Annotated in this window: 56 protein-coding genes, 1 rRNA gene and 1 riboswitch (1 of these 58 only partly in view); of the genes, 32 read left to right on the top strand and 25 right to left on the bottom strand. The window is 72.8% G+C overall.

Features of this window, described 5'->3' with window-relative positions; all coding sequences use genetic code 11:
- The 10 genes from H297_RS0107670 to H297_RS0107625 form a co-directional block, all read right to left on the bottom strand.
- Window positions 1–959, bottom strand: the 5' portion of a protein-coding gene (locus H297_RS0107670; protein ID WP_027736554.1) for an alpha/beta fold hydrolase. 355 nt of this gene lie to the left of the window's left edge; the window shows 959 of its 1314 coding nt (coding positions 1–959); its start codon is at window positions 957–959; the stop codon falls past the left edge of the window.
- Between the two features lie 121 nt (window positions 960–1080).
- The gene (cobC, locus tag H297_RS0107665; protein WP_027736553.1) at window positions 1081–2202 is read right to left on the bottom strand and encodes an Rv2231c family histidinol phosphate aminotransferase CobC; all 1122 of its coding nucleotides are present in this window, start codon (window positions 2200–2202) and stop codon (window positions 1081–1083) included.
- A gap of 106 nt (window positions 2203–2308) precedes the next feature.
- Window positions 2309–2797 carry a cobalamin biosynthesis protein gene (locus H297_RS0107660; protein ID WP_027736552.1) on the bottom strand — a complete coding sequence of 163 codons (489 nt, stop codon included), beginning with the start codon at window positions 2795–2797 and terminating at the stop codon, window positions 2309–2311.
- Window positions 2794–4164, bottom strand: a complete 1371-nt coding sequence (locus tag H297_RS0107655) for a cobyrinic acid a,c-diamide synthase CobB (RefSeq protein WP_027736551.1) — start codon at window positions 4162–4164, stop codon at window positions 2794–2796. Before H297_RS0107655 ends, H297_RS0107660 begins: the two co-directional genes overlap by 4 nt.
- Before the next feature lie 61 nt (window positions 4165–4225).
- The gene (cobO, locus tag H297_RS0107650; RefSeq protein ID WP_027736550.1) at window positions 4226–4834 is read right to left on the bottom strand and encodes a cob(I)yrinic acid a,c-diamide adenosyltransferase; all 609 of its coding nucleotides are present in this window, start codon (window positions 4832–4834) and stop codon (window positions 4226–4228) included.
- Window positions 4834–6990 (bottom strand): putative cobaltochelatase, encoded by a 2157-nt coding sequence (locus H297_RS0107645; protein ID WP_027736549.1) that lies wholly within the window; start codon window positions 6988–6990, stop codon window positions 4834–4836. The genes cobO and H297_RS0107645 overlap by 1 nt, the downstream gene beginning before the upstream one ends.
- A gap of 57 nt (window positions 6991–7047) precedes the next feature.
- Window positions 7048–8634, bottom strand: coding sequence for a cobyric acid synthase (locus H297_RS0107640; RefSeq protein ID WP_027736548.1), 1587 nt, complete (start codon window positions 8632–8634; stop codon window positions 7048–7050).
- The gene (locus H297_RS35150) at window positions 8631–9707 is read right to left on the bottom strand and encodes a cobalamin biosynthesis protein (RefSeq protein ID WP_078513837.1); all 1077 of its coding nucleotides are present in this window, start codon (window positions 9705–9707) and stop codon (window positions 8631–8633) included. Before H297_RS35150 ends, H297_RS0107640 begins: the two co-directional genes overlap by 4 nt.
- A gap of 196 nt (window positions 9708–9903) precedes the next feature.
- A riboswitch (cobalamin riboswitch) is annotated at window positions 9904–10025 on the bottom strand.
- A gap of 147 nt (window positions 10026–10172) precedes the next feature.
- A complete protein-coding gene (locus H297_RS0107630; RefSeq protein ID WP_027736547.1) occupies window positions 10173–10385 on the bottom strand; it encodes a hypothetical protein in 213 nt (70 codons plus the stop codon).
- Between the two features lie 120 nt (window positions 10386–10505).
- Window positions 10506–11843 carry an inorganic phosphate transporter gene (locus H297_RS0107625; RefSeq protein WP_027736546.1) on the bottom strand — a complete coding sequence of 446 codons (1338 nt, stop codon included), beginning with the start codon at window positions 11841–11843 and terminating at the stop codon, window positions 10506–10508.
- Between the two features lie 286 nt (window positions 11844–12129).
- Here H297_RS0107625 and H297_RS0107620 point away from each other — a divergent pair, with 286 nt between their 5' ends.
- The 5 genes from H297_RS0107620 to H297_RS0107600 all read left to right on the top strand — a co-directional run bounded on the left by H297_RS0107620 (window position 12130) and on the right by H297_RS0107600 (window position 18239).
- On the top strand, window positions 12130–13296 hold the full coding sequence (locus H297_RS0107620) for an alpha/beta fold hydrolase (protein ID WP_027736545.1): 1167 nt from the start codon (window positions 12130–12132) through the stop codon (window positions 13294–13296).
- A 281-nt stretch (window positions 13297–13577) separates the two neighbouring features.
- Window positions 13578–14852, top strand: coding sequence for a hypothetical protein (locus H297_RS0107615; protein ID WP_027736544.1), 1275 nt, complete (start codon window positions 13578–13580; stop codon window positions 14850–14852).
- Window positions 14853–15047: 195 nt separating this feature from the next.
- Entirely contained in the window at window positions 15048–16646 is a 1599-nt protein-coding gene (locus H297_RS0107610) for an ABC-F family ATP-binding cassette domain-containing protein (protein WP_027736543.1), read from the top strand.
- A 435-nt stretch (window positions 16647–17081) separates the two neighbouring features.
- A complete protein-coding gene (locus H297_RS0107605; protein ID WP_027736542.1) occupies window positions 17082–17303 on the top strand; it encodes a helix-turn-helix domain-containing protein in 222 nt (73 codons plus the stop codon).
- A gap of 156 nt (window positions 17304–17459) precedes the next feature.
- The gene (locus tag H297_RS0107600) at window positions 17460–18239 is read left to right on the top strand and encodes an enoyl-CoA hydratase/isomerase family protein (protein WP_027736541.1); all 780 of its coding nucleotides are present in this window, start codon (window positions 17460–17462) and stop codon (window positions 18237–18239) included.
- A gap of 48 nt (window positions 18240–18287) precedes the next feature.
- On the opposite strand, the gene H297_RS0107595 is transcribed toward H297_RS0107600, so the two are convergent.
- Window positions 18288–19037, bottom strand: coding sequence for a hypothetical protein (locus H297_RS0107595; protein WP_027736540.1), 750 nt, complete (start codon window positions 19035–19037; stop codon window positions 18288–18290).
- Window positions 19038–19223: 186 nt separating this feature from the next.
- On the opposite strand from H297_RS0107595, the gene H297_RS0107590 reads away from it, so the two are divergent.
- From H297_RS0107590 to amaP, 5 genes are all read left to right on the top strand, one after another.
- Window positions 19224–19745 (top strand): Asp23/Gls24 family envelope stress response protein, encoded by a 522-nt coding sequence (locus tag H297_RS0107590; protein ID WP_027736539.1) that lies wholly within the window; start codon window positions 19224–19226, stop codon window positions 19743–19745.
- A gap of 78 nt (window positions 19746–19823) precedes the next feature.
- Window positions 19824–20012 carry a hypothetical protein gene (locus tag H297_RS0107585; RefSeq protein WP_027736538.1) on the top strand — a complete coding sequence of 63 codons (189 nt, stop codon included), beginning with the start codon at window positions 19824–19826 and terminating at the stop codon, window positions 20010–20012.
- A 4-nt stretch (window positions 20013–20016) separates the two neighbouring features.
- Complete coding sequence (locus tag H297_RS0107580; protein ID WP_027736537.1) at window positions 20017–20481, top strand: hypothetical protein; 465 nt, start codon at window positions 20017–20019, stop codon at window positions 20479–20481.
- Complete coding sequence (locus tag H297_RS35145) at window positions 20478–21053, top strand: DUF6286 domain-containing protein (protein ID WP_486589442.1); 576 nt, start codon at window positions 20478–20480, stop codon at window positions 21051–21053. The genes H297_RS0107580 and H297_RS35145 overlap by 4 nt, the downstream gene beginning before the upstream one ends.
- Before the next feature lie 15 nt (window positions 21054–21068).
- Window positions 21069–21665 carry an alkaline shock response membrane anchor protein AmaP gene (gene amaP, locus H297_RS0107570; RefSeq protein ID WP_027736535.1) on the top strand — a complete coding sequence of 199 codons (597 nt, stop codon included), beginning with the start codon at window positions 21069–21071 and terminating at the stop codon, window positions 21663–21665.
- Window positions 21666–21725: 60 nt separating this feature from the next.
- Here the strand turns inward: amaP and H297_RS0107565 are convergent, their stop codons facing one another.
- From H297_RS0107565 to H297_RS0107555, 3 genes are all read right to left on the bottom strand, one after another.
- Window positions 21726–22505: an SDR family oxidoreductase gene (locus H297_RS0107565; protein ID WP_027736534.1), complete on the bottom strand. Its 780-nt coding sequence runs from the start codon at window positions 22503–22505 to the stop codon at window positions 21726–21728.
- Between the two features lie 104 nt (window positions 22506–22609).
- Window positions 22610–23557, bottom strand: coding sequence for an SURF1 family cytochrome oxidase biogenesis protein (locus H297_RS35140; protein WP_078513835.1), 948 nt, complete (start codon window positions 23555–23557; stop codon window positions 22610–22612).
- A 52-nt stretch (window positions 23558–23609) separates the two neighbouring features.
- Window positions 23610–24632, bottom strand: coding sequence for a DEDDh family exonuclease (locus H297_RS0107555; RefSeq protein WP_051351701.1), 1023 nt, complete (start codon window positions 24630–24632; stop codon window positions 23610–23612).
- 537 nt (window positions 24633–25169) lie between these two features.
- Between H297_RS0107555 and H297_RS0107550 the strand changes: the two genes are divergently transcribed.
- Window positions 25170–26087, top strand: coding sequence for a sterol desaturase family protein (locus H297_RS0107550; RefSeq protein WP_027736532.1), 918 nt, complete (start codon window positions 25170–25172; stop codon window positions 26085–26087).
- A gap of 88 nt (window positions 26088–26175) precedes the next feature.
- On the opposite strand, the gene H297_RS0107545 is transcribed toward H297_RS0107550, so the two are convergent.
- Window positions 26176–27717 carry a S8 family serine peptidase gene (locus tag H297_RS0107545; protein WP_027736531.1) on the bottom strand — a complete coding sequence of 514 codons (1542 nt, stop codon included), beginning with the start codon at window positions 27715–27717 and terminating at the stop codon, window positions 26176–26178.
- 295 nt (window positions 27718–28012) lie between these two features.
- Between H297_RS0107545 and H297_RS0107540 the strand changes: the two genes are divergently transcribed.
- Together H297_RS0107540 and H297_RS0107535 are read left to right on the top strand one after the other, a co-directional pair.
- Complete coding sequence (locus H297_RS0107540; protein WP_027736530.1) at window positions 28013–28477, top strand: DUF485 domain-containing protein; 465 nt, start codon at window positions 28013–28015, stop codon at window positions 28475–28477.
- A complete protein-coding gene (locus H297_RS0107535; protein WP_027736529.1) occupies window positions 28474–30120 on the top strand; it encodes a sodium/solute symporter in 1647 nt (548 codons plus the stop codon). Before H297_RS0107540 ends, H297_RS0107535 begins: the two co-directional genes overlap by 4 nt.
- A 150-nt stretch (window positions 30121–30270) precedes the next feature.
- On the opposite strand, the gene H297_RS0107530 is transcribed toward H297_RS0107535, so the two are convergent.
- Window positions 30271–30726, bottom strand: a complete 456-nt coding sequence (locus H297_RS0107530; protein WP_486589470.1) for an ArsR/SmtB family transcription factor — start codon at window positions 30724–30726, stop codon at window positions 30271–30273.
- A 71-nt stretch (window positions 30727–30797) separates the two neighbouring features.
- On the opposite strand from H297_RS0107530, the gene H297_RS0107525 reads away from it, so the two are divergent.
- On the top strand, window positions 30798–31361 hold the full coding sequence (locus tag H297_RS0107525; RefSeq protein ID WP_027736527.1) for a CocE/NonD family hydrolase: 564 nt from the start codon (window positions 30798–30800) through the stop codon (window positions 31359–31361).
- 171 nt (window positions 31362–31532) lie between these two features.
- Entirely contained in the window at window positions 31533–32522 is a 990-nt protein-coding gene (gene moaA / locus H297_RS0107520) for a GTP 3',8-cyclase MoaA (protein WP_027736526.1), read from the top strand.
- 31 nt (window positions 32523–32553) lie between these two features.
- On the opposite strand, the gene H297_RS0107515 is transcribed toward moaA, so the two are convergent.
- From H297_RS0107515 to tyrS, 3 genes are all read right to left on the bottom strand, one after another.
- Entirely contained in the window at window positions 32554–32799 is a 246-nt protein-coding gene (locus H297_RS0107515) for a hypothetical protein (protein ID WP_027736525.1), read from the bottom strand.
- Between the two features lie 192 nt (window positions 32800–32991).
- Complete coding sequence (locus tag H297_RS0107510) at window positions 32992–33369, bottom strand: DUF3099 domain-containing protein (RefSeq protein ID WP_037793340.1); 378 nt, start codon at window positions 33367–33369, stop codon at window positions 32992–32994.
- A gap of 274 nt (window positions 33370–33643) precedes the next feature.
- Window positions 33644–35098, bottom strand: coding sequence for a tyrosine--tRNA ligase (tyrS, locus tag H297_RS0107505; RefSeq protein WP_027736523.1), 1455 nt, complete (start codon window positions 35096–35098; stop codon window positions 33644–33646).
- 232 nt (window positions 35099–35330) lie between these two features.
- On the opposite strand from tyrS, the gene fabG reads away from it, so the two are divergent.
- Window positions 35331–36035: a 3-oxoacyl-[acyl-carrier-protein] reductase gene (gene fabG, locus H297_RS0107500; RefSeq protein ID WP_027736522.1), complete on the top strand. Its 705-nt coding sequence runs from the start codon at window positions 35331–35333 to the stop codon at window positions 36033–36035.
- Window positions 36036–36039: 4 nt separating this feature from the next.
- Complete coding sequence (gene fabI, locus H297_RS0107495) at window positions 36040–36810, top strand: enoyl-ACP reductase FabI (protein ID WP_027736521.1); 771 nt, start codon at window positions 36040–36042, stop codon at window positions 36808–36810.
- Between the two features lie 154 nt (window positions 36811–36964).
- Here the strand turns inward: fabI and H297_RS0107490 are convergent, their stop codons facing one another.
- Window positions 36965–37702 (bottom strand): FCD domain-containing protein, encoded by a 738-nt coding sequence (locus H297_RS0107490; protein WP_078513833.1) that lies wholly within the window; start codon window positions 37700–37702, stop codon window positions 36965–36967.
- Between the two features lie 22 nt (window positions 37703–37724).
- Between H297_RS0107490 and H297_RS0107485 the strand changes: the two genes are divergently transcribed.
- The 4 genes from H297_RS0107485 to H297_RS0107470 all read left to right on the top strand — a co-directional run bounded on the left by H297_RS0107485 (window position 37725) and on the right by H297_RS0107470 (window position 40357).
- Window positions 37725–39143, top strand: a complete 1419-nt coding sequence (locus H297_RS0107485; RefSeq protein WP_106959580.1) for a CynX/NimT family MFS transporter — start codon at window positions 37725–37727, stop codon at window positions 39141–39143.
- 17 nt (window positions 39144–39160) lie between these two features.
- Entirely contained in the window at window positions 39161–39277 is a 117-nt protein-coding gene (locus H297_RS44080) for an SGM_5486 family transporter-associated protein (RefSeq protein ID WP_486589441.1), read from the top strand.
- A gap of 239 nt (window positions 39278–39516) precedes the next feature.
- The gene (locus tag H297_RS35135; protein WP_051351649.1) at window positions 39517–39732 is read left to right on the top strand and encodes a hypothetical protein; all 216 of its coding nucleotides are present in this window, start codon (window positions 39517–39519) and stop codon (window positions 39730–39732) included.
- A 109-nt stretch (window positions 39733–39841) separates the two neighbouring features.
- Window positions 39842–40357, top strand: coding sequence for a SixA phosphatase family protein (locus H297_RS0107470; RefSeq protein WP_027736518.1), 516 nt, complete (start codon window positions 39842–39844; stop codon window positions 40355–40357).
- Window positions 40358–40456: 99 nt separating this feature from the next.
- Here H297_RS0107470 and serB read toward each other — a convergent pair whose 3' ends face one another.
- Window positions 40457–41704 carry a phosphoserine phosphatase SerB gene (gene serB / locus H297_RS0107465; protein ID WP_027736517.1) on the bottom strand — a complete coding sequence of 416 codons (1248 nt, stop codon included), beginning with the start codon at window positions 41702–41704 and terminating at the stop codon, window positions 40457–40459.
- Between the two features lie 316 nt (window positions 41705–42020).
- Between serB and H297_RS0107460 the strand changes: the two genes are divergently transcribed.
- The 4 genes from H297_RS0107460 to H297_RS0107445 all read left to right on the top strand — a co-directional run bounded on the left by H297_RS0107460 (window position 42021) and on the right by H297_RS0107445 (window position 47145).
- A complete protein-coding gene (locus H297_RS0107460) occupies window positions 42021–44717 on the top strand; it encodes an FHA domain-containing protein (protein WP_027736516.1) in 2697 nt (898 codons plus the stop codon).
- 157 nt (window positions 44718–44874) lie between these two features.
- Entirely contained in the window at window positions 44875–46041 is a 1167-nt protein-coding gene (locus tag H297_RS0107455) for a GAF domain-containing sensor histidine kinase (RefSeq protein WP_027736515.1), read from the top strand.
- The gene (locus H297_RS0107450; RefSeq protein WP_027736514.1) at window positions 46034–46672 is read left to right on the top strand and encodes a response regulator transcription factor; all 639 of its coding nucleotides are present in this window, start codon (window positions 46034–46036) and stop codon (window positions 46670–46672) included. Before H297_RS0107455 ends, H297_RS0107450 begins: the two co-directional genes overlap by 8 nt.
- A 224-nt stretch (window positions 46673–46896) precedes the next feature.
- Window positions 46897–47145, top strand: a complete 249-nt coding sequence (locus H297_RS0107445) for a chaplin (protein WP_027736513.1) — start codon at window positions 46897–46899, stop codon at window positions 47143–47145.
- 59 nt (window positions 47146–47204) lie between these two features.
- Here H297_RS0107445 and H297_RS0107440 read toward each other — a convergent pair whose 3' ends face one another.
- On the bottom strand, window positions 47205–48032 hold the full coding sequence (locus H297_RS0107440) for a hypothetical protein (RefSeq protein ID WP_027736512.1): 828 nt from the start codon (window positions 48030–48032) through the stop codon (window positions 47205–47207).
- A gap of 115 nt (window positions 48033–48147) precedes the next feature.
- Here H297_RS0107440 and H297_RS0107435 point away from each other — a divergent pair, with 115 nt between their 5' ends.
- The 4 genes from H297_RS0107435 to H297_RS0107420 all read left to right on the top strand — a co-directional run bounded on the left by H297_RS0107435 (window position 48148) and on the right by H297_RS0107420 (window position 51340).
- Window positions 48148–48939, top strand: a complete 792-nt coding sequence (locus H297_RS0107435; RefSeq protein WP_027736511.1) for an ABC transporter ATP-binding protein — start codon at window positions 48148–48150, stop codon at window positions 48937–48939.
- Between the two features lie 13 nt (window positions 48940–48952).
- Window positions 48953–49384, top strand: a complete 432-nt coding sequence (locus tag H297_RS0107430; protein ID WP_027736510.1) for an NfeD family protein — start codon at window positions 48953–48955, stop codon at window positions 49382–49384.
- 69 nt (window positions 49385–49453) lie between these two features.
- Complete coding sequence (locus H297_RS0107425; protein WP_027736509.1) at window positions 49454–50431, top strand: SPFH domain-containing protein; 978 nt, start codon at window positions 49454–49456, stop codon at window positions 50429–50431.
- Between the two features lie 141 nt (window positions 50432–50572).
- A complete protein-coding gene (locus H297_RS0107420; protein ID WP_027736508.1) occupies window positions 50573–51340 on the top strand; it encodes a sulfite exporter TauE/SafE family protein in 768 nt (255 codons plus the stop codon).
- 72 nt (window positions 51341–51412) lie between these two features.
- On the opposite strand, the gene H297_RS0107415 is transcribed toward H297_RS0107420, so the two are convergent.
- Window positions 51413–51925 (bottom strand): HNH endonuclease, encoded by a 513-nt coding sequence (locus tag H297_RS0107415; RefSeq protein ID WP_027736507.1) that lies wholly within the window; start codon window positions 51923–51925, stop codon window positions 51413–51415.
- 619 nt (window positions 51926–52544) lie between these two features.
- Complete coding sequence (locus H297_RS0107410; protein WP_027736506.1) at window positions 52545–53084, bottom strand: YbhB/YbcL family Raf kinase inhibitor-like protein; 540 nt, start codon at window positions 53082–53084, stop codon at window positions 52545–52547.
- 176 nt (window positions 53085–53260) lie between these two features.
- On the opposite strand from H297_RS0107410, the gene H297_RS0107405 reads away from it, so the two are divergent.
- Window positions 53261–53692, top strand: a complete 432-nt coding sequence (locus H297_RS0107405) for a barstar family protein (RefSeq protein ID WP_027736505.1) — start codon at window positions 53261–53263, stop codon at window positions 53690–53692.
- 29 nt (window positions 53693–53721) lie between these two features.
- Here the strand turns inward: H297_RS0107405 and H297_RS0107400 are convergent, their stop codons facing one another.
- Entirely contained in the window at window positions 53722–54504 is a 783-nt protein-coding gene (locus tag H297_RS0107400; protein ID WP_027736504.1) for a sporulation protein, read from the bottom strand.
- 69 nt (window positions 54505–54573) lie between these two features.
- Here H297_RS0107400 and H297_RS0107395 point away from each other — a divergent pair, with 69 nt between their 5' ends.
- Together H297_RS0107395 and H297_RS0107390 are read left to right on the top strand one after the other, a co-directional pair.
- Window positions 54574–55269 (top strand): DNA-3-methyladenine glycosylase, encoded by a 696-nt coding sequence (locus H297_RS0107395; protein ID WP_027736503.1) that lies wholly within the window; start codon window positions 54574–54576, stop codon window positions 55267–55269.
- A 432-nt stretch (window positions 55270–55701) separates the two neighbouring features.
- A 16S ribosomal RNA gene (locus tag H297_RS0107390) occupies window positions 55702–55812 on the top strand; the annotation flags it as partial.

Here is a 55812-nt window from a genome sequence, read left to right as displayed (position 1 = left end):
GCCGCGTCGAAGGCGGGGAACTCGCTGCGTACCCGCTGCGCCGCCCACCGGGTGCCCCGCGTGCCGACCGCACGCTGGGCGTAGATCGGCTCGTGCAACGCGGCGAACAGCGGGTTGACGGCCAGCGACACCTGCGCCCGCACGCCCTCCAGGAACGCGTCCGAGAGCTCGGGCCCGGCCGTACCCCGCACCCACGGGTCCTCCAGCAGGTAGTGCAGCACGTGCGAGCCCGAGCCCTGCCCCAGGAGCATGCCGAGGGTCTGGAAGCGCTCCACCGTCAGCGGGCTCCCGTCCGGCAGCTTCACCGTGTACTCGGCCAGGTGCGCGGCGATCCGGCGTACGGTCTCCACGTCCCCGGGGTAGCGCGCGTAGTGCGCCGCGTTCTTGGCGGCGACGCGCGGGTAGGCGGCGCGGTAGACGCCCTCCGCGTCCACCCGCAGGCCGGGCAGCCCGCCCGTCACGTACGCCTCGCGCAGGTGCTCGGGGGCGTGGGAGAGGTAGGTCAGGGTGCAGAACCCGCCGAAGCTCTGACCGAGCGTCGACCAGCTCGCGGCCTCGCCCAGCAGCCGCTTGCGCACCAGTTCGGCGTCGCGCACGATGGCGTCGGAGCGGAAGTGCGCCAGGTAGCCGGCCTGCTGCTCGGCCGTGCCGCGTCCTGCGAGGGTCTGCCGGTTGACGGGCGTGGAGCGGCCGGTGCCGCGCTGGTCGAGCAGCAGCACCCGGTAGTGGCGCAGCGCGGTCGCCAGCCAGTCGGCCCGGCCCACCGGGCGGGGCCCGCCGGATCCCGGTCCGCCCTGGAGGAACAGCAGCCAGGGCAGGTCCTCCCGTTCCCGTCCCGCGGCGACGACCTCGCGCGCGTACACCTCGATCTGTTCGCCGTCCGGCCGGGCGTGGTCCAGCGGGACGGTGACGACGTGGTCTGTCAGCACGGTGCCGGGGTGCCGCAGGGTGGTGGGCATTCCTGACCTCCAGGGGGTGGGGCGGGGCGCACCGGGGTCCGGTCGCCCGGTGGCGGTCCCATTCGATCAGGGTGCGTGCGGGGGCGGGGAGGGGGCTGCGCCGTACCGGCAGCAGGCGCCGTCAGCGGCCGGGGGAGGGCAGCGACTCCAGGGCCCGGCCCAGGGCGGTGACGAACCGGTCGGTCGTCTCCGGGTCGCGCACCGCCGTCCGGAACCACCCCTGTCCGAGCCCGGGGAAGGTGTCTCCGCGCCGCACCGCGAAGCCGAGTTCCCGCAGCCGGGCACGGACGTCCGCGGCCCGCGGATGTCCGACGAGCAGGAACGGGCCCTGCGGCTCGGGGGTGGCCTCGCTCAGGCCCGCCCCGGGGAGGCCGGCCAGCCGTGCGCGCAGGTGTGCGCGGTCGCGCGAGAAGTTCTGGGCCGCCGCCTCCGCCTCGGCCAGCGCCTCGGGTGCGCTGCACGCCTGCGCGGCCGTCAACGCGGGAGCCGAGACGGGCCACAGCGGCTGGTGGCGGGCCAGCATCCCTACGGTGTCCGGGTCGCCGAGCACGTAGCCGACCCGCAGCCCGGCCAGCCCCCATGTCTTGGTGAGGCTGCGCAGCACGACCGTGCGGCCCGGCAGACGGTCCAGCAGCGGCACCAGTGACTCGCGCTCACCCGGCACCGCGTCCACGAAGGCCTCGTCGACCACCAGCGTGCGGCCGGGACGGGCGAGCCGCGCCAGTCCGGCCGCCGGATGCAGCACGGAGGTCGGGTTGGTGGGGTTGCCGACGACGACCAGATCGGCCTCCTCCGGCACCGCGTCCGCGTCCAGCCGGAAGGCGTCGGCGGCCCGCAGCAGGACCCGCCCCACCTCGTGCCCGGCGTCCCGCAGCGCGGCCTCCGGCTCGGTGAACTGCGGGTGCACCACCACCGGGCGGCGTGCGGGCAGGGCCCGGGCCAGCAGCACGAACGCCTCCGCCGCTCCGGCCGTCAGCAGCACCTGTTCCTCGGCCAGCCCGTGCCGGGTGGCGACCGCGCGGCGCGCGGGTGCGGCGTCGGGGTAGGCGGCGAGCGTCTCGATCGAGGCGGCCAGCCGGCGGCGCAGCCAGGCCGGGGGAGTGCCGGTGCGCACGTTCACCGCCAGGTCGGTCAGCCCGGCCTCGCCGCCGCGTACTTCGGCGTCTCCGTGGTGGCGCAGCGCGGTGCTGTCGGCGGCGGATGCCGTCATGTGTGCGTCCTTCTCCCCGGCGTCGGCGCTCATGCGTCCCTCCCGACGGCGCGGGCGTCAGCCGCGCCCGTTTCCCTCCCCGCCCCTGTCCCCGGTTCCGGTCCCGGCCCCGAGGCTGTTCCGGGCTGCGTGGCGGGCGTCATGTCTCCGTCCCCGGGACCGCGATCGCCGCCAGCGCGGCGGTGGCCCGTGCGGGGGAGCCGTCCGCCGGGCGGGAGGTGGTCTTCGGGGTCAGCAGTACGGGGGCCCCGCTCTGCACGGACGAGCCGTCGCCGCCGCCGGCCAGCAGCGCTGCCGCCTCGGCGACCGAGGGGGTGCCCACTGCCGCGCGGGAGAAGTCCGAGGGGTGCGGCACCCGGACGCGGGCCAGCGTCCGCGCGTCGTAGGCGAGCAGCGGCAGCCCCAGTCGCCGGGCGGCCGTCAGCAGCCCCGGCTCCTGGGCGCGTGCCTGCACCGTGGCCAGCGCCGCGACATCCTCCTCGGCCAGCCCGGCGGCCGTGAGCACGCCCCGCACCAGGTGCAGCACCTCCTGGGCCCGCACCCCGGCACAGGTGCCGACACCCACGGTGAACAGCCGCGCCCCCGCGGCGGGTCCGGCGGATCCGCTGGCCTGTCGCTGCGGTGTCACGCGGCGCTCCCCGCTTCCTGCCGGCGCGCACACCTGTCGACGAACCGGCCCGCCATGCCGGGCGCCGCCGCCCAGTGCACGTGCAGGTAGGAGGCGTGCACCTGCCCCTGGACGAAGCCCTCCGTCCGGCGCTGCGGGCGTACCAGCCCCCAGGCGGGCACCTGTCCGGCGCCGGGGAGGAGTTCGGTGCGGTGGAACTCGTGGCCCCGCACCCGGGTGCCTGCCTCGGCGAGCGCGCTGTCGGCCACGGCGACCGCCTCGCGGTAGCCCAGCGTCAGCCGCTCCGCCATCCGCCCGTGCGCGTCCAGCACCCCGCACATGGGGGTGCCGTCCAGGTCCTGCGCCAGATACAGCAGCCCGGCGCACTCGGCCGCAACCGGGCCCTCGAACGCCGCGATCTGCTCGCGCAAGGGTCGATTTTCGGCCAACTCCGGGGCGTACACCTCCGGGAAGCCGCCGCCGACGACGAGCCCCGCCGTCCCGTCCGGCAGGGCCTCCTCGCGCAGCGGGTCGAACGGGACGACCTCGGCGCCGGCGGCCCGCAGCAGCTCCGCGTGCTCGGCGTAGGAGAACGTGAACGCCGCACCGCCCGCCACCGCCACCCTCGGTGCCCGCGCCACCGGCACGCGCCCCACCTCCTCGGCCGGGTCCCACGGCGCGTCCGGCAGCGGCGGGGCCTGCCGCGCCAGGGCGAGCAGCGCGTCCAGGTCGCAGCCCTCCCGCACCTGCCGCGCGAGCGCCGCCACCGCGTCGAGGGCCTCGGCACGGCGCTCGGCCACCGGTACCAGGCCCAGGTGGCGGGAGGGCGCCCGCACCACCTTCGTGCGGCGCAGCACGCCCACCACCGGCACCCCGCAACCTTCCAGTGCCTCGCGCAGCAGCTCCTCGTGCCGGTCGGAGCCGACCTTGTTGAGCACCACCCCGGCCAGGGCCACCTCCGGGTCCCAGGACGCGAAGCCGTGCACCAGCGCGGCCACGGAACGGGACTGCGACGAGGCGTCCACCACCAGCACCACCGGCGCCCGCAGCAGCTTGGCCACGTGCGCCGTGGAGGCCAGTTCGCCCTGTCCGGCGGCGCCGTCGTACAGCCCCATCACGCCCTCGACCACGGCCAGGTCCGTGCCGGCGGCGGCGTGCCCGAACAGCGGCGCGATCCGCTGCGGGCCGCACAGGTAGGCGTCCAGGTTGCGGCCGGGGCGGCCCGTCGCCAGCGCGTGGTAGCCCGGGTCGATGTAGTCGGGGCCCACCTTGTGCGGGGAGACGGTCAGACCGCGCTCGGCGAAGGCCGCCATCAGCCCGGTCGCCACCGTCGTCTTGCCGCTCCCGGAGGACGGCGCCGCGACGACCAGGCGGGGCGTACGGATCACGCGGCGGCCCCCGGCGCGGGCGGGGTGCCGGCCAGGGCGGCGCGGATCACCGGGGCACGGGTCACCATTCGATGCCCTTCTGCCCCTTCTGACCGGCGTCCATCGGGTGCTTGACCTTGGAGAAGTCGGTCACCAGGTCCGCCGCCTCGACCAGTTCGGGCGGCGCGTTCCGGCCGGTGACCACCACGTGCTGGGTACCGGGCCGGTCCCGCAGCACGGCCACCACCTCGTGCACGTCCACCCAGCCCCAGTGCATCGGGTACGCGAACTCGTCGAGCACCAGCAGCCGGTACGTCTCGGCGGCCAGGTCCCGCTTGACCTGCTCCCAGCCCTCGCGGGCCGCCGCCTCGCTGCTCATCTCCCCGTCGGCGACGTTGCGCTGGATCCACGACCAGCCCTCGCCCATCTTGTGCCAGGTCACGCTGCCGCCCTCACCCGTGGCGCCGAGGACCTTGAGCGCGCGCTCCTCGCCGACCTTCCACTTGGCGGACTTGACGAACTGGAACACCCCGACCGGCCAGCCCTGGTTCCAGGCGCGCAGCGCCATCCCGAACGCGGCCGTCGACTTCCCCTTGCCGGTGCCCGTGTGCACCGCCACCAGCGGCCGGTTGCGGCGCTGACGCGTGGTGAGCCCGTCAGCGGGTACGACGCTCGGCTGCCCCTTCGGCATTACGCGGCCCTCCGTGCGGTCCTGGAATCGGTTGCCTGAGTGGTGCTGCGGACCAGGTCGGTGACCGCGTCCGCACGCAGCTCGTCCAGCGTGACGGCCTCGCCGCCCAGATGCGCCGCCAGTTCACGCGCCAGCCCGAGCCGCACGTGCCCCGCCTCGCAGTCCACGACGACCGAGGCGACGCCGTCGGCCGCCAGCAGTGCGGCCGCCTGCCGGGAGCGCACCAGCGGCTCCGGGCCGCCCGTGGCCCGCCCGTCGGTGACGGTGACCAGCAGCGGTCGCCGCGCCGGGTCCCGCAGCCGCTCCACCCGCAGCACCTCGCGCGCCCGCAGCAGCCCCGCCGCCAGCGGGGTGCGCCCACCGGTGGGCAGCGTCTCCAACCGGGCCGCCGCAGCGTCCACGGACGACGTGGGCGGCAGCGCCACCTGCGCCTCGCCCCGCCGGAACGTCACCAGACCGACCTTGTCCCGGCGCTGATAGGCGTCCAGCAGCAGCGACAGCACCGCCCCCTTGACCGCGCCCATCCGCTGCCGCGCCGCCATCGATCCGGACGCGTCCACCACGAACAGCACCAGGTTGCCCTCGCGGCCCTCCCGCACGGCCTCCCGCAGATCGTCGCGGCGCACCACCAGCCCGCTGCCGCTGCGGCCGCGCGCGTGCTGGTGCGGCGCCGCCGCCTGCACGGTCGCCGCCAGATGCAGCGTGCCGAGTGCGCCCTGCGGACGGCGCGCCCCTGTGGTGCGGCCGTGCGCCGTACGGGCCCGCGAACGGCGCCCGGCCGCCCCCTCGCCGAGTCCGGGAACGGTGAGGGTGCGCGCCCTGAACGGCTCCCCTGTGGGGGCGGTGGGCTGCTGTACGGCGGCCTGGGCCCGCGGATCGGGCTCCCCGGCGGCCTCGCCCGTGGAGGGCTGCGCGGACGGTGACCGGTCGGCCTGCTGCGGGGCGGCGGGCTCTTCGAGGCCGGGGGCCTCGCTGCCGCCGTCCTCGTGCGGCGCGTCCTGGGGGCCGGTCTGCGGGGCGTCGTGCGGGCCGGCCTGCGGGGGGATGCCGCCGCCGGGTCCACCGTCGGGCCCGTCGTCGTCCGGCTCCCCGTCCCCGGGCCCGTCGCCGTCGGGGCCGTCCGGCCCGGGACCGTCCTCGTCCTGCGGGGCGTGCTCCTCCAGCGTCCGGTCGAGCTTGTCCTCGTCGAGTCCCGGGGCGTCGAACGGGTTGCGCCTGCGGCGGTGGGGGAGCGCCAGCAGCGCGGCCTGCCGTACGTCCGCCTGCTCCACCTCGGTGCGGCCCGCCCAGGCGGCCAGCGCCGTCGCCGTGCGGGCCATCACCAGGTCGGCGCGCATGCCGTCCACCTCGAACGCCGCGCAGGTCGCGGAGATCTGGCGCAGCGCCGCATCCCCCAGCCGCACCTTCGGCAGCAGGGCGCGGGCCGCCACGATCCGGTCCCGCAGGCCCCGCTCCTCGGCGGCCCAGCGCGCGGCGAACCCCTCCGGGTCGTCGTCGTAGGCCAGCCGCCGCCGTACGACCTCCACGCGCTCGTCCGGCTCCCGCGAGGCCGCCACCTCGACGGTCAGCCCGAACCGGTCCAGCAACTGCGGGCGCAGCTCGCCCTCTTCCGGGTTCATCGTGCCCACCAGCAGAAAACGGGCCGCATGCCGGACGGAGACGCCCTCGCGCTCCACGTACGAGGCGCCCATGGCGGCGGCGTCCAGCAGCAGGTCGACCAGGTGGTCGTGGAGCAGGTTGACCTCGTCCACGTACAGCACACCCCGGTGTGCGTCCGCCAGCAGTCCCGGCTCGAACGCCTTCACGCCGTCCGACAGCGCCCGCTCGATGTCCAGCGCGCCCACCAGCCGGTCCTCGGAGGCGCCCACCGGGAGCTCCACCATGCGCGCCGGACGGGCCTCGCTCCCCGCCTCGCCCCCGTGCGGGCCGTCGGGGCAGTCGGGGTCCGGGGCGGCCGGGTCGCACGAGAAGCGGCAGCCGGGCACCACGTCCAGCGCGGGCAGCAGCGCGGTGAGCGCCCGGACGGCCGTGCTCTTGGCGGTCCCTTTCTCCCCCCGCACCAGAACGCCGCCGACAGCCGGTGAGACGGCGTTGAGCAGGAGGGAGAGCTGGAGGTCCGCCTGGCCGACGAGGGCGGTGAAGGGATAGGGGCTCACGTGACGGTCACTCCTTCGAGTGGCTCGGGGGCAGAGGGGCGGCGGGCCGGCGGACCGTCACGGCGGCGCCCCCGGCGGGACGAACGGCAGGCCCTCGGGCACCCCGTCCTCGACGAGCCGCAGCAGCGCCGCCGTGTCCGCGTGCTCCTCGATCAGATCGCCCAGCAGGTCGAGCTGTTCCTCGCGCAGGGCGCCGAACCGGGTGTCGGGCGCGGGCTCGAACGCGCGCCCCGCGTCGGCGGCGACCCGGCGCAGGAAAGCACGGCGGAAGCCGTCCGACTCCAGCGAACCGTGCCAGTGGGTGCCCCACACGGCCCCCACCCGGCAGCCGTCCAGGTCCTGGCCGCCCGCGCCGCGCAGAAAGCTCTCGCCGCCGTGCACCTCGGCCACCCCGTGGTGGATCTCGTAGCCCTCGACGGGCTCGCCCAGCGCCGTACCGTGCGGGCGGGCGAGCGTCTTCTCGCGGGCGAACCGCACCCGCACCGGCAGCAACCCGAGGCCCTCGACGCGACCGGCGCGCGACTCGACGTCGTCCTCGATCCGCTCGCCGAGCAGTTGGTAGCCGCCGCACACGCCCAGCACAGGCCGCCCCTCGGCGGCGCGCCGCACCACGGCGTCGGCGAGCCCGCGTTCGCGCAGCCACTCCAGCGCTTCGACCGTGCCGCGGGTGCCCGGCACCACCACGAGGTCGGCGTCGGCCAGTTCCTCGGGGCGGTCGCAGAAGCGCACCACCACGCCGGGCTCGGCAGCCAGCGCGTCCACGTCGGTGAAGTTGGACATCAGCGGCACCGGAAGCACCGCGACCCGCAGCACGTCCGCGCCGTAGGGGGCGGTGACCGCCGACTCGCGGACGCTGCCGCGCAGGGAGACGCGGAGTCCGTCCTCCTCGTCGATGCCCAGGCCGTGCCGGAAGGGCAGCACACCGTACGTCGGCCGGCCCGTCATCCCGTGCAGCATCTCCAGGCCGGGTTCGAGCAGCGTCACGTCGCCGCGGAACTTGTTGACGAGGTACCCGGCCAGCAGCGCCTGGTCCTCGGGGGCCAGCAGGGCCGTCGTACCGAACAGGGAGGCGAAGACGCCGCCGCGGTCGATGTCGCCGACCACCACCACCGGCAGCCGGCAGGCCCGCGCCAGGCCCATGTTGACGATGTCGCTGCGCCGCAGGTTGATCTCGGCGGGCGAGCCGGCGCCCTCGCAGATGACGGCGTCGTGGGTGCGCCGCAGCTCCTCCAGACAGCCCGTCACCGTCTCCAGCAGCTCCTCGCGCCGCCCGTACCGCACGCCGCCCCCGCCGGCTTCCTGCGGGGTGTGCCGCCCGAAGTAGCCCCGCGCGGACATCTCACCCACCGGCTTGCCCAGCAGCACCACCTGGCTGGTGCGGTCGCTGCCCGGCTTCAGCAGTACCGGGTTCATCAGCGCGCTCGGCTCCACCCGTGCCGCGGCCGCCTGCATGGCCTGGGCACGGCCGATCTCGGCGCCCTCAAGGGTCACGTACGAGTTGAGCGACATGTTCTGTGCCTTGAACGGCGCCACCGACACGCCCTTGCGGGCCAGCCAGCGGCAGATGCCCGCCGTGACCACGCTCTTGCCGGCGTCCGAGGTCGTTCCCGCGACCAACAGCCCACCCCCGACACGACCGCTCACCACGCTCCTCCCCGCGTCGCCCGGCCGCCTTTCCCCGCCCCCGCATGCCCCGTTCCTGTCGTTCCTGTCCCCCCTGTCGTCCCCGGCATCCCTGTCCCCCCTGTCGTCGCGGTGCGCAGTGCGCCGACGACCGCGTGGCGGGCTGCGACACCCGCGCAGGTGGCCGCCAGGGCCAGGGCGCCGACGCGGCGGGAGAGCCGTACCGCACGTTCCACGTCGGCAGTCCGCACGGGGCGGCCGGGCGCGTTGAGGACCGGACGGTGCTCGGTGCGGCCGCCGTACGACAGCGTCCCGCCCAGCCGCACCCCCAGGGCCCCCGCGAACGACGCCTCGACCGGGCCCGCGTTGGGGCTCGGGTGCCGGTGTGCGTCCGCGCGCCACGCCCGTACGGCGCCGCGCGGGTCGGGCCCCGCCAGGGCGGCCAGGGCGGCGGTCAGCCAGGCGCCTGGGCAGCCCGCCACGTCGTCCAGCCGCGCCGCCGCCCAGCCGAACCTGCGGTGCCGCGGCGAGCGGTGACCCACCATCGCGTCAAGCGTGTTGACGGCCCGGAACCCCAGCAGCCCCGGCACCCCGGCCAGCGCGCCCCACACCAGGGCGCCCACCACGGCGTCGGAGGTGTTCTCCGCGACGGACTCGACCACTGCCCGCGCCATGTCCTGCACGTCCAGCTCCTGCGGGTCCCGGCCGCACAGCGCGGGCAGCCGCTCGCGGGCCGACGCCGGATCGCCGGCCTCCAACGCACCCGCCACCGCGCGGGCTTCGCGGATGAGCGACGTACCGCCGAGCACCGCCCAGGTGGCGGCTGCCGTCACGGCGAGCCCGGCAAGGGGCCGGCGTCCGACGACGCGGGCCGAGCTCTCGGCGGCCCGTCCGAGGGCGACGGCGCCGCCCGCACACAGCGCGACATAGCAGGCCCCGGCGCCCCGGTGGTCACGCCACAGGCGCCGCTCCACCGCGGCCGCGGCCCGCCCGAAGGCGGCGACGGGGTGGCCGCGCCGGGGGTCCCCCCACAGCGCGTCGGCGGCGTACCCGGCGAGGGCGCCGGCCACCTGGACCCCGGCGGCCCGTGTCATGGAGCCCGCACGACGGGGGCCGGTCACGCGAGGGATCCGACGCGCACACCCGGGTCGAGAACGGAGACGCCCCGCGACGAGGCGGACAGGGGCGAAGGCGCGGGTATCGGCGGAAAGGCGGCCAGGGCGGCGCAGCCACGCATGACGGTGTCCTCACTCAGGGTCCTCGCCCTGGCTCGACTCGACCGACGGCGAGAGTCTCCTGGCTCCCGGATCCGCGCCGCCCCCGCCTTCCAGCCCGCACCGGGCCGTGGCATCGCTGGAGTGGCGCTCCCCGGTGACAGTGGCGGGACCGCGCCGGATTCGCACCGGCTTCCTCTCCATGCCGCCGTTGGGCACCGGCAGTCCACCACGCCCGGCAGACCCCGTCAACTCGCCCTTGACCTGCGACGGGGAGGTGTGTGATCCCCCACGCCGCCCCGAACGCCGGGCCCCGGCGCAGGAGATGCCCGCGCGCCGTGGAGCCTAGGCCGCGATCAGGTGGATCCCGTAGGCCACCGCGGCCAGGCACAGCGCGAAGCAGGCGAAACCGCCGGCGCGGGCGAGGGGGGAGGGGGAGGCACCGGCGCCGCGGGCGGAGGTCGCGACGATGCCGAGGGTGAAGACGCCGACGAGCGCGACGGTCGCCAGCAGGCTGACACCGAAGACCTGGCCGAGAGCGGCCCAGTCGATGTTCATGTGGTCATCCCTTTCCGGCCTTTCCGACCATTCCGACCATGAGGCGTGTCCCGTCCGGGAGGACGGGCGGCCCGAGCCCGTTCCCGGTCCCGGGGCGCGCCCCGGGACCGGGAACGGGTCTCAGGAGAGGCTGCCCGCGGACGCGGGGCGGCCCGAGGAGCGGGCGTGCTCGCTCGGTGCGGTTTCGCCGGGGAGGGCGGAAGCGAGGCCCACACCCGCCGGAGGCGGCGGCGGGGAGACGGCCCGCACGGCGGAGGTGACCACCCCGGCCGGCTCCCGCTCCGGTGCGGACCCGGGCTGCGGCTGGGGCTCCGGCGTCGCCGCCGGGGCCGGTATGGCGGACTCCGCGGCGGGCTCCGCCGCGTTGACGTTGGTGTGGTCCACCGGGGAACGCCGCGAGCGGGCCCAGATGGCGCCGCAGATCGCCAGGGTGAGGACGGCGACCGTCGTGACACCCCAGTCGCCCTGCTCGGCCAGCAGCGCCGCGCCCGCCGCGACCAGACCGGCCGCGGGCAGGGTGAGAGCCCAGCCGACGACCATGCGTCCCGCCGTGCCCCACCGCACCACGCTGCCCTTGCGGCCCAGCCCCGACCCCATGATCGCGCCGGAGCACACATGCGTGGTGGAGAGGGAGAAGCCGATGTGCGAGGAGGCCAGGATGGTGGCCGCCGCGCCGGTCTGGGCGGCGAAGCCCTGCGGGGGGCGGATGTCGGTGATGCCCTTGCCCATGGTGCGGATGATGCGCCAGCCGCCGAGGTAGGTGCCCAGCGCGATGGCGAGTCCCGCGGAGGCGATGACCCACACCGGCGGGTCGGCACCGGGAGCCAGGGCACCGCCGGTGATCAGGGCGAGCGTGATGACGCCCATGGTCTTCTGCGCGTCGTTGGTGCCGTGCGCCAGGGAGACCAGGGCCGCCGAGGTGATCTGGCCGGCGCGGTAACCCCGGGCGGTCTGCCCCTCGTCGATGCGGCGGGTGAGGCGGTAGGTGAGCCGGGTGGCGCACAGGGCGGCGACACCGGCGACCAGCGGCGCCGCCAGCGCCGGGACGAGGACCTTCATGACGACGACGTCGCCGTTGACCGCGCCCGTGCCGACCGCGGCGAGGGTCGCACCGATCAGGCCGCCCATCAGGGCGTGCGAGGAACTGGAGGGCAGCCCGGCGAGCCAGGTCAGCAGGTTCCAGACGATCGCACCCACCAGCCCGGCGAAGATCACTTCGGGCCGGATGCCGGAACCTTCATCGATGATTCCCGAGGAGATGGTCTTGGCCACCTCGACGGACAGGAACGCGCCGAGGAGGTTGAGGACCGCGGACATGGCCACTGCCGCACGCGGGGCCAGCGCCCCCGTGGAGATGGTGGTGGCCATGGCGTTGGCCGTGTCGTGGAAGCCGTTCGTGAAGTCGAACACCAAGGCCGTGACGATCACGATCCCGATGAGAAGCGTGATGTGTTCCATGCACCAGGCACAATCAGTTCGAGGGGCAGTAACGCCGTGAACGTAGGGACGCCGAGTGAACAGCAGGTGAACTGGGGCGGGCGTCGAGGTGTCACCCCCTGACGACTGTTGTGTGCTCCACGTCACACCGTGTTCGTGGCGTGCCGACGGGCTGAGAAGACACCCCGCAACGAGAGTTCACGGCACCGGTCGGACCCCCTCGCCACCTGCGGTTACCCCGGGCGGCCGTCACCCTCCCGGCGCGGTCCGCTGGTTTGACCCGGCCTGACGCGTCAACCTGGTGAGGATGCGACTGCGAACCGCGGCACTGGCCGCGTCCACCGTGCTCGGCACCGGCGCGGCCGCCCTGGCGGCCGGGCGGTACGCCGCCGACGTCGCGCTCCGCCCGCCGCGCGCCCGCGGCGAGGGCAGCACGGCGGGAAGCAGACCCACCGCCGGGTTCGAGGGCACTCGCCTGACCGTCCAGTCGCACGACGACGGCCGTGTCTGTGTCACCCGCTCCCTGGCCGCCCACCTCCCGGGCGTCTACGGGCTGACCGGACGCGGCGTGCACGCCGTCGTCGGGCCCGTCATGGAGCACGAGACGGCGGCGCAGCGCCACCCGCACACAGTGGTCCGCGAACTGCGCCGCGTCACCCGGGGCAGCCTCGGCACCGGCACGACCGTCCGCCTCACTCCGCAGGTCCACGTGGGCGACCCCGGCGAGGCGCTGGGGGTGGAGTACACGGACGTGGCCATCCCCGGAGAGCTCGGCCCGCTGCCCGCCTGGTTCGTCCCCGGCGACCGCACCGCCTGGGTCATCACCGTGCACGGCCTCGGCGCCACCCGCGAGCACCCCATGACGCTGCTGCCCTTCTACGTGAGCAGCCGGCTGCCGGTGCTGGACATCAGCTACCGCGGCGACCCCGGGGCGCCCCCGCCCCCCGACGGCATCGGCCACCTGGGCAACTCCGAGTGGCGGGACCTGGACGCCGCCATCCGCTACGCCGTCCAGCACGGCGCCCAGCGGGTGATCCTGCACGGCTGGTCCACCGGCGCCACGATGGCTGCGCAGGCAGCCGCGCACTCCCCCCTGCGCGACCGGGTCGTCGGCCTGGTGCTGGACTCGCCCGTCCTGGACTGGCAGCACACCGTCCGCGCGCTGGCCGGCTCCCGCGGCACCCCCCGCGTGCTGCTGCCGCTGGTCGTCCGCGCCGTCCAGGGCCGTGCCGGGCTGCCCGAGGGGCCGCATGCGCCGCTGGTGGACCCCGCCGGACTCACCGTGCCCACCCTGGTGCTGCACGGCCCCGCCGACACCATCGCCCCCTGGGAGGCATCCCGCGCGCTGGCGGCACGCCGCGAGAAGCTCGTCTCCCTGCACCGGATCACCCACGCCCCGCACGCGGCCATGTGGAACGCCGACCCGCACGCGTACGAGGAGAAGTTGCGCCGCTTCCTCACCCCCTTCATGTGAGGGACGCGCCCGACCCGGCCGCCTGACGGCACGTCACGCTGAGGACCACTCAGAGTGCGGCGTCCGCCCGCCCGGACGGAAGCGCGACGAGCGACGGGTGCGACCGGATATGGCACCCCAGGTTTGGGTTTCCCGGGCACAGCGTGAAGACTGCTCCTGTGACGACGTCCCGTACCCCGCGAGACAACCGGCTCCGCCTCGTCCCACGACAGCCCGTCGCCGCTGCCCGGCGCACTGTCACGACGCGGCGCGCCGCCCGGACGCCCCGGCCCCCGGACGGCATGCTCCCCCGCGACCAGCTCGCCCGCTACGCGCGGGCCAGCCTCGGCGACGCCGTCCGCCTCGCCCACTGGGCCGCCCGCACCGGCAGCTCCCCGCACACCGGTGCGGAGGCCCGCAGCGCGGCCGAGGAGCTGCGGATGACCGTCCCCCAGGTGCGGGCCCACTGGGGCCGGGCCAAGCTGGCGGGCCTCATCGAACTGCACGGGGAGACCGCCCGCGCCGGCTGGCGGCTGCGCGCCTGGGACCGGGACGACAGCGCGGTGCTGCGCGGCTGGGTGGCCCTCTTCGACGCCTGGTCGCTGGCCCACCCCGCGCCGCTGCCGCACGAACAGGGTCTGGTCGCCGAGGTCGTCGAGGCGGTCCCCCAGTTCCTGTCCGTCATGCACCTGTCCGGCGGGCCCGTCACCTTCGCCCTCCTCCACGACCTGCTGGGCCGGCGCATCGCCGAACTCCGCGCCGAACGCGACGCCCACCAGCCCGGCGCGGGCCGCGCCGTCGTCGGTGTCGCCCTGCCCGGACTGCTCGACTGGGCGCTCGACGGCCTCTCCGCCGTCGGCGCCCTCACCCGGTGCCCCGACGAGGAGCCGGAGAGCGAGCCGGGGCTCCGCCAGGGCTCGGCCGTCCTCACCCCGCTCGGCCACTGGGCGGTGTGGACCAAGCTGGAGCAGATCTGCGTCGCCGCGCAGAGCCCCGCCGGCAACATCGAGCAGTCGGCGGAGGAGATGCTGCGCGGCTGCGCCCGGATGACGCCGGGTCCCGCACGCGACGAGTACCGCGCCTGGCTGGCGGCCCGCCCCACCGGGCACGCCGTCACCGAGCTGCTGGACGCAGCCCGGGGCGAGGAAGCGCTGATCCGCGGGCTGGCCTTCGAGGCCCTGCGGGTGGTGGGGGCGCCCGCCGAGCCGGCCGTGCAGGAGGCCGCCGACGAGCCGACGCTGCGGCCCTACGCGCTGCTGTGGCTGGCCGAGCAGGCCGGTACCGACCCGGAGGACCTGGCAGGCGGCGCCCCCGGCGTGCTCACCCGGGAGGAGGCCACCTGGCTGTGGGTGGACACCGCGGCCGCCGTCACCGACCACGGCGAGGAACAACTGCTGGTCGACCACCTCGGCACCGCCGTGCAGGGCTCGGTCCCCGGACTGCTGGAGGAGGTACGGGCCACGGGACACCCGCGCACGGTGCAGGTCCTCGTCGCCCTGGCCGCCGCCCACCCGGACCCCGCGCTCGCCAAGGCCGTCCGCCGCGCGGCCTTCCAGGTCCACACCGGCGGGGAGTGACCGACCGGCACGCCCGTCGCGGGCCGGGGCCGGGCCGGAAAAGCGTTTGCCTTCCGCCGGTAGAATGGCCCCATGCCTCATCTCCTCGTGCATTAGGCGTGCGTACGCCGCTTCGCTCCCGCACGCGAGCGCGCCGTCCCGCGCGTTCGCCCCTGATCCGTACGCACGTCCACAGTCCTGCCTTGGAGTTCTCCAGTGATCACCGCCACCGGTCTTGAGCTGCGCGCCGGCGCCCGCATCCTCATCGAGTCGGCCACCTTCCGCATCGCCAAGGGCGACCGCATCGGACTCGTGGGCCGCAACGGCGCGGGCAAGACCACCCTCACCAAGTGCCTGGCGGGGGAGGGCACCCCCGCCGCCGGCAGCGTGACCTCCTCGGGCGAGGTCGGCTACCTGCCGCAGGACCCGCGCACCGGTGACCTGGACGTGCTGGCCCGGGACCGCATCCTCTCCGCGCGCGGCCTGGACCAGGTGATCCGCAAGATGCAGGAGAACGAGCAGCGCATCGCCACCGGCCAGGGCGCCACCCGCGACAAGGCGATGAAGAAGTACGAGCGCCTGGAGACGGAGTTCCTCACCAAGGGCGGCTACGCCGCCGAGGCGGAGGCCGCCACCATCGCCGCCAGCCTGGGACTGCCCGACCGGGTCCTCGGCCAGCCGCTGCACACCCTCTCGGGCGGTCAGCGGCGCCGCGTGGAGCTGGCCCGCATCCTCTTCTCCGACGCCGACGTGCTGCTGCTGGACGAGCCGACCAACCACCTGGACGCGGACTCCATCGCCTGGCTGCGGGACTTCCTCAAGACCTACCGCGGCGGCCTCATCGTCATCTCCCACGACGTCGACCTGATGGAGACGGTGGTCAACAAGGTGTTCTACCTGGACGCCAACCGTTCGACCATCGACATCTACAACATGAGCTGGAGGCAGTACCAGATCCAGCGCGAGGACGACGAGAAGCGGCGCCGCCGGGAGCGGGCCAACGCCGAGAAGAAGGCCGCCGCGCTCAACTCGCAGGCCGACAAGATGCGGGCCAAGGCCACCAAGGCCGTCGCGGCGAAGAACATGGCCCGGCGCGCGGAGAAGCTGCTGTCCGGGCTGGAGGCGGAGCGCCAGGACGACAAGGTCGCCAAGCTGCGCTTCCCTGACCCGGCGCCGTGCGGCAGGACCCCGCTGATGGCGGAGGACCTGTCGAAGTCGTACGGCTCGCTGGAGATCTTCACCGGCGTGGACCTGGCCGTCGACAAGGGCTCCCGCGTGGTCATCCTCGGCCTCAACGGCGCGGGCAAGACGACACTGCTGCGGCTGCTGGCGGGCATCGAGGAGCCGGACACCGGCAAGGTCGTGCCTGGGCACGGGCTCAAGCTGGGCTACTACGCGCAGGAGCACGAGACGCTGGATCCGGACCGTACGGTGCTGGAGAACATGCGCTCCTCCGCGCCCGACATGGACCTGGTCGCCATCCGCAAGACGCTGGGCTCCTTCCTCTTCTCCGGCGACGACGTGGACAAGCCGGCCGGGGTGCTCTCGGGCGGTGAGAAGACCCGGCTGGCGCTGGCGACGCTGGTGGTCTCGTCGGCCAACGTGCTGCTGCTGGACGAGCCGACCAACAACCTGGACCCGGCCAGCCGCGAGGAGATCCTCGGCGCGCTGCACACCTTCACCGGTGCGGTCGTGCTGGTCACCCACGACGAGGGGGCCGTCGCCGCCCTCCATCCGGAGCGGATCATCATGCTTCCGGACGGGGTCGAGGACCTGTGGAACGAGGACTACGCGGACCTCGTCGCCCTCGCCTGAGCCGCCGTTCGCCCCCGCTGCCGTCGCGAGGGCCGCCTTCGATGGGGCCCGCTGGGCTGATCCTCTCCGTGCGGTCCCCCTTCTTGATCCACCCCGGATGGATCATTCGGCCGACCGTTGATCCTTCATCTGAGTGAGAGCACCTCGTACCCCGGCGCGGTCCCGTGCCGGGTGGTGCGCCTCCGTGGCAGGAGGAACGGCGCCGCCTCCCACGCGGCTCGGGTGCGTCGCTGACCTGCCCCTTTCGCATCCGCTCCGGGTTTCCGGGGCGGATGCACGTGCATCTGCATGGGGCCGTGCGCACGGCGTTCCGGCCGGACGGCCGGTGCACAAGTTCCCAAGCTCCGGGCGAAGACCTTGCCGAATGGGTGGCCAGATAGAGGGGGAGGGGTGATCATGAGAGTCACAGAGCGCACTTCCCATGAGGAGGCACGGGTGGCCGAGACTCTGAAGAAGGGCAGCCGGGTGACCGGCGCCGCGCGCGAAAAGCTCGCGGCAGACCTCAAGAGAAAGTACGACTCCGGCGCGAGCATCAGGGCGCTGGCCGAAGAGACGGGCCGTTCCTACGGGTTCGTGCACCGGATGCTCAGCGAGTCCGGTGTGACGCTGCGTGGCCGCGGTGGTGCGACGCGGGGCAAGAAAGCAGCCTCGTCCTAGGTCCCCCAGGACCTGCGCGGGACGCGGGGGCTTCCCGCGCATCGGCGACGCCCGTCGCTCACCTGCCGGTCCCCTGTCGACAAGGCTTTCCGAGCGTTCACCCCGGTGGTTACTCTTCGGTCGACCGAACTGATGAGTAACCACCGGAGGACCTCGATGCCCCTGCTCGACAAGGACGGCGTGCACGTCGCCGTGGACGGTGAGGTGGCCACGGTCACCCTCACCAACCCGGCCAAGCGCAACGCGCAGACGCCCGCGACATGGCGGGCGCTGGCCGAAGCGGGCCGCGTGCTGCCCGGCTCCGTCCGCGTCGCCGTGCTGCGCGGTGAGGGCAAGTCCTTCTCCGCGGGGCTCGACCGGCGCGCATTCGAGCCCGAGGGCATCGAGGGCGAGCTCTCTTTCCTGCACCTGGCGCGCGGCTCCGACGAGGAGCTGGACACCGCCATCGCGGAGTATCAGCAGGCGTTCACCTGGTGGCGCCGGCCCGATCTGGTCAGCATCGCCGCCGTCCAGGGGCACGCCATCGGTGCGGGCTTCCAACTGGCGCTGGCCTGCGACCTGCGGGTGTGCGCCGACGACGTGCAGTTCGCCATGCGCGAGACCAGCCTCGGACTGGTGCCCGACCTGGCCGGCACCCATCCGCTGACCGCCCTCGTCGGTTACGCCCGCGCACTGGAGATCTGCGCCACGGGCCGCTTCGTCCGTGCGGACGAGGCCGAGCGCGTCGGCCTGGCCAACCTCGTGGTCGCCCCCGAGCAGCTCGACGGGGCCGTCACCGACCTGGCCGCGGCCCTGCTGGCCGCCCCCCGGGACGCGGTGGTCGAGACGAAGGCGCTCCTCGCCGGCGCGGCGACGCGCACGTACGACGAGCAGCGCGCCGCCGAGCGGGGCGCGCAGTCGCGCCGCCTGCGCGATCTCGCGGGGCTGGGGGACTGACCGAGGCAGCCGCAGGCAGTACGCCCGGCCCCGTCCGCCCGCCGGTTCTCAGACGTGGTCGACGGCGGTGACCAGCACGGCCACGGTCGCCTGCTCTCCACTGTCGGCGACCAGCGCGCCGCGCGCCGCCTCGCGCGCGGCGCGTGCCGTTTCCAGCACCTGGCGGGTGGGGGAGACGGCGAGCTGCAACAGGAGGTGCGGGCGCTCGCCGTCGCCCTCCGAGACGTCGACGGCCTGCCGGGCCGGCCCGGCAGCGACATGGGAGAGCGCCGGGCCCACCACGGGCGCGAGCCGCGTGACGCCGTCCACCGCGAGCACGGCGCGCGCCAGGTGCCCGGTCTCCTCCTGGCGGGACCCCTCCGACCCGGCCCGCCCGGCTGCTCGCGAGCCCTCGCCTGCGGCCTTCGAGGCGTCCTCCAGGAGCTCCGTCACCCGCAGATCGACCGCCGCCAGATGGAGCCCCAGCGCGCGCTCGGCCGTGGTCAGCAGGGTGTGCCGTACGGAGTCCGCGGTCTCCGGCACGGAGCGTCCTGCGGGGACGGCGAGCTCGGCGGTGAGCGTGAGCGGCCCGTACGGCAGGGCACTGGGCGGTGGCGGAACGGCGGGCCGGGACGCCGAGGCGGGGTCGCTCAGATCGATCCGCACCCGGCTCGGCCCGGCGTCCCGCACCGCTGCCACCAGCACGCCGACGGCCGCCTCCTCGGCGATCCAGGTCCCGTCCTGCGCCCGGCCCAGCGGCAGGAGCCGGCCCAGCCCGAGCTGTTGCCGCACCATCTGGGTCAGCTTCTCCGTCGGCATGGCTCTCCCTTCGTTCCTGCGCTGGTGTAAGCGTTCCGTCTCCGGGGGCGCGGGACGGTGTCCGGGTGCCGCAGTCACCCGGTCGGCCGCAGGGGGCTCGCCGTGGCCGCGCGTCCTGACCGCCGCGCGCCTACCGTGAGCAGCGGAGCGGCAGGCCGCTTCGAACCTCCGGAAGGGGCGCAGGAGATGTCCGAGAACAGTACGTCCGACCGCTCCGACACCCGCGCGAGCAGCGCGTCGGCGAACGAGCAGCAGAGCGGCGGCAGGAACGAGCCGGCCCGGCGCGGATCGGGTGGCGGCCCCGCGGGATCCCGCGGCCGGACCACCATCGCCGACGGGGTGGTGCAGAAGATCGCAGGCATGGCGGCGCGCGACGTCGTCGGCGTGCACGCCATGGGCGGCGGCATGGCCCGAACCTTCGGCGCGGTCCGCGACCGAGTGCCCGGCGGCAGTGGTCCCTCGGCGGTCACCCGAGGGGTCAAGGCCGAGGTCGGCGAGGTGCAGACGGCGCTCGATCTGGAGATCGTCATCGAATACGGCGTCTCGATCTCCGACGTCGCAAGGTCGGTCCGTGAGAACGTCGTCTCGGCGGTCGAGCGCATGACGGGCCTGGAGGTCGTCGAGGTCAACATCGGGGTCAGCGACGTCAAGCTGCCCGACGAGGAGGACGAGGACGACGACGACCAGGACCGCCCCCGGTTGCAGTAGCAGTGCCGGCGCCGGTTGCGGCGCCGTGGAGGTGACCGCGCCGCGTGCTTCGCCGCGGTGCCGAGCGAAGGAGCGCACATGAGCATGGCCCTTGTCGGCCTGATCGCCGGCCTGGCGCTGGGCTTCGCCGGGTATTTCGGCGGCTTCGGGGCCTTCCTGCTGGTGGCGGCGCTGGGCGCCGTCGGCTTCCTGGTGGGCAGGTTCGTCGACGGCGACCTGGACGCGGGTGACCTCTTCCGCGGCCGCAACGACGAACGCCGCAGGTGACCCCATGACGGACGGGCAGTCTCCCGACGCCGGGCGGGCACCCGTGGCCGGGCAGCTTCCGCGGGAGGAACGGGTGTCCGCGGGAGCGCGGGGCGCGACCCGGATCGCCGACCGGGTGGTGGCCAAGGTGGCGGCCCAGGCCGCCCGTGAGGCACTGCGCGGGCACGCCGACGCCTCCGCGCAGGAGGCCGGCACCGGGCAGCAGCCCCCGGAGCGGGGCACCGGACCCGTGGTGCGGCAGCCGGTGCGCCGTACGAGTGTCTCGGTACGGGAGAGGACCGCCCGGGTGCGCATCGCGCTCGAACTGCGGTACCCCTCCGACCTGGGCGCTCAGTGCGGGGCGGTGCGCCGCCGCGTCGTGGAGCGGGTACGGGAACTGGTCGGCATGGAGGTGCCGGACGTGGCTCTGGAGATCGACCGGCTGCACTCCGCGCACCTGAAGGGCGACAGCGCCGGGAGGGTGACGTGAGCCGGGACGAGTCCAAGGGCGGTCACCGCGCGGGTACGGCGGGCCGTTTCTGGTCGGTGCGCCGGGCGCCGGGCGGCATCGTGGCGCTGCTGCTGTTCGCCGGTCTCGGCTTCCTGCTGTACGACGTGGCCTCGGTACGGGCCGGGCGGCCGGGCATGGCGTGGCGGCGCACCCTCACCCACGAACTGGCCACCCGGCGGCTCGACGACGTCCTCGTGATGGCGGGCGCCGCCGTGGCCGCCGCGCTCGGCCTGTGGCTGCTGGCGCTGGCGCTCACCGCCGGAAAGCGCTCCTTGCTGACGATGCGGCCCGACACCCCGCAGGTACGCGCCGGACTCGAACGTTCCGCCGCGGCCCTGGTGCTGCGGGACCGGGCGATGGAGGTGCCGGGTGTGCAGGCCGCACGGGTGAAGGTCAGGCGCCGCAAGGTCCGGGCCCACGCGCAGGCGCACTTCCGGGACCTGGCCGAGGTGCGCTCCGACCTGGACGGCGCGCTGCGGGACGGCATCGAACAGCTCGGCCTGGCCCGGCGCCCGGGCCTGTCCGTACACGTACGACGACCGGGCAAGTGACGGGAGACGAGAGTCATGCTGCGGACCGTCAACCGGGTGCTGGCCGCGCTGGCCGGGCTGGTGCTGCTCGCACTGGGCCTGGCCGTGCTCTTCGCCGCCGCCGACCTCCCACGGCGCTGGGGGGTGTCCATGCCGTCCGACTGGCCGTGGACACGCCCCGGGGACGTGCTGCTGACCGACGCGAACCGCACCAGGTGGCGTGACCAGGGCTGGTGGTGGCCGGTGGTCATCGCGGCTTCGGCCGTGCTGCTGCTCCTGACCCTGTGGTGGCTGCTCGCCCAGCTGAGGCGGCGCAAGCTGGGTGAGGCACTGATCGACAGCAAGGACGGCGAGGGGGCGGTGCTGCGGGGCCGCGCCCTGGAGGACGTCATCGCGGCCGAGGCCGAGGCACAGCCCGGTGTCGACCACGCCCGCGTCACCCTGACGGGGTGCCGCGACCGGCCGCGGGCCCGGATCGGTCTCGTCCTGGCCGCCCACGCCCGGCCCGGCCCCGTGGTGCACGAGCTGCGACGGGAGGCCCTCCAGCACGCGGCGACCTCGGCCGGGCTGGACGCCCTCCCGGCCGAGGTCCGCATGCGGGCCGCCCGGCACCGGGCGGAACGCGTCAGTTGAGCGCCCCGGGCGGGGACGGTTGCCGCATCCGCCCGGCCGCCCCGGTCGGAACGGGTCCGGTCAGAACGAGTGCTGTGCGCCGCCGTCGACCGGGAGCATCACCCCGGTGAGGTAGGAGGCGGCAGGGGAGAGCACGAACGCGGCGGTGCGGCCGAACTCCTCCGGCGTGCCGTAGCGGCGCAGCGGGATGGCCGCCGCGTTGCGCTCCCGGGCGGCGTCCCCGTCACCGGAGAGCGAGTCGAGGTAGGCCACCCGCTCGGTGCCGATCCGCCCCGGCAGCAGGCCCAGTACGCGAATCCCCCGCGGCCCCAGCTCGTTCGCGAGGGTCTTGGCGAACCCGGCCAGTCCGGGGCGCAGCCCGTTGGAGAGGGTGAGTCCGGGGATCGGCTCGTGCACGGACGCGGAGAGGACGAAGCCGATCACGCCGCCCTCGCCCAGTTCGCCCGCCGCCCCGCGGGCCAGCCGTACCGCGCCGAGGAAGACGCTGTCGAAGGCCGTCTGCCACTGCTCGTCGGTCAGCTCGTCCGCGGGCACACCGGCTTGCGGGCCGCCGACGCTGACCAGCAGCCCGTCGAAGCGTCCGAAGCGTTCGCGGGCCGCCGCGATCACCCGGGCGGGGGTCTCGGGGTCGGCGTTGTCCGCCTCGACGCCCAGGGCCCTGCCCTCCGCGCCGGACGCCTCGACGCCGAGCCGGGCCGCGGCCTCCTCGGCCGACTTCTGGGACCGGCCGGTCACGACGACCCGTGCGCCCTCCGCGAGAAGTTGCGCGGCGGTGGCGAACCCGAGGCCACGGGTCCCGCCGGTGATGACGTAGACGCGCTCTGAAAGTCCAAGATCCATGGGGAGCAGTCTGCCCGACGCCTGCCGTCCGGCGCCCGGGGGAGGACGGTGCCCCCGACCACCGGAACACGTTGGCCCGACCACCGGAAGGCGAGCCGAGGGCGCTACGGTGCGACCTTCTCCGCTGCCTCGTCCGCTTGTTCCCCCCGGCCTTCCTCCTGCTCCGCGTCCGTCCCGCCGGAGGCGGCGCTGGACGCGGCCGACCCGGATCCTGGGGCGTCCGGGCCGGAACCCTCGGTGCCGGGCCCCGACCCGCCGGGGCCCGGGCCGGGCCCGCCCGCGTTCGGTGCCGTCTGCGCGGCCCGCCGCTCCTTCGCCTCCCGGCGCACCAGCACGACCCACCCGACGGGCACGGCGGCCGTGAACAGCCACCACTGCACGGCGTACGCCATGTGCGGGCCGATCCCGCTGTGGTCGGGCTCCGGCAGCACCTCCGGCTGCTTGCCCGCGGGCTCGGGCGAGGTCTTCATCACCTGGACGAAGCCACCCAGCATGCGGCGACCCACCTCGTGGGCCTGCTCCTTGCTGTTGATCAGCATGACCTGGCGGTCCGGGAGTCCTTTGGTGTCCTTGATGCCGCTGGCCTCGGAGGTCTCGTCGGGCATCAGCCGCCCGGTGACCGTGACCTCGCCCTTCGGCGGTTCGGGCACCTTCGGGAAGGAGGTGAGGTCGCCCTCGGAGCGGACCCAGCCGCGGTTGACCAGGACCGCGGAGCCGTCCTGGCGGACGAGTGGGGTCACGACGAAGTAGCCGATGGTGTCCCCGTCGGCTGCGGTCCGGTGCCGTACCACGACCTCGTGCCCGGTGTCGTACCGCCCGCGGGCCGTGACCGTGCGGAACTTGTCGTCGTCGGCGGGCTCCCGCCCCACGCCCGTCAGCCTGCCGACCGGCACGGTGGGTGCGGCGAGGCTGGCGGCGACCTCCTCGTTGCGCGCGACCCGGCTCTCGTGGCGGTGCAGCTGCCAGAAGCCCAGCTTGATCATGGTGGGGATCAGCGCGAGGCCGAGCAGGGTGAGGATCACCCACTGCCGGGACAACAGGAAGCGGTACACGCCTACCGACGGTACCCCTCGGGCCGCCGCTCTCCGCTGCGGACCCCCGACTTCACCGGGCGGCGCCGCCCGGTGCCGGTGCCACGTCCTGGAGCAGATGGGTGAAGGCCGCCTCGTCGATGACCGGCGTCCCGAACGCACGGGCCTTGGCGACCTTCGAGGTGGCGGCGTCCGGGTCGTTGGTCACCAGGAGACTGGTCAGCCGCGACACGCTGCTCGCGATGTGCAGCCCGGCCGCGATGGCGCGGTCCTCCAGCAGTTCGCGGTCCACACAGGTGTCACCGGAAATGGCTACGCGCATGCCCTGCACCAGCGGGCCCTCCGGCTCGTACCGCCCGGGGTTCGGATACGGGCATGCGGGGCGCTTGCGGGAGGGGCGCCAGGTGCCCTGGCCGCGGCCGTACGACCGGTACCCGCCACCTGGTGCGCCGCCGGGTCGCGGCACCACCGAGTCGGCCCATTCGGTCAGCGGCTTGCAGGCCAGCAGCGGGAGCCGCACGGCCTGATGCACGGCCAGGTGCAGGCTGGGGCGGAAGACCTCGGCCAGCACGCGTGCGTCGTCCAGCGCGTGGTGCGCCCGTTGCTGGACGACTCCGTAGTGCGCGGCCAGCGACTCCAGCTTGTGGTTGGGCAGGGGGAGGGAGAGCTCTTTGGAGAGGGCGATGGTGCACAGCCGCTGCCGTACCGGCGCCTCGCGCCGGGCGCGGGCGTACTCGCGGGCGATCATCGACCAGTCGAAGAGGGCGTTGTGCGCCACCAGGACGCGGCCGTGCAGGCGGGCGGCGAACTCCTCGGCGATGTCGGCGAAGAGCGGCGCGTCGGCCAGTGTCTCGGCGGTGAACCCGTGGATCCACGTGGGCCCGGGATCGCGCTGCGGGTTGACCGGTGAGTACCAGTGGTCCTCGATCTCGCCGCGGGCGGTCAGGCGGTAGACGGCCGCCGACACTATCCGGTCGTCACGCGCCAGGCCCGTCGTCTCGACGTCCACCACCGCGTAGCCGTCCGGATATCCGGACGGCCAGATCTGCGGTGGCAGGCTGTCGGCGGCGAGCTGCGCGGGGATGCGCTCGGACATCCCGTCGGGGCGGGCCGGCTGGTCTTCGAGCATGGTCACAGAGAATACGGGGCGGTACTGACACTGCTTTCAGGCGCGCCCGCCTCCGGTGCCGGGGCGGTACGTGCGGGGGAGCGGTGGCGCCGCCGTCCCGACGGCCCTGCGGGGAGGGCGAATCGGGCATCGGGAGCAAACCGCCGAACCGTACCCCGGACTCTACGGGTAGCTTCCGCGCGGGTGCGTGGCGGACCCCGCGAAGTGTCCGCCCTGTCGGCTCGCGCCCGCGCCTGGGGCAACCAGGTGTGGCCGCCGGGCAGTTCGCGCTGTGCCGTGCGCGCGGGGTGCAGCATGCGGGCCCGGCGTCGCCCGGCCGGATGCCCGGAGGTCTCCCAACTTCCCTACGGTGCGCCCCGGTCCGGTGTGCGCTGCCGTGCGGTGCGCCGATGCGAGGCCGTGTCGAGCCGTCTCGCGGCTGTACGTGTGAGACCGTACGCGTGAGTAGTACGCATCGGTAACTACCCCTGGCGGGACCCCGGTCGCTGCCCTTACCTTCCTGACATGCCGTCCAACCTGCCCGACGTCGTCCTCTGGTCCGTCCCCGCCTTCGTCCTGCTCACCGTCGTCGAGATGATCAGTTACCGCCTCCACCCGGACGAGGACTCGGCCGGGTACGAGGCCAAGGACGCCGCGACCAGCGTCACCATGGGTCTCGGCAGCCTGGTCTTCGACGCGCTGTGGAAGATACCGATCGTCGCGATCTACGCGGCGGTCTACGAACTCACCCCGCTGCGCGTCCCGCTCCACTGGTGGACCGTCGTCCTGATGCTGCTCGCACAGGACTTCTTCTACTACTGGTCGCACCGCGGCCACCATGTGATCCGCATCCTGTGGGCCTGCCACGTGGTGCACCACTCCAGCAGGAAGTTCAACTTCACCACGGCCCTGCGTCAGCCCTGGACGAGCTGGACCGTGTGGCCGTTCTACGTACCGCTGATCGCGCTCGGCGTGCATCCGGCCGCCCTCGCCTTCTGCTCGTCGGCGAACCTGGTCTACCAGTTCTGGGTCCACACCGAACGGGTCGGCAAGCTGCCCCGGGCGGTCGAGTTCGTCCTCAACACGCCCTCGCACCACCGGGTGCACCACGCCTCCCAGGGCGGCTACCTGGACCGCAACTTCGGCGGCATCCTCATCGTCTGGGACCGGCTGTTCGGCTCGTTCGTGCCCGAGAGCGATCCGTGCGTCTTCGGGCTGACGAAGGACATCGACACCTTCAACCCGCTGCGTGTGGCCACCCACGAGTACGCGGCCATCGCCCGCGACGTGCGTGCCGCGCGCACCTGGCGGGACCGCGCCGGCCACGTCTTCCGCGGCCCCGGCTGGCAGCCCGCAGCCACGGGCTCCGGCCCCGCGGCGTCCGCCCCCGAAGCGGCGGCCCCGCAAGCGGCAGCGCACGCGCCGAGCGCCCCCGTGCAGTAGCCGGGCCGGCAGCCGAAGGGGCCGGACCGCTGGTGCGGCCCGGCCCCTCGTATCGGCGACCGATCTGGTCACGGCCGCCTCGGTGGCGTCACTTCGTGACGGCCGCCAGCGCGTCCACGAGCCCGTGCCCGTAGAAGCTGTTGTTGCCCTTCATGCCGGTGCACTTGGCCGCGTAGGTGCCCTCGCCGTCCGGGTCGTAGCTGTCCGGGCAGGGCAGGGACTGCGCCTGGGCCTTCAGCAGCCAGGAGATCTCCTGGGCGCTGGAGGAGGGGTGGGTGCTCTTGAGCAGCGCCGCCACACCCGCGACCTGCGGACCGGCCATCGAGGTGCCCTGGAGGTAGGCGTACTCACCGTTCGGCATGGTGGAGAGCACACCGCCGTCCTTGGCCGGCTCGTCGGGCGTCTGGTAGCGGCGGTCACCGCCGGGACCCGTCACGTCGATCTGGTCCAGGCCGTAGTTGGAGTAGTACGACTTGGAGTTCTGCGCGCCCGTCGCCGAGACCGAGGTCGCCCCCTCCAGCATCGTCGGCACGTCCTTGCAGGTGGCCGGGTCGATGACGCGTTTGACCGGGGTGCTGTCGTTCGGGCTGGTCTCGTCCACGATCTCGCTCGCGGCGTGGTCCTGCGAGGAGTTGCCCGCCGAGGTGACGGTCGTCACGCCCTTGCGCTGGGCGTAGGAGACGGCCCGCTGCACCGCGTCCGCGATGGCCTTCTGGTCGGCCTGGTCGTCGCAGTTGTAGAGCCACGGGTCGGTGTAGTAGCTGTTGTTGGTGACCGCGACGCCGTGGTCGGCCGCGAAGACCATCGCGCAGACGACCGCCTCGCCGTAGAACAGCGAGGTCTTCGGCTCGGCCACCTTGATGGAGGAGACCTTCACGCCGGGGGCCGTGCCCGCGACGCCGACGCCGTTGCGGTCGGCGGCGATGATGCCGGCCACGTGGGTGCCGTGGTAGTCCTCGGCCGGGTCGGAGGGGCGCCAGGCGCCGCGTGCGGTGTCGGCCTTGCCGCCGACACAGTTCGCGGACTGTGCCGCGGAGAAGTTGGCCTTCAGGTCCGGGTGGGTGTCGTCCACGCCGGTGTCCACGACGCCGACGGTGACCTTCCTGCTGCCCTCGTCGACCTCGGCGGCCTTGTCGGCCTTGATGGCGCGCTTGTCCCACTGGAGGGACTCCAGCGGTTCCTGGTCCTTGGCCTCGGCCTTCTTCGCCGACGCGGAGGCCTTGCCGGGCTCCTTGACGAAGACCGGCTTGCCCACCTCGGTGGTGGTCGCGGACTCCAGCGGGGTGGTGCGGGTGGCGCCGGCGGAGTCGACGCCCTCGACCGCGCGCAGCGTCCGGCCGAACTCGGGGTCGGCGGAGTGCGCGACGATGACGCCTATCTTCTGGTACGCCGCGACGACCTCGCCGTCAGCCTTGCGTATCTCCCGCTTGACACGTTTGACGGTACCGCGATCGGTATCCGTGTTGACGACGTAGCTGAGCTTCTCGCCCGCCTTCACCCTGGGGGCCGCGTCGCCCTCGGTGCCCTGCGCGCTGGCCGCGGCGGCGCCCGCCAGGCCCAAGGAGGCGGTCAGTACCAGTCCCAGCGGCACCGCGAGAGCGCGTCGCCGTCTGGAAGGTCTCGATTCCATGCGGTCTCCATGTCGTCTGAAGTTGTCCACAGACGACGGAAGTTATCCCTGCGAGGCTGCCAACTGCAATGGATTGATGGAGAAAGTCCGCAGGGTGTGCGGAGCCGTGATCCTTCTTTTCCGTTTCCCCGGCCGCCCCTCTGTCGCCGAGCCGGGACGGGCTTTACGATGCGCGCACCCATGTGTCCGCTGAGACATGTGTCACACTCACGTATTTTTACCGTCCCTGTGTTCCCTTCTGCACCGGTCCGCCTCGCCGGTCCGGCCGTTCCCTCACGTTCCGACTGGAGTCATCGTGGACACCCCAGCCCAGCCCGCCTCCCCCGGCCCACCGGGAGGCTGCGACTACACCGAGGTGCAAAACAGCGCCGAGTTCGGTGAACTGCGGAGCCGCTACCGCTCGTTCGTCGTCCCGCTCACCGTCGCGTTCATCGTCTGGTACCTGCTCTACGTGCTGCTCTCCAACTACGCGGGAGAGTTCATGGGCAAGAAGGTCGTCGGCACGGTCAACGTCGCCTTCGTCTTCGGCCTGGCGCAGTTCCTGACGACCTTCCTGATCGCCTGGTGGTATTCGCGCTTCGCCGCCGCGAAGCTCGACCCCAAGGCGAAGGCTCTCAAGACGCGGCTGGAGGCGGGCACCCACGAGCAGGCCGCTCCGGGCACTCCACGGCCGGCCGCGGGGCAGGGCGGCATCGGGCACCAGGCCGAGCCGCGTGACGAGGGCGAGGGCCAGCTCGCCGGGCAGGAGGACGACGCATGAGCGCCACCGTGGACCTGGCGGCCCCCGCCACCCGACTGGTCGCCGCCGGTGCCACCGAGCACCGTCCGCTGATCATCACGTTGTTCTCCGTCTTCGTCGTCATCACCCTCGCGGTCACCGTCTGGGCGGGACGGCGCACCAAGGACGCCACCGACTTCTACGCCGGAGGGCGGCAGTTCAGCGGCTTCCAGAACGGGCTGGCCATCTCCGGCGACTACATGTCCGCCGCGTCGTTCCTCGGCATCGCCGGCGCCATCGCGCTGTCCGGGTACGACGGCTTCCTGTACTCGATCGGCTTCCTGGTGGCCTGGCTGGTGGCGCTGCTGCTGGTCGCCGAACCGCTGCGCAACTCGGGCCGCTACACGATGGGTGACGTGCTCGCCTACCGGATGCGTCAGCGCCCCGTCCGGACCGCTGCGGGCGTCTCCACCATCATCGTCTCGATCTTCTACCTGCTCGCACAGATGGTCGGCGCGGGCGCGCTCGTCGCGTTGCTGCTCGGCATCACCGGCGAGGCGGGCAAGAACCTCATCGTCGTCTTCGTCGGCATCATCATGATCCTCTACGTGACGATCGGCGGGATGAAGGGCACCACCTGGGTCCAGATGATCAAGGCCTGCCTGCTGATCGGCGGCACCGTGATCATCACCTTCCTGGTGTTCCACAAGTTCAACTACAACCTCTCCTCGCTGCTGGGCGCCGCTGCCGAGAACAGCGGAAAGGGCGCGTCCTTCCTGGAGCCGGGGCTCAAGTACGGCGTCACGGCGACCTCGAAGATCGACTTCCTCTCCCTGGGCATCGCGCTCGTCCTGGGCACCGCCGGGCTGCCGCACATCCTCATCCGCTTCTACACGGTGCCCACCGCCAAGGCGGCACGGAAGTCGGTCAACTGGGCCATCGGCATCATCGGCGTCTTCTACCTGATGACCATCGCCCTCGGCTTCGGCGCCGCCGCGCTGCTCAGCCCCAAGACCATCACCGACTCCAACGCGGCGGGCAACACCGCTGCGCCCCTGCTGGCCCAGGAGATCGGCGGCGGCGCGGACTCCACCGGCGGCGCCGTGCTGCTGGCGATGATCTCCGCCGTGGCCTTCGCCACCATCCTCGCCGTCGTCGCGGGGCTGACCCTGGCGTCCTCGTCGTCCTTCGCGCACGACCTGTACGCCAACGTCATCCGCAAGGGCCAGGCCACCGAGAAGGAGGAGGTCAAGGCGGCCCGCGTCTCCGCCGTCATCATCGGGGCCGTCGCCATCGGGCTGGGCATCTTCGCGGGCAAGCTCAACGTCGCAGGACTGGTCGCCCTCGCCTTCGCCGTCGCGGCCTCGGCGAACCTGCCGACGCTGCTCTACAGCCTCTTCTGGAAGCGCTTCACCACCACCGGAGCGCTCTGGTCGATCTACGGCGGGCTGCTCTCCTCGGTGCTGCTGGTCTTCTTCTCGCCGGTCGTCACCGGCAAGGAGACCTCCATGTTCCCCGATGCCGACTTCGCCTGGTTCCCGCTGGAGAACCCGGGGCTGATCTCCATCCCGCTGGGCTTCCTTCTCGGCTGGATCGCCTCCCTGCTCTCCACGGACGAGGTGGCCGGCGGCGAGAAGTACGCGGAGCTGGAGGTCCGCTCCATGACGGGCGTGGGCGCCCACTGACCGACCCGCGCCGCCGGTGCCTTGCGCCCGGCAGGCCACAGTTGGACGGCCTCCCGGCCCGGGCCGGGAGGCCGTCCAACTGTCGTCGGGGCGAGAACGGCGGAGACGGTGGGGCGGTGGGGTCAGCGCATCACGGTGGCCAGGACGTCGTCACCCGGCGCCCGGACCACCTCGGTCGCCAGCCGGTGGGCGTACCAGCTTGCCCTCGCGGGCGGAGCGGACCAGGCCCGCCTCGCGCAGTCGGCGCAGGGACCGGGAGACCTGGGGCCCGGTCGAGCCCAGCCGGGCCGTCGGCTCCGACGTGGTGAACGGCTCCCCGAGCAGGTGCCGGCACAGTTCCATGCGGCCGGGCGAGGCCCGCGCGGCGAGCCGGTTGTGCAGGGCCCGCACCGACAGCGCCCCGGCGGGGGCCGGCGCCCGCACGGCGTACTGCACCACGACGCAGGACGGGTCCTTGCCCTTCACCGTCAGATGCGGCCACACCCGGGCGGACGGCACGAGAACCAGCGGACGCGGCCCCACCCGGACCTCGTCGATCTGGAGCTTGTCCCGCTTGATCCGCTCCCCGGGACCGGCCCGCGAGGCGGTGGGCAGCAGCCCGGCCAGTACGTCGGCGGGGCGGCGGGCCGTGGCGAGCCGGCGGTTGACCTCACGGGCATGACCGTCGAGACCCGGTCATGTCCGGCGGCGCCTGCGACCAGAACGCGCCCGACGCACGCGTCCACGGGGTGCGCGCCCCCTGCCTGCCGCTGCACGCCCGCCCGGACGTGATCAGCCTCGTCACACCCCCGCTGACCAGGGACGTCGTGCTGGCCGGGCCCGTGTCGGTGCGGCTTCACATCCCCTCGTCCGCGCCGGACACCGACTTCACCGTGAAGCTGATCGACGAGCATCCGCCCCACCCCGACCATCCGCACGGCTCCGCCGTGAACCGCACCGACGGGATCCTCCGCTGCCGCTTCCACCGCTCCTTCGAACGGCCGCAGCCGCTGGAGCCCGGAAAGGTGTACGAGATCGAGGTGACGGCCCCGGACACGGCCGACCGCTTCACCGCCGGCCACCGCATCCGGCTGGACGTCTCCTCCAGCAACTTTCCCCGCTTCGACGTCAACACCAACACGGGTGAGCCGGAGGCGACGGCCCGCCGCACCGCCGTGGCCGTCAACCGGGTCCACAGGGACGCCGCACATCCCTCCGCGCTGCCGGTGTGGGCCGAGGGCGGGGCGGACGCGTTGCGCTGAGCCCGCCCCCTGACGCCTTCCCGGTACGGCCCCGCGGTGGGCGCCCCGCGTCTGCCAGCCTGCTCAGGGTGCTGCCCTCGCACCTGCGAGGGCGCCTCGGACGGCGCTGTCGGATGTCACAAGGGTGACTTACGCTGACGAAGAGATCACGCACTTGGGAGGGCCGTCAGCATGCTGCTCGACACCTATGGGCGGGTCGCCACCGACTTGCGCGTCTCGCTGACCGACCGCTGCAACCTGCGCTGCACCTACTGCATGCCGGAGGAAGGGTTGCAGTGGCTGGCGAAACCCGAGCTGCTGACGGATGACGAGATCGTCCGCCTGGTCCGGATCGCCACCACCGAGCTGGGCGTCACCGAGGTGCGCTTCACCGGCGGTGAACCCCTGCTCCGCCCCGGGCTGACCGGCATCGTGGCGCGCTGCGCCGAGCTGGAGTGCCGCCCCCGCATGTCGCTGACCACCAACGGCATCGGCCTCGAACGCACCGCCGCCGCCCTGCGCGATGCCGGCCTCGACCGGGTCAACGTCTCGCTCGACACCCTGGACCCGGACACCTTCCAGCGGATGACCCGGCGCAAGCGCCACGCCGACGTGCTCCGCGGCCTGGCCGCCGCCCGCGAGGCGGGCCTGACGCCGGTCAAGGTGAACGCCGTGCTGATGCCCGGGCTCAACGAGCACGAGGCGCCCGACCTGCTCTCCTGGGCGCTGGCGGAGGGCTACGAACTCCGCTTCATCGAGCAGATGCCGCTGGATGCCCAGCACAACTGGCAGCGCGACGGCATGATCACGGCCGGGGACATCCTGGCCGCGCTGCGGACCCGCTTCACCCTCACCGCGGAGGACGAGGAGAAGCGGGGCTCGGCACCCGCGGAACGCTGGCTGGTGGACGGCGGCCCGCAGAACGTCGGCGTCATCGCCTCCGTCACCCGCCCCTTCTGCCGGGCCTGCGACCGCACCCGGCTGACGGCGGACGGGCAGGTGCGTACCTGCCTGTTCGCGACCGAGGAGTCCGACCTGCGCGGCGCCCTGCGCGACGGTGCGAGCGACGCGGAGGTCGCCGAGCTGTGGCGCAAGGCGATGTGGGGCAAGAAGGCGGGCGCCGGGATCGACGACCCCGCGTTCGTCCAGCCCCAGCGCCCGATGTCCGCCATCGGCGGCTGAATCCTGGCCGGGTCGTCCGGGCGATACGGCGTCAGTCCCCGTCGGCCGCGTCCCAGTCGGCCAGCGGCACGGTGTCCTTCAGGAAGCCGCGGACACTGAGGAACGTCGACAGGTACTCGCGGTGCTCCTCGCACGCCAGCCAGGTCTTGCGGCGTTCCGGCGTGTGCAGCTTGGGGTTGTTCCAGGCGAGGACCCACACCGCCGGCTCGCGGCAGCCCTTGGCGGAGCAGATCGGGATGTCGGGCCCCTCGGCGGAGGGGGAGGCGGAAGGGATCACCACGCCATCTTCCCTCACGCTGCGGACATTAAGCGACGCCGGGCAGCCACGGGGGGAGCCGCCCGGCGTCGGTCCATCGCTCCGACGGGGGATGCGGAGCGCACCTGAAGTATGGCATGCGGGAGCGGTCGCAGTGCACCGGAACAGCAAGATTGATCTGAGGTTTTCCTGAGCTTGCTGTCCGGCGACACCTCAACCGCTCTCGCGCGCCGCCCCGTTCGGGGTCCGCTCGGCGTCGTCGGACGCCGTTTTCCCCTCGGCCTTGGTCACATCGGAGCCCTCCAGGACCCGGCGCGGAGGGTGCGTCATGAGGGACGAGGGCGAGGCGGGGGCGTTCTCCCGGCCCGCGTTGGCGACCACCACCGCGATGTAGGGCAGCGTCAGACCGAGCACCAACGCGGCGACGGCCAGCGGCCGTTCCACGTTCCACAGGACGATCCCGAGCAGGACGGCGACGGTGCGGACCAGCATGGACACCACGTAGCGCCGCTGCCTCGTGCGCACGTCCTCCTGGAGGCCCTGCCGGGCCCCGGTGATCCGGAAAACCTCCGGCTCGTGCTGTTTCCGCATCACGATTCACCACCTGCTCACCTGCCGTTCCCCGCGGCCGTACCGGGAGATCCGGACGTTTCCCACGGTACGCCCCGGATGCGCCCGGAACGAGACCGGGGCGTCGGGCGGGGGCGACCGGTCGGCCTACGCACAACGGTGCAGCGGGGGGCCCGACAGCGTACGCAGGCCCCACCGCTCACTCTCGCCGGAACCCGGCGCTTGCGCCCCAGCAGCCGCCCCGGGCTTTTCTCCCGGCACTCGCGGCCCGGCGCTCGCTGCTCGGCGCCTCGGGTCAGAGCCCGCGGACCTCCGCGACCTTGCGGCCCGCCTTCAGGTACACCGTGTCGGCCGTGTCGGTCGTGTCGCCGCCCTGCGGCGTACCGCTCTCGGGCGCCTGAAGACCCGCCACCGCCTCCCTGGCGACCTCGGCGAGTGGCCGCAGCGCCTCCGCCTCCGGGAGCACCACCGTCCGGGGCTCCTGCCCGCCCTTCTCGACGATCAGCCGAAGCCCGTTCTGCTTGGCGATCCGCCGCGCGGCCGAGGCGCTCGGGGTGAAGGCCAGCACCTTGGTGAGGATCGCGGCGATGCCCTCCTCGCCGTGCTCGGCCAGCTCCACGAAGGGCAGCGTCTCCACCTCGGAGAACGACTTCTTGGAGAACTGGGCGACGAAGTGGGCCCGCGCCGCCATCGCCGCCGCCACCCCGTGCAGCGCCGCGACGACCTCGCCGGCCAGGATCTTCTTCAGGTCCATCGGGTGCAGCGAGCCCGCCTCGATCCGGGCGGTCGCCTGCTCGATCTCCGGGTCCGTCCACTCGGTCCAGGCCCGCAGGTAGGGCACCATCAGCCGGTCGGGGATCGACATGATCTTGCCGAACACCTCGTCGGGCGTGCTGGCCAGCCCGACGTAGTTGCCCTTCGACTTGGACATCTTGGCGCCCGAACCGTCGGTGCCCTCGACCAGCGGCATGGTGCACACCAACTGCGGCTGCTGCCCGTAGACCTCCATCACCCGGCGGCCCATCTGGAGGTTCAGCAGCTGGTCGACGCCGCCCAGCTCCACGTCGCAGGCCAACTCGACGGAGTCGAGGGCCTGGGCGACCGGGTAGAGCAGCTCCGACATCGTCAGGCCCGAGCCCTCCGAGAGCCGGTTGCGGAAGTCCTCGCGCTGGAGCAGCGAGGAGACCGGCACCTGGGCCAGCAGCCCCAGCAGCTTCGGCAGCGTGAAGGGGGCCAGCCAGCCGCTGTTGTGCGCGAACCGCACCTTCTCGAAGTCGAAGAACGGCCGCAACTGGTCCCGGTAGCCGGACAGATGCGCCGCGATGTCCTCGTCGGTCAGCGGCGGGCGCTCGGCTGTGCGGCCCGAGGGGTCGCCGATCTTGGCGGTGAAGTCACCGATGATCAGCGTGACGTCGTGGCCCATGCGCTGGAAGCGGCTCAGCACGGTGACCGGCACCGCGTGCCCGAGGTGCACATCGGCCGCCGTCGGGTCGATACCCAGCTTGACGTGCAGCCGCCTGCCCTGTGCTGCGCGCTCCTCGATCCGCTCGGCGAGCTTCTCCACGGACGGCAGCAGCTCCACCGCCCGGGCGCCGATCAGCGCGGCCTGCTCCGCGGCCGGCAGATCGCTCAGGTCCAGATAGCGCCGCGCCCCGGTCTCCGCGAGCAGTCGCTCGACGTGCGAGTCGGAGGTGAGGTCCTGGGCCAGCAGCTCACTGGCGCGCTGTACGGAGTCGCCGAGGCGTGTCACGTCACTGTCCTGGTGGTGGGTGTCGAAATGGTCAGGCGAAGTCTATGCGCCACCACCGACACCGGTGCCCACGGCCGCTGTCGTGGGCGGCGGTTTCTGTAGGGACCCCACAGGAGCCCGCCGGGCCCCCTGTCCGTGCCCGAGTGCTCGCGACCCGCTGCCGCCGGATAGGTTCTCATTGCGACAGATCGTCTTGGACAGTGAAAGCACCAGCAGAAAGGGTGGTCACACCGTGAGCCGCTCAGTGCTCGTGACCGGAGGGAACCGCGGGATCGGCCTCGCCATCGCCCGCGCCTTCGCCGAGGGGGGCGACAACGTCGCCGTCACCTACCGCTCCGGAGAGCCGCCCGAGGGCTTCCTCGGCGTCAAGTGCGACATCACCGAGCCGGAGCAGGTGGAGCAGGCGTACAAGGAGATCGAGGAGAAGCAGGGCCCGGTCGAGGTCCTGGTCGCCAACGCGGGCGTCACCCGCGACCAACTGCTGCTGCGGATGTCCGAGGAGGACTTCACCTCCGTCGTGGACACCAACCTCACCGGCGCGTTCCGGGTGGTCAAGCGCGCCTCCCGGGGCATGCTGCGCGCCCGTAAGGGCCGTATCGTGCTGATCTCCTCGGTCGTCGGCCTGATGGGGCAGGCCGGGCAGGTCAACTATGCCGCCTCCAAGGCCGGTCTGGTGGGTTTCGCCCGCTCGCTCTCCCGTGAGCTGGGCTCCCGCAACATCACCTGCAACGTCGTCGCTCCCGGGTTCGTGGACACCGACATGACCCGCGCGCTGAGCGAGGAGCAGCGGGCCGACTTCGTCAAGCAGGTACCGCTGGGCCGCTACGCCGAACCGGCCGAGGTCGCCTCCTCGGTGCGTTTCCTGGCGTCCGACGAGGCCGCGTACATCACCGGAGCCGTCATTCCCGTCGACGGCGGATTGGGCATGGGTCACTGAAACAATGAGCGGAATCCTGGCGGGCAAGCGCATCCTTGTCACCGGCGTCATCACCGACGGGTCGATCGCCTTCCACGCGGCGAAGGTCGCCCAGGAGCAGGGGGCCGAGGTGCTCCTCACCGGCTTCGGCCGGCTCTCCCTGGTGGAGCGGATCGCCAAGCGGCTGCCCGAGGCCGTGCCCGTGATCGAGCTGGACGTCAGCAACCAGGAGCACCTGGACGGGCTCGCCGACAAGATCCGCGAGCACTGGGGCGCGGACGCGCGGGTGGACGGCATCGTGCACTCCATCGCCTTCGGCCCGCAGGGCGCCTTCGACTTCCTCGGTGCCGCCTGGGAGGACGTCAGCACGGCCGTGCACATCTCGGCGTACTCCCTCAAGTCGCTCACCATGGCGTGCCTGCCGTTGATGCACGAGGGCAGCTCGGTCGTCGGCCTCACGTTCGACGCGCAGATCGCCTGGCCGAAGTACGACTGGATGGGCGTGGCCAAGGCGGCCCTGGAGTCCACCAACCGCTACCTCGCGCGTGACCTGGGCCCGAAGGGCGTCCGCTGCAACCTCGTCTCGGCCGGGCCCATCAAGTCCATGGCGGCCAAGTCCATCCCGGGCTTCGAGGAGCTGGCCGACGTGTGGAACCACCGCGCGCCCATCGGCTGGGAGCTGTCGGACCCGGAGCCGGCCGGCCGCGGCGTCGCCGCCCTGCTGTCGGACTTCTTCCCGCGGACCACCGGCGAGATCGTGCACGTCGACGGCGGCGTGCACATGATGGGGGCCTGAACGCCGATACCCGTTGGATCACGGCCGGACGGAGTCCGGCGCAGCCGTCCGAAGCCCGCGAGGCCCCTGGGCCGAGCGGTGCGAGAGCGGCGGTCGGCAAGCGGTCGGCGGCGTGCACACGAAGGGGGCCTGAACCCCCGGGGCGCGCGGTCCGTCAGAGGACGCCGCGGCTCCACTCCGCCGTGTGGGAGGCCGCCTCGATCGAGGCGGCCTCCGCGTCCTGGGTGCGGACGGCCTCCAGCAGCCGGGCGTGGTCCATGTGGTTCTCGGGGCGCAGCGTCTCGCCCACGTCGTGCCGCAGGAAGGCGCGCAGCACCTCGGCGAGGTCCGCGTACAGCGCGGAGAGGACCTCGTTGTGCGAGGCCGCGACGACGCCCATGTGCAGGTTGCGGTCCGCGTCGATGAAGCGGTCCACATCGCCCGACTCCCAGGCCGCCTCCCGGCGCGCCAGCAGCCCGTCGAGCTGTCGCAGATCGGCGTCCGTACGCCGCCGGGCCGCCAGCCGGGCGCCCGCCGTCTCCAGCGCGGAGCGCAGCTCCGCCACATGACCCGGGTCGGCCCCCTCGAAGCGCCGGTGCATCACGCCCGCCAGTTCGCTGGTGGCCACCACATAGGTGCCCGAGCCCTGCCGGATGTCCAGCAGCCCGTTGTGGGCCAGGGCCCGCACCGCCTCCCGCACCGTGTTGCGGGCCACGCCCAGCTGCTCGACCAGCTCCGGCTCGGTGGGGATACGGCCGCCCACGGGCCACTCGCCCGAGGTGATCTGCTGCCGCAGGGTGGCGATCACCTGGGTGGCCAGGGGGGCGCGCTGCGGGGTGGACAGCGGGGGCGCGGGGGAGCCGTGGGAAGGGGGACGAGAGGGGGGAGGGGAGAGCGATTGGCCGCGATTCATCCCATCATTCTATGATGACGGCATGGCCATGGCAGACGACGACCACAGGAACCCCGCACCGGCGACCGCTCCGACCACCGGCACCACCGAGGTGCGCGACCACGCCGCGCCCGGGCGCCCGGCCCCGGCACCTCCCGAACCGGGCGGCGCCGCCTCGGTGGCGCCCCGCTGGGTGCTCCGTCTCGTCGCCGTGGGGATGGTCCTCGCGGCGCTCAACCTGCGTCCGGCCATTTCCGGGCTCGGCCCCCTTCTGGAGGAGGTCCGCGACGCCCTCCACATGAACGGCACCGTCGCCGGGATGCTCACCTCCGTACCGCCGTTGTGCTTCGCGGTCTTCGGCGGTCTGGCGCCCCGGCTGGCGCGCCGCCGCGGCCCGGCCGCCGTCGTGCTGGCCGGCATGGTCGCGGTCACCCTGGGGCTGCTTCTGCGGCCGTTCGCCGGCGGCACCTCCACCTTCCTCGCCGCCACGGCCCTGGCCCTGGCCGGCATCGCGGTGAGCAACGTGCTGATGCCCGTCGTCGTCAAGCACTGGTTCCCCGACCGGGTCGGCTCCATGACGGGCCTCTACTCGATGGCTCTGGCCCTGGGCACGTCCTCGGCGGCCGCCGTCACCGTCCCGCTGACCGATGCCCTGGGCGGCAGTTGGCGTGCGGGTCTGGGCGCCTGGGCGGCCCTCGGTGTGCTCGCCGTCGTCCCCTGGGCCGTCGTCTCCCGGCACCGGTCCGCCCGCGCGCCCGAGCCCCAGGCGGAGCAGGAGGCCGTCCCCGAGGAGACGGTCGCAGGCGAGGCCCGCACGGCGGCCGAGGCGGGCACCTCGACCGGCGGGGCCCGAGGCGCCCGCGAGGTACGGGCCGGCCAGGGCATCCGCATCCTCAAGTCACCGACCGCCTGGTGGCTCGGCGTCTTCTTCGGCCTCCAGGCCTCCGCCGCCTACATCACCATGGGCTGGCTGCCGCAGATCTTCCGCGACGCCGGGGTCTCCGCCTCGGCGGCCGGCGTGATGCTCGCGGTGACGATGGGCATGGGCGTGCCGCTCTCCTTCGTCCTGCCGAAGATGGCGGCCCGGATGCGGCACCAGGGTCCGCTCGTGCTGGCCCTCGGGGCCTGCGGTCTCGTCGCGTACGCGGGCCTGTGGCTGGCTCCGGCCTCCGGAGCGTGGGTGTGGTCCCTGGTGCTGGGCGTCTCCAACTGCGCCTTCCCGCTGGCCCTCACCATGATCGGGATGCGCTCGCGGTCCAGCGCCGGGGTCGTCAAGCTGTCCGCCTTCGCCCAGAGCACCGGGTACCTGATCTCCATCCCCGGGCCGCTGCTGGTCGGCACCCTGCACGATGTCAGCGGCGGCTGGCGCGTGCCGATCGTGCTGATGGCCGCGCTCATGGTCGCGCAGATGGCGACCGGGCTGCTGGCGGGCCGGGACCGCGTCATCGAGGACGGGCGCTGAGTGCGACACTGGCACACATGCCAGTTCTCGAACCGAACCCCCCGAATCCGCAGAAGAAGCTGCTGATGATCTTCGGCGCGATGATGGCCGTGACGGTCGTCATCGGGGTGATCGCCAGCATCGCCTCCCCCTGACGCCGCGCGGTCCCCGCAGCGGCGCATCCCGCCCGACGGCCCGGCGGTGGGCCTCCGGTGGGTGGGGCCGCACCCACCGGTGGTGCACCTGGCACCACCGTCCCCTAGGGGGCCGGCGTCAGGGGTAACTGGGTGGCTCACCGGATGGGCCGGCGCCCCGGTGCTTCGTACCGTCGAGGCAGTCGACGAGATGTCGACGCATCTCGACGCGACGAAGCCCCGAACCGGGAGGCAGCCCCATGACGCCCCGCGCGACAGACGCCGGCCCCGAGACCCCAGCGGCGGACGCCGTGCAGACCCGGCTGCCCTGGTGGGCGCTGGTGCTCCCCGCCCTGTGCTTTGCTGCGCTGCTCGTCCTCCTGGTGGGACAGGGCCAGGCGGACGCCGCCCCGCAGGCCGGTGACAGCCCGCTGGTGTCCTTCCTGGTGCGCCTGTGGAGCACGGTGGGCGCCTGACCGGCCCGGTCGCAGAACGGCAGCGGGGTCACCGTCCGTCACCCGCCCCCGGCACGGAACCGCTCAACACCCCGCGCCCGGCACTCCGTTTCGTGCGAAGCTGGGACACATGAGCGTCGATGTGCCCCGCAATATCGTCCTTCTCCGGCACGCCAAAGCGGACTGGCCCGAGGTGGCGGATCATGAGCGGCCCCTCGCCGAGCGCGGCCGCCTGGAGGCCCCCGCAGCGGGCGAGTGGCTCGCCGGGCAGGGCATCACTCCGCAACTCACCCTCTGCTCCACGGCGACCCGTACCCGGGAGACCTGGAAGCTGGTCGTCGCGCACCTCGCGCAGCGGCCCAAGACGGTCTACGAGGACCGGCTCTACGAGGCGCCGCCCGGACAGATCATCGAAGTCGTCAACGAAGTCCCCGACGAAGTGCGGGACTTGCTGATCGTCGGACACAACCCGGGCATGCAGTCCGTCGCCGACGTGCTGGCCGGAGCCGCCGCCGACGACGCACGGCAGCGCATGGCCCGCGGTTTCCCCACCGCCGCTGTCGCCGTCCTGCGGTACACGGGCTCGTGGAAGTCCCTGGAGCCGGGCCGCGCCGAGCTCACCGGCTTCTGGTCCCCGCACGAGTGACCCGCGGCCCGTCGGCCGCCCTGGGCCGTGTCCGTGGCAGCGCGCGACGTCACGGACACGGCACCCGCGGGCACCGTCGCGTGCAGGCGGAGGCCCGGGTCAGGCCGGGAGGCCGGCGGAGTCCTCGGCGAGCCCGTCGGCTGCCTCGACCTCTTCCCGGGTGACGCCCAGCAGGTAGAGCACGGTGTCCAGGAACGGCACGTTGACCGCCGTGTGGACCTTCTCCTGCACCAGGGGCTTGGCGTTGAAGGCGACACCGAGCCCGGCGGCGTTCAGCATGTCCAGGTCGTTGGCGCCGTCGCCGATGGCCACGGTCTGCTCCAGCGGAAGCCCCGCCTCGGCCGCGAAGCGGCGCAGCAGCCGCGCCTTGCCCGCCCGGTCGACGATGTCGCCGGTGACGCGGCCGGTCAGCTTGCCGTCGACGATCTCCAGGGTGTTGGCGGAGGCGAAGTCGAGCCCCAGCTCCTGCTGAAGGGCGTCCGTCACTTGGGTGAAGCCGCCGGAGACGACGCCCACCTGGTAGCCGAGCCGCTTGAGCGTGCGGATCAGGGTGCGGGCGCCGGGCGTCAGCCGCACCTGCTCGCGCACCCTGTCGACGACCGACGCGTCGAGCCCCGCCAGCAGCGCCACCCGCGCGTGCAGGGACTGCTCGAAGTCCAGCTCCCCGCGCATGGCGCGCGCCGTCACCGCGGCGACCTCGGCCTCGCAGCCCGCGTGGGCGGCGAACAGCTCGATCACCTCGTCCTGGATGAGGGTGGAGTCGACATCCATGACGACCAGCTGCTGCGCCCGCCGCTGGAGCCCCGAGGCGACGACGGCGACGTCGACGCCGTACTTCTTCGCCTCCAGCGCCAGCGAGGTGCGCAGCAGCGACGTCTGCGCGCCCGAGACGTCGAACTCGACCGCGAGCACCGGATACTTCGCCAGCCGGAAGATGCGGTCGATGTTGCCGCCGGTGGAGGTGATGCTGGCCGCTATGGCGGCGGTCGACTCCGCCGTCAGCGGGTGGCCCAGCACGGTGACGTGCGAGCGGCCCGTGCCGCGCGGCCGGTTGTCGCCGGTGCCGGAGATGATCTCGGCCTCCATGCCCATCGACTCGGCCCAGTTGTGCACGGTGGCCCGCAGACCGCCCTCCGTGCCGGTGCCGGTGGAGGGGGCGGTCACCAGTGCGCACAGGGTGATGCGGCCACGGGTGACGAGCTGCTCGATGTCGACGACCTCCACGGCGAACGCCGCCAGGGTGTCGAACAGTCCGGCGGTGATCCCGGGCCGGTCCCTGCCGAAGATCTTGACGAGGAGGGTCGGTGTGTCGGCGTACGAGGGAGGCGTGGCCACATCTGCGCTCATGGTGCTCTCACAGTACCGTCGCCCGGTCCCGGCCCCCGCCCTCACCCCGTCGCCCGGCCGGCCACCGTTCCGGCCGCCCTCCGGCAGAGGGGCACCCATGCGTGCCTTGTCCGTACAGATCCGGATCAGTGCGGATCGCTGGGTGCTTCCGCTGCCGGGTCCGTTTCCGCCTCACCGCGGGCAGACCGAATGGTCACAGCCTGGTCCCTACCGCTGGCCCGGCTTCCTGTCGGGGGGCCGAGCCTGAAATAGTTCCTCACGATGTTCGCCATCCCTAGACTCCCTCATGGCAGGGGGTACCTCGGGGGACAACTTTGTGGGGCATGGAGTGCCGGAACTCGTACTGGAATTGAACGGACAGACCTGGACGCTCGACCCGTCCAGGGCCTACACCCTCGGCCGCGATCCGCAGGGTGACGTGGTGATCGAGGACGCCAGGGTCTCCTGGCGGCACGCCACGGTGCGCTGGGGAGGGCGGGCCTGGGTCATCGAGGACCACGGCAGCACCAACGGCACGTATGTGCAGGGCCGGCGGCTCCAGCAGCTGGAGCTCGCGCCCGGCATGCTCGTCCACCTGGGCAATGCCAGTGACGGTCCTCGGCTGAGCTTCTCCGGCGGCGCGGGCGGTCAGGCGCCGGCCTCCGGCGCGTACAGCCAGGGCGTGCCCCAGCAGCAGGGGCACCCGCAGGCCGCCGCCCAGGCGGCTTCCGCCCACAACGCGCCGACGCAGCAGCCCCACGTCGGCGTGCCCGGCGGCCAGGGCGGCCCGAACTGGGGGCAGCAGCCGCACCCGGGTTGGCAGCAGCAGGCGCCGCACATGGCGCAGCAGGCGCCCCACATGGCCCAGCAGGCCCCGCCGCAGCAGTACGCGCCCCCGCAGCAGTACGCCCAGCAGCCCCAGCCGCACATGGCACCGCAGGGGACGCACGGGCCGCAGGGCATGCACCCGATGGGTCCCACCGATCCGCAGGCGGGCGGCGGTCAGACGGGTGGCGGCGACCGCAGCCCGACGACGTTCCACCAGCTCTCCCTCGGCCGGGTGATGCGCATCGGCCGTGCCCTGGAGAACGAGCTGGTCGTCTCCGACCTGCAGGTCTCCCGGCACCACGCCGAGTTCCACGCCTCACCGGACGGCCGCGCCGAGATCCGCGACCTGGGCAGCCACAACGGCACCTACGTCAACGGCCAGCCGATGCCCAAGTCGGGCACCGTCTCCATCGGCCCCCAGGACATCGTCGGCATCGGCCACTCCACCTTCCGGCTGGTCGGCGACCGCCTGGAGGAGTTCGTCGACACCGGTGACGTGTCCTTCTCGGCCCGCCACCTGACGGTGAAGGTCGACGGCGGCAAGGTCATCCTCAACAACGTCACCTTCGGGGTGCCGGAGAAGTCGCTGATAGGCGTCATCGGGCCGTCCGGGTCGGGCAAGTCCACGCTGCTGCGCGCCCTGACCGGCTACCGCCCGGCCGACGCCGGCGAGGTCCTCTACGACAACCGGAACCTCTACAAGCAGTTCGCCGAGCTGCGGCAGCGCATCGGACTCGTCCCGCAGGACGACATCCTGCACCGGGAACTGAAGGTGCGGACCGCGCTGCGCTACGCCGCCAAGCTCCGCTTCCCCGGCGACGTCGCCGAGGCCGAACGCAACGCGCGCGTCGAGGAGGTGCTGGCCGAACTCAAGCTCGACATCCACGCGGACAAGCGCGTCACCTCCCTCTCCGGAGGCCAGCGCAAGCGCGTCTCGGTCGCCCTGGAGCTGCTCACCAAGCCCTCGCTGATCTTCCTGGACGAGCCGACCTCCGGGCTCGACCCGGGCATGGACCGCGACGTGATGCAGCTGCTGCGCGGCCTGGCCGACGATGGCCGCACGGTACTGGTCGTCACCCACTCGGTGGCCGAACTGGGCCTGTGCGACAAGCTGCTGGTGATGGCTCCCGGCGGCGGAGTGGCCTACTTCGGGCCGCCCGAGGAGGCGCTGAACTTCTTCGGGTACGACTCGTGGGCCGATGTCTTCTCCGCCTTCGAGAACTACCGCGACTACGACTGGATGGGCCGCTGGCAGGGCTCGCAGCACTACCAGATGTACGCGGCCGACATCGACCAGCAGGCGCCTCAGCAGGACCTGTACGCGGCGCACCAACAGGGCGTGCAACCCCAGCGGCTCCAGAAACCGCAGAGCTGGGGCAGCCAGCTGTGGACCCTGATGAGACGCTACATGTCGGTGATCGTCTCGGACCGCTCCTTCCTGGTGCTGTCCTTCGTCACCCCGCTGATCCTCGGCTTCGTCAGCACCCTGATGCCGTCCGACTACGGACTGACGGCACCGCCGGGGAAGACCAACGGCGACTCCGGCCCGATCCTGCTGATCCTCGCCATCGGCGCCTGCTTCTCCGGTGCCGCCAACTCGGTACGCGAGCTGATCAAGGAACGCGTCATCTACGAACGGGAACGGGCCACCGGCCTGTCCCGCTCGGCGTACCTGATGTCGAAGGTCATCGTCCTGGGCGTCGTCGCGGCCCTCCAGGGGCTGCTCATGTGCGCCGTCGGCTTCTTCCCCCGTGACCTGCCCGAAGAGGGCCTGCTGACGAGCAACCCGGCCATCGAGATGGCCCTGGTCATGATCGCCCTGGGCGCCACCTCGATGATGTTCGGACTGATCATCTCCTCGCTGGTCAAGACCTCCGAGAAGACGATGATCCTGCTCGTCCTCTTCGCGGTCATCCAGGTCGTCTTCACCGGTGTGCTCTTCAAGCTGTTCGACAGCCCCGGCGTCGAGCAGTTCGCCTGGCTGATGCCGTCCCGGTGGGCCATCGCGGGCCTGGGTGCCACGATCGAGCTCGGCCGGCTGATGCCGCAGGACAAGAAGGACCCGACCAACACCGACCCCCTGTGGGACCACTCGCTGGGCCAGTGGGTCATGGACGTGGGCATCCTCGTCCTGATGGCCGTCCTGTGCTACTTCGTCGTCATCCGCCTGCTCCGCCGTCACGAGCCGGAGATCATGCGCAAGTAGGCAACCGGACACCCGAAGGGCCCCCTCCCCGCACGTGGGAGGGGGCCCTTCGCCGTCCACCCGCCCCCTCCGACTCCGGGCCTAGGACCACCGGTCGCCCCCGTGACCTGCGCTGGCCCGATCCCGCCCGCCCCCGCCCGCGAGTACGGTGAGCCGTATGCTCCCCCGCTCCGAGCTCGCCGCCGTCAGCGCGGCCCTGCTCGCCATGAACCGGCGTCTGGAAGTGCGCGAGGTCCTCCAGACGATCGTCACCTGCGCCCGCGACCTGCTCGACGCCGAGTACGCGGCGCTGGGCGTCCCGGACGATCACGGCGGCTTCGCCCAGTTCGTCGTCGCCGGGGTCAGCGAGGAGCAGTGGAAGGAGATCGGTCCGCTGCCGCGCCAGCACGGCATCCTCGCCGCGATGCTGCACGACGCCACGCCGCAGCGCCTCGCCGACGTCCGCAAGGACCCCCGCTTCGGCGGCTGGCCCACCGCACACCCGGTGATGGCCGACTTCCTCGGCATGCCCATCGCCGACGGCGAGCAGGTGCTGGGAGCCCTCTTCCTCGCCAACAAGCGCTGCCCGCCGCAGGCGGGCCCCCGGCGCGCCGCCTCCCGGGAGCGGCCCTGCGCCTTCACCGAGGACGACGAGGAACTGCTCCGGCTGCTCGCCCAGCACGCCGCCCTCGCCCTGACCAACGCCCGTCTCTACGAGCGCAGCCGCGAGCTGACCATCGCCCAGGAGCGCACCCGGATCGGCCACGAGCTGCACGACGCGGTCGCCCAGAAACTGTTCTCCCTGCGGCTGACCGCCCAGGCCGCCACCGCACTGGTCGACCGCGACCCCGCCCGCGCCAAGGCGGAGCTGCACGAGGTCGCCCGGCTCTCCGCCGAGGCGGCCGACGAGCTGCGCGCCGCCGTCGTCGAGCTGCGCCCCGCCGCCCTCGACGAGGACGGACTGGTGGCCACCCTGCGCGCCCAGGCGCAGGTCCTGGACCGGGCCCACAGCGCCCACGTCGACTTCGAGTGCGACGGCGTGCGCGCGCTGCCCTCAGCCCAGGAGGAGGCCCTGCTGCGTGTCGCACAGGAAGCCCTGCACAACGCGCTGCGGCACGCGGACGCCGACCGGGTCCGCGTCGTCCTCGCCCGGCGCGGTCCCGCCGTCGTCCTCACCGTCAGCGACGACGGCGCCGGCTTCGACCCCCGGGCGGTGCGCTCCGCGGGCCGGCACCTCGGCCTCGTCTCCATGCGCGACCGTGCCTCCGGCGTCGGCGGCGCACTGACCGTCCGTTCGGAGCCCGGCAAGGGCACCGTCGTCGAAATGGAGGTGCCCGGTGGCTGACCGGATCCGCGTGCTGCTCGTGGACGACCACCAGGTGGTGCGGCGCGGACTGCGCACCTTCCTGGAGGTGCAGGACGACATCGAGGTCGTGGGGGAGGCGGCCGACGGCGACGAGGGGGTCGCCCGTGTCGAAGAACTCCGCCCGGATGTCGTGCTCATGGACGTCAAGATGCCCGGAACCGACGGGGTGGCGGCCCTGCGCCTGCTGCGGGAGCGCGGCAGCCCGGCCCGCGTCCTGATCGTCACCAGCTTCACCGAGCAGCGCACCGTCGTCCCCGCGCTGCGGGCCGGAGCGGCCGGATACGTCTACAAGGACGTCGACCCGGAGGCGCTCGCCGGCGCCATCCGCTCCGTGCACGCCGGCCATGTGCTCCTCCAGCCGGAGGTCGCCGGTGCGCTGCTCACCGACGACCAGGACGGTGGCCCGGGGCGCGGGCCCGCACTGACCGAACGGGAGCGGGAGGTGCTCGGCCTCATCGCGGACGGCCGCTCCAACCGGGAGATCGCCCGTGCGCTGGTGCTGTCGGAGAAGACGGTCAAGACCCACGTCTCCAACATCCTGATGAAGCTCGACCTCGCCGACCGCACCCAGGCGGCCCTGTGGGCGGTCCGCCACGGGGTGACGGGGTGACGGGGTGACGGGGATGCTTCCTCTCGCGGCCCGCGGCCCGCGGCCTGCACCGGGGTGCAGCCCGCGACGTGAAACGCTCACCTGTTCGAAAGGGGCCGGTGATTCATACCGTCGTGTGGTCGTCATCTTTTCTGCGTATCTCCGCCGACGGACGCCCGTTCTCCCTGGTGTGCCCGCGGCCGACAGCCGCGCGGCGTGACCAGCCGACCCCACAGGGAGAACCCATGAACACCGCCAAGAAGGCCGCACTCGTCATCGCCGCCGCCGGTATCGCCGCCGGTGCCTCCGCCGGCTCCGCGTTCGCCACCGGGCCCAGCGCCGACGCGCAGGGCGCCGCCACCGGCTCGCCGGGCGTCGGCTCGGGCAACCTGGTCCAGGCCCCGATCCACATCCCCGCGAACGTCTCCGGCAACTCCGTCAACGTCGTCGGGATCCTCAACCCCGCCTTCGGCAACCACGCCGTCAACCACTGAGGCAGCCGCGCACGGGAAGGCGGGCACCCTCCAGCCCCTGTCCGGGCCCCGCGGCCCCGTCAGGGGCGCCCGCCCTCCCGTCGCCGCTCCAACTCCTCCGCGTACGCGTTGTAGGCGGCCACCTGTGCCCGCCGCGCCGTCCGCTCCACCGGGCGCAGCGCCAGACCGCGGGCCGCGATCTGCGAGGCGCTCACGGCCCCGCCGTGCTCGCGCCCGTCACCCCCGGCCCCGTACGCGATCGCCACCAGTGCAGCCACCCGCTGTGCCAGCTCCAGTACCCGCACCGCACGCGGCGGATACCCCGGCGCCAGCAGCTGCCGGCCCGCCTCCAGCCGGGCCCGGTACGCCTCCAGCGCCGCGTCGGCCACCGGTCCTGAACCGGCCACGTCCAACTGCGTCAGCACCTCGGTGGCCTCCCGCAGCGCCTCCGCCAGCTCCCGCTCCGCCTCCCCCAGCGCCGGCACGTCCGCGGGCGGCGCCTCCCGCACGGGCAGGCACTCCCACAGCACCTCCGTGCACGTGTCCTCGGGACCCGCCCCCTCGGGCCCCGCCTCGTACACGGAGGGCACCAGCCCCAGGGCGGCACCGTGCACCAGCACCGCCTCCTGAGCCTCCACGGCCCGCGCGTTGAACTCGGGCGGTCCACTCAGCCCCAGCGGATGCCCCGGCACCGGCAGCGCCACCCGCAGGCCCCGCGCACCCAGCGACCGCAGCGAGCCCAGTGCCAGCGTCAGCCCCACCGGCCCGCCCTCCTGGCCCGGCAGGGCGACGCGGTGCCTCCCGTCGCCCTCAGCGATGCGCTCGGCGGCCTCGTCCGGCGAGACGAGACCGGCGAACAGTGCGTTTCCCCAGGCGGCCAGCCGCCCCGAACGAGGTTCAGTGAGCATGGGCCCAGCCTAGGGAAGCCTAGAGAACGGGTTTCGCACACGGTGGCGTAGGTTTTCCCCTGGGGAATGTGCCCACAGGCACTCAAACGCGACTGCAATAGGAGACAACGCGCTCATGAGCGAAGTACTGGAGCTGGTGGACGTATCCGTGGTCCGCGACGGACGCGCTCTGGTGGAAGACGTCTCCTGGTCGGTCAAGGAGGGCGAGCGCTGGGTCATCCTCGGTCCCAACGGAGCCGGCAAGACCACCCTGCTCAACATCGCCTCCAGCTACCTCTTCCCGACTGCCGGTTCCGCCCGCATCCTCGGGGAACGCCTCGGCAGCGTCGACGTGTTCGAGCTGCGTCCCCGCGTCGGCATGGCCAGCATCGCGATGGCCGAAAAACTTCCCCGCCGCCAGACCGTGCTGGAGACCGTGCTCACCGCCGCCTACGGCATGACCGCGCACTGGCAGGAGAGCTACGAGAAGGTCGACGAGGAACGCGCCCTGGCCTTCCTCGACCGCCTGGGCATGTCCGAGTACCTCGACCGCAGGTTCGGCACCCTCTCCGAGGGCGAGCGCAAGCGCACCATGATCGCCCGCGCCATGATGACCGACCCCGAACTGCTGCTCCTCGACGAACCCGCCGCCGGGCTCGACCTGGGCGGGCGCGAAGACCTCGTGCGCCGCCTGGGACGGCTCGCGCGTGACTCCTACGCCCCCTCCATGCTGATGGTCACCCACCACGTCGAGGAGATCCCGCCCGGCTTCACCCACGTCCTGATGCTGCGTCAGGGGCGGGTGCTGGCCGCCGGGCCGCTGGAGACCGAACTGACCTCCCGCAACCTCTCGCTGTGCTTCGGGCTGCCGCTCGTCGTCGAGACGCAGAACGGCCGTTGGACCGCGCAGGGCCTGCCGCTCCGCTGATCGCGGCCCTACCATGGGCGTTGTGGATGCATGGGTCTGGTGGCTCGTAGCCGCCGCAGCGCTGGGAATTCCGCTCATCGTCACGGCCATGCCCGAGTTCGGCATGCTCGCGGTGGGCGCGGTCGCCGCCGCCGGCACCGCCGGACTCGGCGGGGGAGCGGTGCCCCAGGTCGTGGTCTTCGCCCTCGTCTCGGTCGCTCTCATCCTGGTCGTACGTCCCCTCGCACGCCGCTCCCGCACCGAACGGCCCGCGCTCGCCAGCGGCGTGGAGGCGCTCAAGGGGCGCCAGGCACTCGTCACCGAGAAGGTCGACCGGCACGGCGGCCGCATCAAACTCGCCGGCGAGATCTGGTCGGCCCGCGCCCTCGATGCGTCGACGAGTTACGAGCCGGGCAGTGAGGTGGACGTGGTCGAGATCGACGGGGCCACCGCCGTCGTGATGTGATGGCGTAATCAACCGCGTACGAGCGGCACTTACTCAAGAGGCGCTTCACACACCGCAGGGGGCAAGGCCATGGACGCCATCATCATCGTCCTGATCATCCTGGTGGTACTTGTCTTCATCGCACTCATCAAGACGATCCAAGTCATCCCACAGGCGAGCGCGGCGATCGTCGAGCGCTTCGGACGGTACACGCGCACCCTGAACGCGGGCCTCAACATCGTCGTCCCCTTCATCGACACGGTCCGCAACCGCGTCGACCTGCGCGAACAGGTCGTCCCCTTCCCCCCGCAACCGGTGATCACCCAGGACAACCTCGTGGTGAACATCGACACGGTCATCTACTACCAGGTGACCGACGCCCGGGCCGCCACCTACGAGGTCGCCAGCTACATCCAGGCGATCGAGCAGCTCACCGTGACCACGCTGCGCAACATCATCGGCGGAATGGACCTGGAGCGCACCCTTACCTCCCGCGAGGAGATCAACGCCGCCCTGCGCGGCGTGCTGGACGAGGCCACCGGCAAGTGGGGCATCCGCGTCAACCGCGTCGAGCTCAAGGCCATCGAGCCGCCCACCTCCATCCAGGACTCGATGGAGAAGCAGATGCGCGCCGACCGCGACAAGCGCGCCGCGATCCTCCAGGCCGAGGGTGTCCGCCAGTCGGCGATCCTCACCGCCGAAGGTGAGAAGCAGTCGGCCATCCTGCGGGCCGAAGGTGAATCCCGCTCGGCGGCGCTGCGCGCCGAAGGTGAGGCCCAGGCCATCCGCACCGTCTTCGAGTCCATCCACGCCGGCGACCCCGACCAGAAGCTGCTCTCCTACCAGTACCTCCAGATGCTGCCGAAGATCGCCGAGGGCGACGCGAACAAGCTCTGGATCGTGCCCAGCGAGATCGGCGACGCCCTCAAGGGCCTCGGCGGCGCTCTCGACAACTTCCGCCCCGACAGCGGCGGCAGCGGGGGCAGCAGCCGCGGAGCGGTCCCCAGCCAGATGACCCCGCCGGCCGTCACCAAGCCCCCGCGCGAGCAGCCCCCGCTCGACTCCTGAGCCGCCCCGCCCGTCCCGTGGCGCCGCGCGGCGCCACGGGACCCGGCGATCCGTCGTCCGGAAGCCGGACGCACCGGTACGCGGAACCCGTCCCTCGGGCATGATCGGTGTCACTGACACCGATCACCGGAGGGCCGTCGCGTGACCATATGGGAGGCAGTGGCCGTCTGCGCTGCCGGGATCGCCGCCGGCGGAATCAACACCGTCGTCGGCTCCGGCACCCTCATCACCTTCCCCGTCCTGCTCGCCGTCGGGCTGCCCCCGGTCACCGCCAACGTCTCGAACACCATCGGCCTCGTCCCCGGCTCCGTCAGCGGAGCCATCGGATACCGCAGGGAGCTGCGCGGCCAGGGCCGCCGCGTCCTACGACTCGGTGGCGCCGCCCTCCTCGGCGGACTGACGGGCGCGATCCTGCTGCTCACCCTCCCCAGCAGCGCCTTCGACATGATCGTCCCGGCGTTGATCGCGGTCGCGCTCGTCCTCGTCGTCTTCCAGCCGAAGCTCGCCGCCGCCGTCCGCCGTCGCCGCGAGCGCCACAACCGCACCGGCCACCCGCACGGCGGGGTGCCCCTTCAGGGCGGCATCCTCCTCGCCAGTGCCTACGGCGGATACTTCGGCGCCGCCCAGGGCGTCATCTACATGGCCCTCATGGGTCTGCTGATCGACGACGACATCCAGCGCGTCAACGCCGTCAAGAACGTCCTCGGGGCCGTGGTCAACGGCATCGCCGCCGTCTTCTTCCTCTTCGTCGCCGACCTGGACTGGCTCGCCGTCCTGCTGATCGCACTCGGATCCGCAGCAGGGGGCCAGCTCGGCGCCCGCATCGGACGCAAGCTGGCCCCCGGGGTGCTCCGCGGCGTCATCGTCGCCGTCGGCCTGGTCGCCATCGTGCAGCTCGTACTGCGGTGACGAGGCCGTCCCTGACGGCTGCGGACCGCGTCGGACCGCCGCCGGCCCCCCGCCCGGCGGCGACCCGCACCGTCACGCAGTGGCGGCCGGCACCGTGAGCCACTGGGGCAGCGCGTCCCCCTCCTTGAGGCCGAGCGCCAGCAGCAGCGCGTCGGCGGGCGTCGGCTCGAACGGCTTGGCCAGCAGCTGCATCCCCGCCTGCGCCGGCGTCCGGGCCGCCTTGCGGTGATTGTCCGCCGCACACGCGGCGACCGTGTTCAGCCACGTGTCCCCGCCCCCGTGCGACCGGGGAACGATGTGGTCCACCGTGGTCGCCCGGCGCCCGCAGTACGCACACCGGTGCTGGTCCCGTACCAGGACGCCTCGCCGCGACCACGGCGCCCGTTGTCGGAAGGGGACTCTCACGTACCGGCGGAGTCTGATCACCTGCGGCACCGGAAACTCCAGTTGCGCCGCCCGCACACGCAGCCCGGGATGCGACTGCTCGACGACGGCCTTCTCCCGCATCACGAGCACCACCGCGCGCCGCAGCGACACCGTCGACAGCGGCTCGAAGCTCGCGTTCAGTACCAGCGTCTCCCGCATCCCGACCGCCTCCCCTTCTCCGTCCGTTCCACCCGCGCGCCCCGCGCCGGGGTGGCTCCACTGTGCCGCTGTCCTCGCAGGCCGACAATGCAATTTCCGCCCGCTGTACGGCAGATGAAGCCGCCTCGAACACCAGGTCACGCGGGGAGGGGTTGCTGGGGGAGGGGGAAGGGGGACAGCAGGCGAGCCGGGAAAGCGCCGGGCGGAGGAGAAGAAGGCGGCGACGGAGGAAAGCGGCGGGGAAGGTGCCGAAGCCACACCGGCGGGCGGCGGCTCGAACGGCGGAACAGAGGCAGCCGGCGCGGTCGCCCGGCCTGTGGCCGGACTCCGGCAGACGGCGGCGCGGATCAGCGCCTGCCGTCCCCGCTCGCGATGGCGTACCGCGCCACGGTGCCGACTGCCCGGATACACGGTGCGCCGCCCGCCAGACGCGGCGCAACGGAATTCTTCCGGCCACGCGGCCGGAAGCCGGCGGCGGGATGAGGAAACGGCCACTCGGCCCTCACCGGGCCGGGAGCACGGATCCCGACGGGCGGCCCGGGGGCCGGTGCCCTGAGACCCGGCCGCCCCGGGCGCGACTGTCCGCCTTGACCTGGCGCCCGGAGCCGCGCGGGCCGGGTCAGCCCTCGGCAGGGATCTCGTACTCGGCGATCAGGTGCCCGCGGGCCAACGTGTGGAACCGCAGGTTGAAGCCGACGAAGGCGGGCGTCGCCCCGGCGTCCGGGCCCAGCTTCTCGGAGTCCACGGCGTACACGGTGAACACGTACCGGTGCGGGCCGTCCCCCGGAGGCGGAGCGGCCCCGCCGAAGTCACGTGTGCCGAAGTCGTTGCGCACGTGCACGGCGCCCTCCGGGAGCCCGGTCATGCCGCCCGTACCGGCACCGGTCGGCAGCTCGGTCACCGAGGCCGGGATATCGAAGACGGACCAGTGCCAGAACCCGCTGCCGGTCGGCGCGTCCGGGTCGAAGCACGTCACGGCGAAACTCTTCGTCCCTTCGGGGGCGCCCTCCCACCGCAGGTGCGGCGAGGTGTTCCCCTCCGCGTACACCTGTGCGGAACCCAGATGGCCGCCGTCCGCCAGATCGTCGCTCACCACGCGAATCGACGGCACCGGGGGGTGGAAGTCATGGGGGAGTGGGCGCCGTTGCTGGTCGGTCACGTCAGAACCTCCTCGTCACGCGAATCGCTGCACCGGCCAGCCTAACGATCGAGGCAGCGTCTCTTTGCCACCATGGCGGGGTGCGAGAACACACCCCGTACACCCCAGCCCCATGCCCGCAGCCGTGGGCGCCTTCAGGTGAGTGACCACGACGAGACCCTAAGCGGTGGTACGAGATGACCAGCCCCGTGGAACTGCCCGAGCTGTCCCAGGCCGACCTCCCCGGCCTGTTCGACGCCTCGGTACCACCCGGCGTCTACCGGTTCCCCTCGGTGGGACCCGACACCCTCATGCAGGCGGACGCGGCGGGCTGGTTCGACGCGGTCGTGGACCTGACGGGCGTCACGGACAAGGCCGAATTCATGGCGCGTTGCGCCACCGGACTGGAACTGCCGGACTACTTCGGCCGCAACTGGGACGCCCTCGCCGACCTCCTCACCGACCTGTCCTGGTGGGACACCACCCGCGGCTACCTGCTCCTGGTGACCGGCTGGTCCCGGTTCGAACAGGCCGACCCCGAGGACGCCGCCACCGCGGCCGAGGTCTTCACCGCCGCGGTCGGGTTCTGGGCCGTACGCGAGACCCCGCTCAGCATCCTCCTGGGCTGAGCGGGGTCGTCGGGAAGGACGGCAGTACCTCAGAACCAGTTGCGCTTGCCGCCGACCTCGGCCAGCCACTGGTTGAGGTACCCGGCCCAGTCCGTCTGCTGGTAGCTGTCGAAGTCCACGGGGAACGCCCGGTAGGTGTCGCTGCCCTCCGAGAAGAGCCCCGGCTTCTTGTCCATCTCCAGCACCACGTCCATCCCCTGCGCGTCGGCCACGAAGGACAGCTCGACCTGATTGAGCCCCCGGTACTGCTGCGGCGAGTAGAACTCGATCTCCTGGTAGAAGGGCAGCTGCTGCCGCGTGTGCCGGATGCGCCCCCTCTCCATGTCCGCGGACTTGAAGCGGAACCCGAGCTGGCCGAACGCGTCCAGGATCGCCTGCTGCGCCGGCAGCGGGTGGATGTCGACCGGGTCCAGATCGGAGGAGTCCACCGCCCGTGCGATCGCCAGCTCGGTGCACACCCCGATCTGCATGCCCCGGAGCTGCTGCCCCAGGAACGTGGTGACAGGCGTCTCCCACGGCACCTCCAGGCTGAACGGCACCACGTGGGACGCGCCCTCGTGCAGCGTCAGCGCCCCGCCGAGCTGCTGCATGCCGAAATCGATGTTCTGGTGGCCCTCACCGTCGTCGGTCTCCACCTCCACCCGGGCCTGCAGCCCCACCGACAGCGACTGGATCTCCTGCTCGACGGAGCCGCCCTCGATCCGCACCTCCCCCTGCAGGACCCCGCCGGGCACCGCGTGCGGCTCGTGCAGCACCGTGTCGACGGACGCGCTGCCCATCCCCAGGCTCGCGAACATCTTCTTCAAACCCATGTCTCTTCGTCCTCCCCAACCGGCCGGCTCGACGCCGTCTTGCAAGCGGTTCTTGTACGCTCGGAGGGCATGATCGCAGGCCGAGACCGTCAGCCCAGCACGACCGGCGACCACCCGTATCTCCCGCGGACCTTCTTCGACCGTCCTGTCCTGGATGTCGCCCCGGAACTTCTCGGCCGTGTCCTGGTACGCACGACGCCGCAGGGCCGCATGCAGTTGCGCATCACGGAGGTCGAGGCATACGCCGGAGAGGCGGACCCCGGCTCCCACGCCTACCGGGGCAAAACCGAACGGAACGCCTCGATGTTCGGCCCGCCAGGTCATGCGTACGTCTACTTCATCTACGGCATGTGGTACAGCCTGAACCTCGTCTGCGGTCCCGAGGGACGGGCCGGCGGAGTCCTGATCCGCGCCGGGGAGGTCGTCGAGGGAGCCGGCCAAGCACGGGAACGGCGCCCGAAGTCCCGCAAGGACACCGAGCTCGCCAAGGGCCCGGCCCGGCTCGCCACCGCGCTGGCCGTGGACCGCTCCTTGAACGGGGCCGATCTCTGCTCCCACGACCCGGCCGCACCCCTGAGCGTCCGGGCCGGCGACCCCGCCGACACCGACGCGGTACGGAGCGGCCCGCGCACCGGCGTCGGCGGCGAGGGAGCACACCACCCCTGGCGGTTCTGGCTTGCCGACGATCCGACGGTCAGCCCCTACCGTCCCCACAAACCACGGCACCGGCGCCCCACGCTTGACGCAGGGGCGAGTACCCCGTAACGTGGTCCGAGCCGCTGAAGACGGGACGGCTTTACCGTCGGGCCTCACCGCCCGCCGAGGACGCCCCCGGATACGCAGCGGAGAATCGCCACCTACGACGTACCCCCGGAACGGGGTCGCTTTCGGCACGCCGAAAACCGACTCCAAGAGACTCGATTATGGGTTTCCGGGTGAACGAGCTAGAGTAGCGAACACCGAAAGGGCAAACGTCCGGAGAAGCCGGTGAAATGGTTTCGATGGAAGCGTCCGTTTCTTGAGAACTCAACAGCGTGCCAAAAGTCAACGCCAGATATGTTGATACCTCGGCCTTGCCGGTCTTGATGGCTGGTTTGGTTGTGGTTCCTTTGATTGATTTGAACAGCGAGGATGCTGTGAACGGTTCCGGGTTATTCCTCCGGGATGGTTCCGCTCTTCCTGTGGATGGTTGATGCATTCACGGAGAGTTTGATCCTGGCTCAGGACGAACGCTGGCGGCGTGCTTAACACATGCAAGTCGAACGATGAAGCCCTTCGGGGTGGATTAGTGGCGAACGGGTGAGTAAC

This window comes from Streptomyces sp. CNT360 (assembly GCF_000424785.1).
This window is presented reverse-complemented; position numbering and strand designations above follow the sequence as displayed.

Bases quoted from the DNA above. Each gene is read 5' to 3' on its own strand.
- serB (WP_027736517.1), bottom strand. From the start codon at position 41,704: ATGAGCGCAGATGTGGCCACGCCTCCCTCGTACGCCGACACACCGACC.
- H297_RS0107425 (WP_027736509.1), top strand. From the start codon at position 49,454: ATGGACGCCATCATCATCGTCCTGATCATCCTGGTGGTACTTGTCTTC.
- H297_RS0107600 (WP_027736541.1), top strand. From the start codon at position 17,460: ATGCCCCTGCTCGACAAGGACGGCGTGCACGTCGCCGTGGACGGTGAG.
- H297_RS0107510 (WP_037793340.1), bottom strand. From the start codon at position 33,369: ATGCGGAAACAGCACGAGCCGGAGGTTTTCCGGATCACCGGGGCCCGG.
- H297_RS0107440 (WP_027736512.1), bottom strand. From the start codon at position 48,032: ATGCTCACTGAACCTCGTTCGGGGCGGCTGGCCGCCTGGGGAAACGCA.
- H297_RS0107535 (WP_027736529.1), top strand. From the start codon at position 28,474: ATGAGCGCCACCGTGGACCTGGCGGCCCCCGCCACCCGACTGGTCGCC.
- H297_RS0107580 (WP_027736537.1), top strand. From the start codon at position 20,017: ATGACGGACGGGCAGTCTCCCGACGCCGGGCGGGCACCCGTGGCCGGG.
- H297_RS0107595 (WP_027736540.1), bottom strand. From the start codon at position 19,037: ATGCCGACGGAGAAGCTGACCCAGATGGTGCGGCAACAGCTCGGGCTG.
- cobO (WP_027736550.1), bottom strand. From the start codon at position 4,834: ATGCCGAAGGGGCAGCCGAGCGTCGTACCCGCTGACGGGCTCACCACG.
- amaP (WP_027736535.1), top strand. From the start codon at position 21,069: ATGCTGCGGACCGTCAACCGGGTGCTGGCCGCGCTGGCCGGGCTGGTG.
- H297_RS0107400 (WP_027736504.1), bottom strand. From the start codon at position 54,504: ATGGGTTTGAAGAAGATGTTCGCGAGCCTGGGGATGGGCAGCGCGTCC.
- H297_RS0107550 (WP_027736532.1), top strand. From the start codon at position 25,170: ATGCCGTCCAACCTGCCCGACGTCGTCCTCTGGTCCGTCCCCGCCTTC.
- H297_RS0107470 (WP_027736518.1), top strand. From the start codon at position 39,842: ATGAGCGTCGATGTGCCCCGCAATATCGTCCTTCTCCGGCACGCCAAA.
- H297_RS0107490 (WP_078513833.1), bottom strand. From the start codon at position 37,702: ATGAATCGCGGCCAATCGCTCTCCCCTCCCCCCTCTCGTCCCCCTTCC.
- cobC (WP_027736553.1), bottom strand. From the start codon at position 2,202: ATGAGCGCCGACGCCGGGGAGAAGGACGCACACATGACGGCATCCGCC.
- H297_RS0107445 (WP_027736513.1), top strand. From the start codon at position 46,897: ATGAACACCGCCAAGAAGGCCGCACTCGTCATCGCCGCCGCCGGTATC.
- H297_RS0107430 (WP_027736510.1), top strand. From the start codon at position 48,953: ATGGGCGTTGTGGATGCATGGGTCTGGTGGCTCGTAGCCGCCGCAGCG.
- H297_RS0107585 (WP_027736538.1), top strand. From the start codon at position 19,824: ATGAGCATGGCCCTTGTCGGCCTGATCGCCGGCCTGGCGCTGGGCTTC.
- H297_RS0107615 (WP_027736544.1), top strand. From the start codon at position 13,578: ATGCTCCCCCGCGACCAGCTCGCCCGCTACGCGCGGGCCAGCCTCGGC.
- H297_RS0107565 (WP_027736534.1), bottom strand. From the start codon at position 22,505: ATGGATCTTGGACTTTCAGAGCGCGTCTACGTCATCACCGGCGGGACC.
- H297_RS0107590 (WP_027736539.1), top strand. From the start codon at position 19,224: ATGTCCGAGAACAGTACGTCCGACCGCTCCGACACCCGCGCGAGCAGC.
- H297_RS0107405 (WP_027736505.1), top strand. From the start codon at position 53,261: ATGACCAGCCCCGTGGAACTGCCCGAGCTGTCCCAGGCCGACCTCCCC.
- moaA (WP_027736526.1), top strand. From the start codon at position 31,533: ATGCTGCTCGACACCTATGGGCGGGTCGCCACCGACTTGCGCGTCTCG.
- H297_RS0107395 (WP_027736503.1), top strand. From the start codon at position 54,574: ATGATCGCAGGCCGAGACCGTCAGCCCAGCACGACCGGCGACCACCCG.
- H297_RS0107545 (WP_027736531.1), bottom strand. From the start codon at position 27,717: ATGGAATCGAGACCTTCCAGACGGCGACGCGCTCTCGCGGTGCCGCTG.
- H297_RS0107485 (WP_106959580.1), top strand. From the start codon at position 37,725: ATGGCCATGGCAGACGACGACCACAGGAACCCCGCACCGGCGACCGCT.
- H297_RS0107415 (WP_027736507.1), bottom strand. From the start codon at position 51,925: ATGCGGGAGACGCTGGTACTGAACGCGAGCTTCGAGCCGCTGTCGACG.
- H297_RS0107620 (WP_027736545.1), top strand. From the start codon at position 12,130: ATGCGACTGCGAACCGCGGCACTGGCCGCGTCCACCGTGCTCGGCACC.
- H297_RS0107455 (WP_027736515.1), top strand. From the start codon at position 44,875: ATGCTCCCCCGCTCCGAGCTCGCCGCCGTCAGCGCGGCCCTGCTCGCC.
- H297_RS35150 (WP_078513837.1), bottom strand. From the start codon at position 9,707: ATGACACGGGCCGCCGGGGTCCAGGTGGCCGGCGCCCTCGCCGGGTAC.
- fabI (WP_027736521.1), top strand. From the start codon at position 36,040: ATGAGCGGAATCCTGGCGGGCAAGCGCATCCTTGTCACCGGCGTCATC.
- H297_RS0107435 (WP_027736511.1), top strand. From the start codon at position 48,148: ATGAGCGAAGTACTGGAGCTGGTGGACGTATCCGTGGTCCGCGACGGA.
- H297_RS0107630 (WP_027736547.1), bottom strand. From the start codon at position 10,385: ATGAACATCGACTGGGCCGCTCTCGGCCAGGTCTTCGGTGTCAGCCTG.
- H297_RS0107625 (WP_027736546.1), bottom strand. From the start codon at position 11,843: ATGGAACACATCACGCTTCTCATCGGGATCGTGATCGTCACGGCCTTG.
- H297_RS0107555 (WP_051351701.1), bottom strand. From the start codon at position 24,632: ATGTCCGAGCGCATCCCCGCGCAGCTCGCCGCCGACAGCCTGCCACCG.
- H297_RS44080 (WP_486589441.1), top strand. From the start codon at position 39,161: ATGCCAGTTCTCGAACCGAACCCCCCGAATCCGCAGAAGAAGCTGCTG.
- H297_RS35135 (WP_051351649.1), top strand. From the start codon at position 39,517: ATGACGCCCCGCGCGACAGACGCCGGCCCCGAGACCCCAGCGGCGGAC.
- H297_RS0107525 (WP_027736527.1), top strand. From the start codon at position 30,798: ATGTCCGGCGGCGCCTGCGACCAGAACGCGCCCGACGCACGCGTCCAC.